This window comes from Sutcliffiella deserti (assembly GCF_020037475.1).
Lineage (GTDB): Bacteria > Bacillota > Bacilli > Bacillales > Bacillaceae_I > Sutcliffiella_A > Sutcliffiella_A deserti.
In genome coordinates, this window is sequence record NZ_JAIQDB010000003.1 from 173015 (window position 1) to 228764 (window position 55750).

At 38.6% G+C, this 55750-nt stretch carries 65 protein-coding genes; 14 read left to right on the forward strand and 51 right to left on the reverse strand.

Going from position 1 to position 55750, the window contains the following annotated elements; genetic code table 11:
- Positions 1-140 precede the first annotated feature (140 nt).
- The gene (locus K9B36_RS09295) at positions 141-1337 is read right to left on the reverse strand and encodes an MFS transporter (protein ID WP_223701769.1); all 1197 of its coding nucleotides are present in this window, start codon (positions 1335-1337) and stop codon (positions 141-143) included.
- 254 nt (positions 1338-1591) lie between these two features.
- Here K9B36_RS09295 and K9B36_RS09300 point away from each other — a divergent pair, with 254 nt between their 5' ends.
- A complete protein-coding gene (locus K9B36_RS09300) occupies positions 1592-1744 on the forward strand; it encodes a hypothetical protein (protein WP_223701770.1) in 153 nt (50 codons plus the stop codon).
- Positions 1745-1875: 131 nt separating this feature from the next.
- Here the strand turns inward: K9B36_RS09300 and abc-f are convergent, their stop codons facing one another.
- From abc-f to K9B36_RS09335, 8 genes are all read right to left on the reverse strand, one after another.
- Positions 1876-3600, reverse strand: coding sequence for a ribosomal protection-like ABC-F family protein (gene abc-f, locus K9B36_RS09305; RefSeq protein ID WP_223701771.1), 1725 nt, complete (start codon positions 3598-3600; stop codon positions 1876-1878).
- 789 nt (positions 3601-4389) lie between these two features.
- Positions 4390-4806: an ABC transporter permease gene (locus K9B36_RS09310; protein ID WP_223701772.1), complete on the reverse strand. Its 417-nt coding sequence runs from the start codon at positions 4804-4806 to the stop codon at positions 4390-4392.
- 175 nt (positions 4807-4981) lie between these two features.
- Positions 4982-5107 carry a hypothetical protein gene (locus K9B36_RS16880; protein ID WP_263399310.1) on the reverse strand — a complete coding sequence of 42 codons (126 nt, stop codon included), beginning with the start codon at positions 5105-5107 and terminating at the stop codon, positions 4982-4984.
- Between the two features lie 93 nt (positions 5108-5200).
- A complete protein-coding gene (locus K9B36_RS09315; protein WP_223701773.1) occupies positions 5201-5656 on the reverse strand; it encodes a hypothetical protein in 456 nt (151 codons plus the stop codon).
- 34 nt (positions 5657-5690) lie between these two features.
- Entirely contained in the window at positions 5691-6191 is a 501-nt protein-coding gene (locus K9B36_RS09320; protein ID WP_223701774.1) for a DUF6199 family natural product biosynthesis protein, read from the reverse strand.
- Positions 6192-6393: 202 nt separating this feature from the next.
- Positions 6394-6678, reverse strand: a complete 285-nt coding sequence (locus K9B36_RS09325) for a hypothetical protein (RefSeq protein ID WP_223701775.1) — start codon at positions 6676-6678, stop codon at positions 6394-6396.
- Positions 6679-6748: 70 nt separating this feature from the next.
- The gene (locus tag K9B36_RS09330) at positions 6749-7168 is read right to left on the reverse strand and encodes a membrane lipoprotein lipid attachment site-containing protein (protein ID WP_223701776.1); all 420 of its coding nucleotides are present in this window, start codon (positions 7166-7168) and stop codon (positions 6749-6751) included.
- 146 nt (positions 7169-7314) lie between these two features.
- Positions 7315-7626 carry a hypothetical protein gene (locus tag K9B36_RS09335; protein WP_223701777.1) on the reverse strand — a complete coding sequence of 104 codons (312 nt, stop codon included), beginning with the start codon at positions 7624-7626 and terminating at the stop codon, positions 7315-7317.
- 1241 nt (positions 7627-8867) lie between these two features.
- Here K9B36_RS09335 and K9B36_RS09340 point away from each other — a divergent pair.
- From K9B36_RS09340 to K9B36_RS09360, 5 genes are all read left to right on the forward strand, one after another.
- Positions 8868-9890, forward strand: coding sequence for a DUF3231 family protein (locus K9B36_RS09340; protein ID WP_399201651.1), 1023 nt, complete (start codon positions 8868-8870; stop codon positions 9888-9890).
- Between the two features lie 78 nt (positions 9891-9968).
- Positions 9969-10463 carry a DUF5683 domain-containing protein gene (locus tag K9B36_RS09345; RefSeq protein WP_223701779.1) on the forward strand — a complete coding sequence of 165 codons (495 nt, stop codon included), beginning with the start codon at positions 9969-9971 and terminating at the stop codon, positions 10461-10463.
- 558 nt (positions 10464-11021) lie between these two features.
- A complete protein-coding gene (locus K9B36_RS09350; protein ID WP_223701780.1) occupies positions 11022-12032 on the forward strand; it encodes a DUF3231 family protein in 1011 nt (336 codons plus the stop codon).
- Between the two features lie 211 nt (positions 12033-12243).
- Positions 12244-12837: a peroxiredoxin gene (locus tag K9B36_RS09355; protein WP_223701837.1), complete on the forward strand. Its 594-nt coding sequence runs from the start codon at positions 12244-12246 to the stop codon at positions 12835-12837.
- Between the two features lie 197 nt (positions 12838-13034).
- Complete coding sequence (locus K9B36_RS09360; protein ID WP_223701781.1) at positions 13035-13427, forward strand: DUF5661 family protein; 393 nt, start codon at positions 13035-13037, stop codon at positions 13425-13427.
- A gap of 29 nt (positions 13428-13456) precedes the next feature.
- Here the strand turns inward: K9B36_RS09360 and K9B36_RS09365 are convergent, their stop codons facing one another.
- From K9B36_RS09365 to K9B36_RS09450, 18 genes are all read right to left on the reverse strand, one after another.
- Positions 13457-14029 carry a zeta toxin family protein gene (locus K9B36_RS09365; protein WP_223701782.1) on the reverse strand — a complete coding sequence of 191 codons (573 nt, stop codon included), beginning with the start codon at positions 14027-14029 and terminating at the stop codon, positions 13457-13459.
- A gap of 138 nt (positions 14030-14167) precedes the next feature.
- Positions 14168-14614 carry a hypothetical protein gene (locus tag K9B36_RS09370; RefSeq protein ID WP_223701783.1) on the reverse strand — a complete coding sequence of 149 codons (447 nt, stop codon included), beginning with the start codon at positions 14612-14614 and terminating at the stop codon, positions 14168-14170.
- Positions 14615-14713: 99 nt separating this feature from the next.
- Complete coding sequence (locus K9B36_RS09375; protein ID WP_223701784.1) at positions 14714-15406, reverse strand: hypothetical protein; 693 nt, start codon at positions 15404-15406, stop codon at positions 14714-14716.
- On the reverse strand, positions 15403-16158 hold the full coding sequence (locus tag K9B36_RS09380) for a hypothetical protein (protein ID WP_223701785.1): 756 nt from the start codon (positions 16156-16158) through the stop codon (positions 15403-15405). Before K9B36_RS09380 ends, K9B36_RS09375 begins: the two co-directional genes overlap by 4 nt.
- The gene (locus K9B36_RS09385) at positions 16142-17038 is read right to left on the reverse strand and encodes an ABC transporter ATP-binding protein (RefSeq protein ID WP_223701786.1); all 897 of its coding nucleotides are present in this window, start codon (positions 17036-17038) and stop codon (positions 16142-16144) included. Before K9B36_RS09385 ends, K9B36_RS09380 begins: the two co-directional genes overlap by 17 nt.
- Positions 17035-17412: a GntR family transcriptional regulator gene (locus K9B36_RS09390; protein ID WP_223701787.1), complete on the reverse strand. Its 378-nt coding sequence runs from the start codon at positions 17410-17412 to the stop codon at positions 17035-17037. The genes K9B36_RS09385 and K9B36_RS09390 overlap by 4 nt, the downstream gene beginning before the upstream one ends.
- Positions 17413-17848: 436 nt before the next feature.
- Positions 17849-18349 carry a GyrI-like domain-containing protein gene (locus tag K9B36_RS09395; RefSeq protein ID WP_223701788.1) on the reverse strand — a complete coding sequence of 167 codons (501 nt, stop codon included), beginning with the start codon at positions 18347-18349 and terminating at the stop codon, positions 17849-17851.
- A 53-nt stretch (positions 18350-18402) separates the two neighbouring features.
- Positions 18403-18810: a DUF4181 domain-containing protein gene (locus tag K9B36_RS09400; RefSeq protein ID WP_223701789.1), complete on the reverse strand. Its 408-nt coding sequence runs from the start codon at positions 18808-18810 to the stop codon at positions 18403-18405.
- Positions 18811-18870: 60 nt separating this feature from the next.
- Positions 18871-19386, reverse strand: a complete 516-nt coding sequence (locus K9B36_RS09405; RefSeq protein ID WP_223701790.1) for a DinB family protein — start codon at positions 19384-19386, stop codon at positions 18871-18873.
- Between the two features lie 11 nt (positions 19387-19397).
- A complete protein-coding gene (locus K9B36_RS09410) occupies positions 19398-19604 on the reverse strand; it encodes a hypothetical protein (RefSeq protein ID WP_223701791.1) in 207 nt (68 codons plus the stop codon).
- A 112-nt stretch (positions 19605-19716) separates the two neighbouring features.
- Positions 19717-20043, reverse strand: coding sequence for a DUF962 domain-containing protein (locus tag K9B36_RS09415; protein WP_223701792.1), 327 nt, complete (start codon positions 20041-20043; stop codon positions 19717-19719).
- A gap of 13 nt (positions 20044-20056) precedes the next feature.
- A complete protein-coding gene (locus K9B36_RS09420; protein WP_223701793.1) occupies positions 20057-21040 on the reverse strand; it encodes a phosphotransferase in 984 nt (327 codons plus the stop codon).
- Between the two features lie 19 nt (positions 21041-21059).
- A complete protein-coding gene (locus K9B36_RS09425) occupies positions 21060-21806 on the reverse strand; it encodes a class I SAM-dependent methyltransferase (RefSeq protein ID WP_223701794.1) in 747 nt (248 codons plus the stop codon).
- Positions 21807-21955: 149 nt separating this feature from the next.
- Positions 21956-22894, reverse strand: coding sequence for a hypothetical protein (locus tag K9B36_RS09430; RefSeq protein WP_223701795.1), 939 nt, complete (start codon positions 22892-22894; stop codon positions 21956-21958).
- A gap of 283 nt (positions 22895-23177) precedes the next feature.
- Positions 23178-24608, reverse strand: a complete 1431-nt coding sequence (gene aspA / locus K9B36_RS09435) for an aspartate ammonia-lyase (protein ID WP_223701796.1) — start codon at positions 24606-24608, stop codon at positions 23178-23180.
- A gap of 255 nt (positions 24609-24863) precedes the next feature.
- Entirely contained in the window at positions 24864-25703 is an 840-nt protein-coding gene (locus tag K9B36_RS09440; RefSeq protein ID WP_223701797.1) for a MetQ/NlpA family ABC transporter substrate-binding protein, read from the reverse strand.
- A 54-nt stretch (positions 25704-25757) separates the two neighbouring features.
- The gene (locus K9B36_RS09445; RefSeq protein ID WP_223701798.1) at positions 25758-26420 is read right to left on the reverse strand and encodes a methionine ABC transporter permease; all 663 of its coding nucleotides are present in this window, start codon (positions 26418-26420) and stop codon (positions 25758-25760) included.
- A 3-nt stretch (positions 26421-26423) separates the two neighbouring features.
- Positions 26424-27158, reverse strand: a complete 735-nt coding sequence (locus K9B36_RS09450; RefSeq protein ID WP_223701799.1) for a methionine ABC transporter ATP-binding protein — start codon at positions 27156-27158, stop codon at positions 26424-26426.
- Between the two features lie 269 nt (positions 27159-27427).
- Between K9B36_RS09450 and K9B36_RS09455 the strand changes: the two genes are divergently transcribed.
- A complete protein-coding gene (locus K9B36_RS09455; protein WP_317889869.1) occupies positions 27428-29143 on the forward strand; it encodes a methyl-accepting chemotaxis protein in 1716 nt (571 codons plus the stop codon).
- 103 nt (positions 29144-29246) lie between these two features.
- On the opposite strand, the gene K9B36_RS09460 is transcribed toward K9B36_RS09455, so the two are convergent.
- Positions 29247-29810, reverse strand: a complete 564-nt coding sequence (locus tag K9B36_RS09460; protein WP_223701800.1) for a thioredoxin family protein — start codon at positions 29808-29810, stop codon at positions 29247-29249.
- 382 nt (positions 29811-30192) lie between these two features.
- Between K9B36_RS09460 and K9B36_RS09465 the strand changes: the two genes are divergently transcribed.
- Entirely contained in the window at positions 30193-31200 is a 1008-nt protein-coding gene (locus K9B36_RS09465) for a DUF3231 family protein (RefSeq protein ID WP_223701801.1), read from the forward strand.
- A gap of 120 nt (positions 31201-31320) precedes the next feature.
- Here the strand turns inward: K9B36_RS09465 and K9B36_RS09470 are convergent, their stop codons facing one another.
- Complete coding sequence (locus K9B36_RS09470) at positions 31321-33141, reverse strand: S9 family peptidase (RefSeq protein WP_223701802.1); 1821 nt, start codon at positions 33139-33141, stop codon at positions 31321-31323.
- 143 nt (positions 33142-33284) lie between these two features.
- Here K9B36_RS09470 and K9B36_RS09475 point away from each other — a divergent pair, with 143 nt between their 5' ends.
- Entirely contained in the window at positions 33285-34019 is a 735-nt protein-coding gene (locus tag K9B36_RS09475) for a hypothetical protein (RefSeq protein ID WP_223701803.1), read from the forward strand.
- Between the two features lie 103 nt (positions 34020-34122).
- On the opposite strand, the gene K9B36_RS09480 is transcribed toward K9B36_RS09475, so the two are convergent.
- From K9B36_RS09480 to K9B36_RS09525, 10 genes are all read right to left on the reverse strand, one after another.
- On the reverse strand, positions 34123-34746 hold the full coding sequence (locus tag K9B36_RS09480; RefSeq protein ID WP_223701804.1) for a hypothetical protein: 624 nt from the start codon (positions 34744-34746) through the stop codon (positions 34123-34125).
- Positions 34736-35269, reverse strand: coding sequence for an RNA polymerase sigma factor (locus tag K9B36_RS09485; protein WP_223701805.1), 534 nt, complete (start codon positions 35267-35269; stop codon positions 34736-34738). Before K9B36_RS09485 ends, K9B36_RS09480 begins: the two co-directional genes overlap by 11 nt.
- Before the next feature lie 261 nt (positions 35270-35530).
- Positions 35531-36211, reverse strand: coding sequence for an HAD family hydrolase (locus K9B36_RS09490; protein WP_223701806.1), 681 nt, complete (start codon positions 36209-36211; stop codon positions 35531-35533).
- Positions 36212-36398: 187 nt separating this feature from the next.
- On the reverse strand, positions 36399-36668 hold the full coding sequence (locus K9B36_RS09495) for a hypothetical protein (RefSeq protein ID WP_223701807.1): 270 nt from the start codon (positions 36666-36668) through the stop codon (positions 36399-36401).
- A gap of 60 nt (positions 36669-36728) precedes the next feature.
- The gene (locus K9B36_RS09500) at positions 36729-37268 is read right to left on the reverse strand and encodes a hypothetical protein (protein ID WP_223701808.1); all 540 of its coding nucleotides are present in this window, start codon (positions 37266-37268) and stop codon (positions 36729-36731) included.
- Between the two features lie 107 nt (positions 37269-37375).
- Positions 37376-37939: a GNAT family N-acetyltransferase gene (locus tag K9B36_RS09505; protein WP_223701809.1), complete on the reverse strand. Its 564-nt coding sequence runs from the start codon at positions 37937-37939 to the stop codon at positions 37376-37378.
- Between the two features lie 14 nt (positions 37940-37953).
- The gene (locus K9B36_RS09510) at positions 37954-38733 is read right to left on the reverse strand and encodes a class I SAM-dependent DNA methyltransferase (protein ID WP_223701810.1); all 780 of its coding nucleotides are present in this window, start codon (positions 38731-38733) and stop codon (positions 37954-37956) included.
- Between the two features lie 90 nt (positions 38734-38823).
- Positions 38824-39312: a GNAT family N-acetyltransferase gene (locus K9B36_RS09515; RefSeq protein WP_223701811.1), complete on the reverse strand. Its 489-nt coding sequence runs from the start codon at positions 39310-39312 to the stop codon at positions 38824-38826.
- A gap of 124 nt (positions 39313-39436) precedes the next feature.
- Positions 39437-40195: a hypothetical protein gene (locus K9B36_RS09520; RefSeq protein WP_223701812.1), complete on the reverse strand. Its 759-nt coding sequence runs from the start codon at positions 40193-40195 to the stop codon at positions 39437-39439.
- Positions 40182-40709 (reverse strand): RNA polymerase sigma factor, encoded by a 528-nt coding sequence (locus K9B36_RS09525; RefSeq protein WP_223701813.1) that lies wholly within the window; start codon positions 40707-40709, stop codon positions 40182-40184. Before K9B36_RS09525 ends, K9B36_RS09520 begins: the two co-directional genes overlap by 14 nt.
- 293 nt (positions 40710-41002) lie before the next feature.
- On the opposite strand from K9B36_RS09525, the gene K9B36_RS09530 reads away from it, so the two are divergent.
- On the forward strand, positions 41003-41473 hold the full coding sequence (locus tag K9B36_RS09530; protein WP_223701814.1) for a DUF4306 domain-containing protein: 471 nt from the start codon (positions 41003-41005) through the stop codon (positions 41471-41473).
- Between the two features lie 107 nt (positions 41474-41580).
- Here the strand turns inward: K9B36_RS09530 and K9B36_RS09535 are convergent, their stop codons facing one another.
- The 4 genes from K9B36_RS09535 to K9B36_RS09550 all read right to left on the reverse strand — a co-directional run bounded on the left by K9B36_RS09535 (position 41581) and on the right by K9B36_RS09550 (position 44798).
- Positions 41581-41979 carry a VOC family protein gene (locus K9B36_RS09535; protein ID WP_223701815.1) on the reverse strand — a complete coding sequence of 133 codons (399 nt, stop codon included), beginning with the start codon at positions 41977-41979 and terminating at the stop codon, positions 41581-41583.
- 18 nt (positions 41980-41997) lie between these two features.
- Complete coding sequence (locus tag K9B36_RS09540) at positions 41998-42240, reverse strand: VOC family protein (RefSeq protein WP_223701816.1); 243 nt, start codon at positions 42238-42240, stop codon at positions 41998-42000.
- Positions 42241-42400: 160 nt separating this feature from the next.
- On the reverse strand, positions 42401-42637 hold the full coding sequence (locus K9B36_RS09545; RefSeq protein WP_223701817.1) for a hypothetical protein: 237 nt from the start codon (positions 42635-42637) through the stop codon (positions 42401-42403).
- Between the two features lie 40 nt (positions 42638-42677).
- Positions 42678-44798, reverse strand: coding sequence for an anti-sigma factor family protein (locus tag K9B36_RS09550; protein WP_223701818.1), 2121 nt, complete (start codon positions 44796-44798; stop codon positions 42678-42680).
- A 299-nt stretch (positions 44799-45097) separates the two neighbouring features.
- Here K9B36_RS09550 and K9B36_RS09555 point away from each other — a divergent pair, with 299 nt between their 5' ends.
- Positions 45098-45760: a YqcI/YcgG family protein gene (locus tag K9B36_RS09555; RefSeq protein WP_263399311.1), complete on the forward strand. Its 663-nt coding sequence runs from the start codon at positions 45098-45100 to the stop codon at positions 45758-45760.
- Between the two features lie 430 nt (positions 45761-46190).
- A complete protein-coding gene (locus tag K9B36_RS09560; protein ID WP_223701820.1) occupies positions 46191-46619 on the forward strand; it encodes a hypothetical protein in 429 nt (142 codons plus the stop codon).
- A 365-nt stretch (positions 46620-46984) separates the two neighbouring features.
- Here the strand turns inward: K9B36_RS09560 and K9B36_RS09565 are convergent, their stop codons facing one another.
- Positions 46985-47878, reverse strand: coding sequence for an AraC family transcriptional regulator (locus K9B36_RS09565; protein ID WP_223701821.1), 894 nt, complete (start codon positions 47876-47878; stop codon positions 46985-46987).
- A gap of 749 nt (positions 47879-48627) precedes the next feature.
- Positions 48628-49470 carry a general stress protein gene (locus K9B36_RS09570; RefSeq protein ID WP_223701822.1) on the reverse strand — a complete coding sequence of 281 codons (843 nt, stop codon included), beginning with the start codon at positions 49468-49470 and terminating at the stop codon, positions 48628-48630.
- 182 nt (positions 49471-49652) lie between these two features.
- Between K9B36_RS09570 and K9B36_RS09575 the strand changes: the two genes are divergently transcribed.
- Positions 49653-49871, forward strand: coding sequence for a hypothetical protein (locus tag K9B36_RS09575; RefSeq protein WP_223701823.1), 219 nt, complete (start codon positions 49653-49655; stop codon positions 49869-49871).
- 96 nt (positions 49872-49967) lie between these two features.
- Here the strand turns inward: K9B36_RS09575 and K9B36_RS09580 are convergent, their stop codons facing one another.
- The 3 genes from K9B36_RS09580 to K9B36_RS09590 all read right to left on the reverse strand — a co-directional run bounded on the left by K9B36_RS09580 (position 49968) and on the right by K9B36_RS09590 (position 51621).
- Positions 49968-50414 (reverse strand): DUF4385 domain-containing protein, encoded by a 447-nt coding sequence (locus K9B36_RS09580; RefSeq protein ID WP_223701824.1) that lies wholly within the window; start codon positions 50412-50414, stop codon positions 49968-49970.
- A 146-nt stretch (positions 50415-50560) separates the two neighbouring features.
- Positions 50561-51001 carry an NUDIX domain-containing protein gene (locus K9B36_RS09585; RefSeq protein WP_223701825.1) on the reverse strand — a complete coding sequence of 147 codons (441 nt, stop codon included), beginning with the start codon at positions 50999-51001 and terminating at the stop codon, positions 50561-50563.
- Positions 50998-51621, reverse strand: a complete 624-nt coding sequence (locus K9B36_RS09590; RefSeq protein ID WP_223701826.1) for a histidine phosphatase family protein — start codon at positions 51619-51621, stop codon at positions 50998-51000. Before K9B36_RS09590 ends, K9B36_RS09585 begins: the two co-directional genes overlap by 4 nt.
- Positions 51622-51776: 155 nt before the next feature.
- Between K9B36_RS09590 and K9B36_RS09595 the strand changes: the two genes are divergently transcribed.
- The gene (locus K9B36_RS09595; RefSeq protein WP_223701827.1) at positions 51777-52637 is read left to right on the forward strand and encodes a nitroreductase family protein; all 861 of its coding nucleotides are present in this window, start codon (positions 51777-51779) and stop codon (positions 52635-52637) included.
- 145 nt (positions 52638-52782) lie between these two features.
- On the opposite strand, the gene K9B36_RS09600 is transcribed toward K9B36_RS09595, so the two are convergent.
- The 3 genes from K9B36_RS09600 to K9B36_RS09610 all read right to left on the reverse strand — a co-directional run bounded on the left by K9B36_RS09600 (position 52783) and on the right by K9B36_RS09610 (position 54757).
- Positions 52783-53259, reverse strand: a complete 477-nt coding sequence (locus K9B36_RS09600) for a carbonic anhydrase (protein ID WP_223701828.1) — start codon at positions 53257-53259, stop codon at positions 52783-52785.
- 12 nt (positions 53260-53271) lie between these two features.
- Complete coding sequence (locus K9B36_RS09605; protein WP_223701829.1) at positions 53272-54276, reverse strand: sodium-dependent bicarbonate transport family permease; 1005 nt, start codon at positions 54274-54276, stop codon at positions 53272-53274.
- Between the two features lie 118 nt (positions 54277-54394).
- On the reverse strand, positions 54395-54757 hold the full coding sequence (locus K9B36_RS09610; protein WP_223701830.1) for a DUF2294 domain-containing protein: 363 nt from the start codon (positions 54755-54757) through the stop codon (positions 54395-54397).
- Positions 54758-55750 lie beyond the last annotated feature (993 nt).

The window sequence follows — 55750 nt, forward strand, 5'->3', positions numbered from 1 at the left end:
ATTATTAAATTGATTGGCATTTACTACAATTATTTTTTCCATAAAACATCCCTCGCTTCCGTTCGTTTTTTCTTACACTGCTTATAATATGGTATTTTTATCTAAAAGTAAATAGGCTTTCTGAATTTTCTACAAAAGCACTAATTTGATTCAATTTGCGCTAATCTCTTTCTTTGTTTTATCTGCCATGTGAAGGAAACGGAAATTGTAACGCTAAGGACTACAAGCCCCAGTACAAATGGATAGATGATATTCACATCATATAAAAGCCCCGCAAGTGTCGGACCCAATACATTTCCGATACTCATGTATGCGTTATTCATTCCCATTGCAAATCCCTGTTCATTACCCGCCAATTTTGAAATCAATGTATTGATTACAGGTCTCAAGATGGAAGTAGCCAAAAAGATGATCAAGGTAATCCCAAAGAAAACACCATAGCTTGACGCAAATAACGAAACCAAGAACCCGACTGCCGCGACACATAGAAAAATATTCAGCACATTTCCTTCCCCGATGGCACGGACAATACGATCTACCACGAAAAGCTGTACAATTACACTGATTATCCCGGTAGACGTAATCATTACCGCAATCTCCTGAGGAGTTGCACCGAACTGGTTGTCAATAAATAATCCAAGTACAGACTCATAAGCCATCAAACCGAAACTCATCACAAGCGTGATAATAAGTGGAATGAAATACGGTTTGTTAACCGATAAAGCCAATTTCTTGATCATCGGCTCCGGATTTTCCTCCTGCGCTAACATCGGTTCCTTCTCCCTGCTCTCTTTTAACACAAGGATGGAAAAAACTGTTGCAACAAGAGAGATTAGCGCGGAAACCAACAGTGGAGTTTTCAATCCAAAGTCGGCCAAAAAACCACCTATTCCCGGTCCTATAACAATACCTAAGGACATAGCAGCCGAAATGTAACTGTTCCCTTTCGCCCTCTGATCCATTGTGGTTATATCTGCAACATAAGCAAAAAGTGCCGGAATGAGGAGTGCTGCACCAATTCCCCCGATAACACGTGATACATAAAGCATCCAAATGGAGTCAAATCCATAAAATACAAACATGGACAAGGTCAATCCAGCTAACCCGAGGATTATCATTATTCTGCGCCCGTATTGATCGGCCCATTTGCCTGCAAGTGGCGACATAAGAAACTGCGCTCCAGCGAATATGGCAATCATCAATCCTGCAGCCATTCCCCCCTCACCGATGGAGTCGAGGTATGCCGGCAATATAGGGATGATGATCCCGAAACTTCCCACTGCAATAAACATATTTATCATTAAAATTATCATTTTCTTACGTTGTTCAGGTGCCATTATGTCACTTCTTTCCACTATTTATTTCGTGCCTCTTAATAAATCAACTTATGTATTTTATGACTTTTGGAGGCCGGTGTCAATGGAAGAAGCTTTGTTCTGGTCTGTCAGTAACTTTCAGGGCAATAGGACTGGCTCATTTCTATCACCTTACCAGTTCGTGGATTCATCAAAAAGTATCGGTGCTCGTTTGTTTCGGTCATACCTTTAAAGTGATAGGCTCAATAGCGATTGAAAATCCGGTGGTCCTCAGTATGAATAGGTACAAGATCTCTGAATTTCTCTCCATTGATGTCATTCCCGTATTCTTCGAGAATCAATTATTCCGCTTCCTTGTAGGTATAGGTTGGTTTACCGACTATAAATATGAGGATGGAAAAGAATACCCATCGCTTAGGCCGTTTTAGTCCTCAACCTCTCTCTCGAAAAATTGCAAATAACATGAAAAGCAGCTGGACGGACTTCATGCTTCCTTCATAATTCGAAAGAAGCGTAAGATCCGTCCCTGCGCTTCTACGAGACAGCCTCTTCTTTTGCTTTACGCCAATTCCCTTTTTAATTGCATCAACTTAAACAACTCTTCATCCATAGCGGAGTATTCCTCACTATCCTTACTCACCATACTGATTTTTCCCAACAATTCCGTAATCCTGGCCTCCAATACCACCCTCTGCTCCCTTGTTTCTTTTACAGAAGAAGACACCTGTTTCATTTTCTTCTCTTCATACTCCTTTAACCCGGTTTCCACCCTCTTGATTTTTTTATCTTCAATTACAAGCAACTTGCCACACAGCTTTTCAATGAAATACCGGTCATGGGAGATGACAATCAGCGTGCCATTGAACGTAGATAATGTTTCCTCCATCTGTTCTCTGCTTGGCAGATCGAGGTGATTCGTCGGTTCATCCAGGATCAATACATCATATTCCTGCATAATCATATGCACTAGCTTGACTCTTGTCTTCTCACCAAGGCTCAACGTACTCAATGGTTTGGTGAGCTTTTCCTCTTTCATTCCCATATTTGCAAAAATCGTGCGCGCCTTGGAAACACGTTCCCACCCAATGAGGTCCAAATACTCCATTGTGGTTTTACCCATCGGCAAATCATTAACATCCTGGCTCAAATACGCCACTTTCAGAGAACCACTTTTCCATAGTGAGCCTTTTGTAATGGTTTCCTGGTCCAATAGCATTTTTACAAACGTCGTTTTCCCTGCTCCATTTTCCCCAATCAGTCCTATTCTTTCGGCATGCTTCACATAAAAGTGGCTTTTTCCAAAAACAACCCGCTCACCGTATTGTTTGGTTAAACCTTTCGCCTCAAGGATCCTTTTTCCGCGTTTTCCCTCAGCTTCAAATTCAAATTTTATCTGGACTTCTTCCTTCGGTTTTTCCACTTTATGTTTGGACAGTTCAAGCTCAAGTCTTTTTGTTTTTGATTTAATCTGGTTATCCTTTTTCTTCGCTTTAACCCGTTCGAACTCTTTTAACCCCATCTGTTTTTGTTCACTAGGGTTATCCCTTTTTCCAGCTTCTCGATGTGCTTTCTCTGACCACTGTTTCAGATTAGCAACTTGATCTTCAATTCTTTTTATTTTTCTCTGCTGTTTTCCATAATCACGCTCCTGCTGATCTAGACGACGCTGCTTCTCTTGGCGATATGCTGTGTAATTGCCTTCATACTCTACAAGCATACTGTCTTCAATTTCATAAATTTTAGACACCGTTTTATCCAAAAAGAACCTGTCATGAGAAATGATGATAGCAGCACCGTTAAACTTCTCTAATTCTGAAATCAGCCAGTTTACTCCCTTCATATCCATATGATTTGTCGGCTCATCCAGACAGAGGAACTGTGGAGACTGCGCCCAGATTTTCGCCAATGCCAACTTAAGTCTTTCTCCTCCACTCAAAGTCTCATAAGATGACCCTTCACTAGAGATTGATTTATCCAACCCAAGTTCGCTGGTCATACGGAGAATACTGTTTCCTTCCTCGCTCATTTCTTCATCCATCTTGATTGTGTAATCTGTGCTCTGCGGGAGGTAACCGATTTTTAATGAACCTGGAAACTTTGTGATACTCCCTGAATCGGGCTGAATCGAGCCCATCAACAGTTTCATCAATGTTGTTTTCCCTGCCCCATTCCAGCCGACCAACCCTATTTTTTCACCATTTCGTATATCAAAAGTAATCTCCTTTAAAATATCTCTTTCTCCAAAACTTTTACTTACTTGTTTTACTTGTAGAATCATTGTCATTCCATAGCACCTCATTATGAATTTTTTTTAGTTATAAATGAGCAGCCATATTATCAATCATCACAAAAAACCTCCCCGGGAATCCTGGAGAGGTTTTAAAGACAAGTCGAATGCATATGCAAACAACGCCTATTCTACATGTAAGTATCACAAAAATAACACTAATCCATAACGGATAGTGAGGCATCTATACTCTGATACTTGTGGCAGGTAAAAATGGGCAGACTAATCCAATTCTCCAGGTTCCTCATTTTATAAGTCATATGAGTTCACTCCTAAGAAAAAAGATTAATTCCACATCGCACCTTGTACCTTCCTTTTCTCGTATTGTCATGCAATATTAGTATATTTTTCCTTATGGAAATTGTCAACGGTATTTGGAATTGTGTTTCATGAGGTTTGCATGTGTCGATTTGTGTCGAATGGCCTTTATATTGCTCCAATTGGACGATATAATGAAAAAGTGGACGATAAAATAAAAAGTTGGACAATATATTAAAAAAGTGGACAATAAAATAATATGTTGGCTGAAATTAACTCTTAAGTGCTAGATAAATAGACCAAATTAAGGCCTCACCCCCGAACTCATCGAGCCTTTTACCTCCGTATTAGCCGAATCAACCTCAAATAACCTGGAAAACTTGGAGAGTCACCGACTATTCACCATAATCATGTTTATCCATAACAAATCGCAGACTCATATTAAGCTATTTTGATAATTTTACACAAAAAAAGCCTACCTTTTTCGAGATAAGCTCCCATTTATTGAATGAGTGAATGACAGCTTTATTAGCTGCTCACGAATGTTGAATTTTTCTCATAGACAGATCTAATAATGCGATATAACCCTGTAATCATAAGAGCTTTAACAATGGGGTAACCAACATAAACTATTAGATTCGCGTGTTCAATTAAACTAAACTCCCCCCATTCAAGCCAGAGACGCCAACCCATTCCTAGACTACTCAAACATAAGCAAATTACAAAAACTAACCCTACACTGTCTTTAAAAAGACCTACAAATATGTTCGCTGCCATAAAGTACATCAAAAGCGTTATAAACGTAAAAAACAGGTCAAACCCCTTCAATCCAGGAATCACGAACGTAAATGAGATTCCTGAAAAAAGTAGGATAATGATAATACTGATTGATAAAAACACCTTAGTTGATTTCTCTACATGACTATAAAACTGTTTTTCAAACATGGAAATTCACCTCCAATTTCAATATGTAAGGGATTACTTATTGGTCTTTCTTTCTAAATCGTCTACACGTTTTTTAGTTCCTCTATTTCCTTAACTACCCTCATTATTAAAAAAAGACTGCTTTCTTAAGCAGCAATCGCATCCTTTACTTTATATACAATTGTTCACATTTATTTTACAGTTTATTATCCTCTAGTTCTTTAATTCTTTTTTCCAATTCTCCTATTTTTGAAAATGCAAAAAGCGCTATACTTAAAGCACCTGCGGCAACACAAAATGCTACAATTACCATAGTTTCCATCCCCATTTCACCTCATATTAATCTTAACCTACGACTTATTCCAAGATCGCACCAATTTTGTTAAAAAAGGTCCTACTTATTTTTCGGTTACCATTACAATTTGTTCATTCTAATAATTTCTCCTAAGTTTAAGCCAACCCAAGCACCGATAAATGGGAAAGCACTGATAGGAAAGTCCAAAGTTAAATTGTCAAAATCCACTACAATAATTAAAACTGTAAAAAGAACACTATTTATAACACTGATGACGACAATTTCAGTTATTTTTTTTCGCTTCCAACGTTTCTCACCCATTCGATTTTTATCAAATTCCTGTACCCTTCTATTTGTCTTTGTACCGATAGGTTTTCCTGTCTTTAGTGTGTACAAAGTGATAGCAACTATTATCCATAGAAGTACAAAATGCACTCCGAAGAAGAGGAATAGGTTTCCGTTTTCAGCAAAATAAGCGAATAGCACGAATAACAACAGCATTAATAGATTGGATTGGATTAATTGCTTCTTTTTTAAATGCTTAACTTCATCTATATCCCAGTGTGTTTCAACCATTTTTTCCTCCCTTTCAACTTGACACTTTTTTAACTTATAGTAAAACAAATAATCCAACTATCGAAGCTAAGATACCTCCAACGCGATTTGCAATTAATGCAAGTTCACTAGGTTCAGCATCACGTAGTTTCCAACCAATCTCTAGATACCAAGCTACTTTTGGGAATACTGCCCCTAATAAACCGAATAAAATGATTACTATCCCTAATGGATTGCCTGATGAACTATTAGATGTAATTGCATCTCCATCTATTTGCTCATATCTTTCAATAGCCTCTTCTCCCAAACTCATCTCTTCACTTGTTAATTCCAGAGAGCCACCACCATGCCCAGTATTTCCTGATTTTTCATAAAAATATGTATGACCATTTTCAAATTCCACTTCATATCTGTAACCATTAGAGCGATCTTCAAAGAATACCGTTACTACCTCCCCATTCGATAATTCAATTTCTCTTGGAGACTCTGCTGATGTATTAATTGTGATAAAAAGGCTAAAAAATATCATTATAATTACTTTAATAGTAAGTCTCATCAAGCCACCTCCTTCAGTAGACTTAAAACTATTGTAGTATTTACCAAGATCTCCACCTTCTGTTTGTATATTTAATTTTACGGATACAAACCAAAAAAGTTTCGTTATTGAATAATCTGGCTTAGCTACTTCAACAAGAAAAAGCGAATACCTTTGTTAAGCATTCGCACCTGTTATTCATAAAGTCTTACACAATAAGTCATTATTTCTTACGTTTTCGTTCTAAAAATATAGGTGCTATATTTAGTAAGATAGAAACAATTGTCAAAAACCAAAATGCCCTTGCCATACCAGGTATTACATCCGATAAAGCCGCCCAATCTTCGGCTTTTACCCACCGAGTTAGATAACTGTAATCTGCACAAATTGTTAATGCTGTAAATGATAATGCCATCGCCATAGCAAGCTTATAATCCTTTCCTGCTGCAAACATATAAAGATTTATAAAAGTTAGTACTATTGCAATGACCCCAAATATTACCCACATAACTATACCTCCTTATATTTTTATTTTTGTCGTTTAGTGCTTACCTGCCCCTTTAATTGAAGATTACTAATTAGTTTCCTGACACAGTTTGAAACGATAGTTCATTGCCATTTTTGAAGCTTCGTATTGTTTCATACTGCTTATCTTTATGTATTTTATATACTACCTGTTGCTTTAAACTTGCATGGGAATAATCTTTTGTTTTTTCTTCAATATAATTTATGTTTAATATTTTTCCGTCTGAATCCACACTAAAATCGGTAAAATAAGCAGCATTTTCACCCTCTATCACGTTTTTTCCATTTAACATCACATATATTACCTTGTCCTCATCGAAATAAAGATGTGCACCATTTGTGTCCTCAACACTTTCAAAAAAAGTACGAACATTGTTGTTTGTATTAGCGATTTCAACTTCATTGAAAGTCAATTCCGAACTACATCCAGCTAATAATAGAATAAATATGAAAACTGACAATATTTTTTTCATATTAAAAACACTCCTCTAAAGTTTTGAAGTAAACTGCCCTATTACTCAATACCAATTATTTCAAAAATCAGACATTTACACAAGATACACTTCCATAAAAAAGAAGCTTATCTTGTTGCAGATAAACACCTGTTTGAAGAACAATTTTATTTCCCTTTATTTCTATATGGATACAATACTTTTTCGACCCAATCAAAAAACACTTCGTATGCTTCATCATCTGTTTTAACATTACTAAGAAATACACCTAAACGTTCATCATAATAATAATCCTTACTCTCAAATAAAACTCTAATTTCCTTTTCATCGAGGAAATCATTAAAAAACAAATCCATTGACCCATCTTGTCTTACCCAAGCAATAGATTCTATTGCAGGAGCAACTTCCTCTTCCCAATTCGCCACATGAAGGTGGTCTCCAGTATAGTTAACCCCATCAAAGTATTCTTTCTCATTCATTGATTTAACCTCCGATATTCTTTCCACATTAATCCAAAAAGAAGCAGTAGAACCGTCCGAGCCCCGTGAAAAAGTAGTCCTTTTTGAAAAAACACCTTATTAAGGGGTACATAAATGTCTCCCTTTAAAAAACACGGGGCTTAGAATCGATTCTAGAGACCCGTCTTTTTTTCGTTAATTCTAATCTCAAACCGTCCCTTTGCTCCTAAAAAACGCACCGTTTGTTGAATATGAGATCATTTATTGTTTATTTTCCATCAGATAATTTAGTTATATCGTAAATCCATAATAAAGCTAGGAAAATAGCAAATAAAATTGTTAAAGTGGTATTGCTTAAATCATAAAAGTAGTTAAGAGTTAAAACTCCAAACAAATATACTGCTGCAAACAAAACCCTTATATTTTTCCTTAAGATCATAAACACCTCTTTAAAGTCACCGTATAATGAAACTTTTTATAGAATGAAACAACTTTCTATTCTGGTCCATTTGGTAAGGATGTTTCCATTCCATTTTTCCAAAAGGTCTTCTGATGTTAATTTTTAGTAATCTCACCTAATTTTATCTCCACAGCTTCTTCGTTTGGAAATACCATATATTTTAATAATACTATAAATATTCCATAATTTCTGTTAAATTTTAGCATGCGATATTCTTTGTAAATTCGCTCGCTAAGCAAACCGTTTTATGTTTCTACCTCAACTGAACTACTCTTTAATGTGTACATGTTTCACACAATCGGTTTTTCTGCTGGAGCTATTTTGTTTTTACCAATAAGAGTTAGTTCTTCTAATAAGGGGCCCATTCATTTGAAATTGTTAAACGAAGATAACATGATACAGTGACTCTTAAACATTTACCTCCACGGTATAGTACCATCTCTTCCCTCATGAATTGCTTAAACTTCACCACTTTCCATGCCTATTTCCTCTTAGTTTTATTTTGTTATTTCAAGTAAAATTTACATATTAATCCAAAAAAACGAGCGGTAGAACCTTCCCTTTGCTCCCTCATAGACTAGGCCAAACTAGACGTTCTTTCTTTATGGATAGAAGCAAATGAGAAAGAAGAGTATTGACCCCAGCTCAACAGCTTGGGATCATAGCTACACAATTTACAATATCTGATATTTTATCCTTTACATAGAACTCCTACTTTTCGAAGTTACTTAAATCCAACCAACATACATGAGGAGGAGAATATGGGGAAATATAAATTATAATATATTCATTCGGAGGGTTTATGATGGAGAATGGAAAACAGATAAGGTTAACATCAATGGAAATCTCCCAACTTTGGGCACAATATTTGAATGATAGCGGAAGCATTTGTATTCTTACATATTTTTTAGAAAAGGCTGAGGATACAGAGATTAAGCCTGTTATTGAATACGCGTTAAAACTCTCAATAAAACATATAGAAAAACTGACTTCTATTTTTATTGAGGAAAAACATGCAATCCCTCATGGTTTTAAAATAGAGGAAGATGTCGATATAACTGCTCCTAGGTTATATTCTGACATTTATGTATTAAATTTTATTAATCAAATGTCAATGGTTGGACTTACAACTTACGGAGCAAGTTTATCGGGGTCTACCAGAGCTGACATAACAGATTTCTATATGGAGTGCCTGTCTGAAACCATGCAATTATTTAAACAGTCGAAAGACCTGCTTTTGTCCAAAGGTCTTTATATAAGGTCTCCATATTTGCCAAACTTGGAAAAAGCAGAATTTGTGAAAAAACAGCGTTTTGTATGGGATATTATTGGTGAAAAAAGACCTTTAATAGCATCTGAAATCTCCAATATATTTGCAAATATTCAAAGAAATGCTTTAGGAGCAGCGACTCTAGCAGGATTTTGCCAGGTTGCTCAGGACAAACAAGTAAAAAAATTCTTGGTCAGAGGGATTGAAATGGCCAAAAAGCACATTATATTATTCGGGAAAAAATTTGAAGAAAGCAATCTTCCAGTTCCTACAACTTGGGCAACAGAAATCACGGATAGCACTGTTTATACTTTTTCGGATAAACTAATGATGTTCTTTACAACAGCATTAATCGGGTTGAGTATTGGGTATTATGGAACAGGTGTTGCACAAAGTCCCAGAGTGGATATAGGCGTTATGTATAACAGATTGATGGCAGAAATCGAGCTGTATTCTGAGGATGGCTCTAATATCATGATAAATAATAAATGGTTAGAACAGCCTCCAATAGCATCAGACAGAGATGAGTTAGCCAAAGCTAATCTAAATGACTGATCTCAAAAGGGAGGTCATTTACAGTCCTTTTCTGATAACACAATTACTAGTTGAGGGACATGTGGGGTGAATTTTACGATGAAAAATACATATAAATCCCCTTGTTCAGCTTTATTATGGTCACTTGTTTTACCTGGATTTGGTCAATTTTATAATGGTCAACTTTTTATTGGCTTTTTCTTGATGGTTTTGGAAGTTTTGATTAACTATAGTTCTAATTTAAATTTGGCAATATACCATACTTTCAGAGGAGAATTGCAACAGGCACATCAGGTTGTTCATTACAATTGGGGTTTGTTTTATCCTTCTTTATGGGGATATGGTATGTGGCAAGCATACAATGAAGCCATAAGTATAAACAACACACTGAGAGAAAAAGGAATAAGTGAACCTCTCAAAAAGGCTGATTTCACGGGAATGCTTTTCGGTTTAGTTGCAGGAATGGTTTTGGGTCTATTTTTCCAATTTATTTTTATTAGTCCAGTTTATACAGGTCTTGCAATTGGGTTGCTTGGAGCAATTATTGGATATTTAGTGGAAAAGTGCATATATAAACTAATTGACAGACATTAATAAGAACATTACTTGATTAATGGCAGACTGCAGTAGGAAAGCTTTTATTTGCAAATTATAAGTTTGCACCTCAGAAGTAAACCCGTTACCAACATATAGAACGTTTCAATATTTTTTGTTCAACTCCTGCCCCGGTAGATAAGTAGTTTTTTTTCACAATCACCTTTTTATTTTTCAACATATTCATTTGACTCAAAGGCAATTTTTGCTAAACTACCTGGCCCTTAAGTCCAAGATATTGCACCAATTAGCTTTATTCTCCTGACATATAACCAATTACTTTGTTTGTATTAGCATAATTAAGTATTATTGGTTTAGTTGCTACAACAGTCCCCCTTATCTTTAACAGAAACAGCTAACTCAAAAAAATTATCCTCAACATCACTTTCTATTTTTGGATTATTTGAACAACCAATAATTCCCCTCCCTATTTTAAGCAGTCGTCCTAAATAAACACTTATTAAATTTTCTAGATGTTCAACTATTTTTTTTGATTAATGAATTAGAAATCCATATTATGCTCAACCTAAAATGAGAAACTTTAGGAGGAGATAATCTATGGAAAGACCATCTGCAATTACTTCATCTGAATTAGGTGTTTTATGGCTTACATATCAAGAGAAAACCATGATCTTACGTATATTAGAATATTTTATAGAAAAAGCAGATGACGAAACAGCGAAGGGGATTATGACTGATTTATATGGAGAGATTAACAACTATGTTGGTATCATCACAGAAATTTTTCAAAATGAAGGGGCTGTAATACCGGTTGGCTATACTGCCCAAGATGTTAATAAGGATGTACCGAAGTTATATGATAATGGGTTTGATATCATGTTTGTTCGACTATTAAAAGAAATTAGTATTGGACTTCACTCACTCAATATAACGATGTGTTATAGAGAAGATATTGTAATGCATTTGAAAAAGCTAACTGCCATTACTCAAAAGTATTACATCATTTGCACACAATATTTGCTTGAAAAAGGTTTACTTGTTAAACCTCCTCATGTGTCAATGCCAACATCAGTAGAATTTGTTAAAGATAACAGCTACTTAGGTGGATTACCCATTAATCCATTTAGCGAAAAGCGCACATTAAATACAGTTGAGGTTGCTCAGATTCACCACGCCGTTGAAGCTAATATTCTTGGGATTCAGATGATTACGGGTTTTGCTCAATGTGCAAATGAAGAAAAAGTAAAAAAATACTTTAATGATGGAGCTGAACTTGCAAAAGGTTTTGTAAAAGAATTAACTGAAGTCTTAATTCAAAGTTCTATCCCAACTCCGCAATCAGCAGGAGGCAATGCAACTCGGTCAACAATAGCACCATTTTCTGATAAATTAATGTTGTATTGCACAAGTCTTTTTTGTAGTTTTTCGTTGGGTAGTGGTTCATTAGGAACCGCCTTTAGTTTGAGAAATGATATACCAGCTAAAATGACTATTTTTATGAAAGATATTTTTGAATATGCTCATAAAGGAGCAAAAATAATGATACAAAATGGTTGGATGGAAGAACCACCTCAAATGGAGGAACGAAAGAAAATTATTAAAAAATAAGGCTTTGTTAAAGATGAGTGTTGATAATAGTGCTTTTCTAGCTGATGATTGGAGCAAAAAGCGTAGCGTAGACCTCGAGCATAGCTATAGCTGAGGAGCGCCAGCACTCGCTGTGCCAGCGCAACTGCTCATTAATTCTAGGTACACCGACAATTTGTCTGATACATATGGATATATGAGTTCAACTTTTTGATAAGGAGGGCATTGTCATATGTATGAAGACTGTGTTCAACCATTTTGTGCACAAACAACTGATACAGCACCCTTGTTTGTGGCAGAAGCTTACGACAACGTAGAAAAGAAGATTAAAGAAATTAGTCTAGAAAGTTACCGTGGAAAATGGGTGATTTTATTTTTTTATGCTAGTGATTTTACTTTTGTTTGACCGACAGAGCTGGCAGCGGTCGCTGCTATCCATAATCAACTGAGGACCTTAAATACAGATGTACTTGCCATAAGTACAGACAGTGTGTATTCTCATAAAGTTTTTACGGAGGTGTCTCCTTCTGCTGCTCAGGTGACGTTTCCACTATTAAGTGACCGAACACATAAAATTAGTAAAGCATACAGAGTGCTAAATGAAAAAACTGGGGCTACATTTAGAGCAACCATCATAATAGATCCAGAAGGAACGATTGTTACTAAATTCGTAAATCCACCGGAAGTTGGTCGAAATGTTCACGAAATTTTAAGAGTAATTCAAGGGATACAATATAGTAGAAAGACTGGGGAAGGAGTCCCTGCTAATTGGGTACAGGGGCAACCTGGTATTATTAGGGATCCAAAGTACATTGGTAGAATTTAAGGACTTCCCTTCATAAAGTTCATCGGTAGTGATTCATGCATCTTTCACTATTCAATTCAATTATAGGGTGCGTTGAACCAAGAAGGATTAACGCTTCTTCCCGTTAGATTTATTGCTTGGTATTTATAAGAAATACACGCTCTTAAACCAGTAATCTACATATATTAATGTTAATTACTGGTTTAGGAGTGAATAATGTGTACTATTATAATAACTTGCAATATATGAATTATCCCCCGGGCTATCCTAACAATTTTACTCATTTATCAAATAGAAATTTACCTAACCCTCATCCAACTAGGTTTACAACTAATTTTAGGGACAGAACTAGCTTTTTAAAAGAGGAAGCAGCAGCAATAGCTTTACTTTTAGGCATTGACTTTACTCAAAGTAAGTTTGATTTAGATGAGTTTTGGATGGGAGTGAATACTGAACTTGAACACGGGAAACTATCCAGCCAAACTAATGTTACTGGGGATGACCCGCTAATTACAGGAAAAATCGCATTGGCTCATCTTAATGAGATTCCTGATTATTATAAAAGATTAAAAGTTCTTGAGGAGGAAGCAAAATTATATTGGAACAGATAATAACTCCATAAAAAATTAACAGTTTATCTTTATTTCGACTCAATAATACGCTTTTGCTTTTCAATAAAATGATAAACTTCCGAAATCTCTACTTCATACTCTTTATCAATTTCAAAATACTTAACTCCTGCTTCTATACATCTTTTTCTAAATTCATTATGTTCATTAATAGTTTCTGCGATATTGTAAGTAGATGGCTCGAGTTCTCCACGATCCTCGATCGCATTTCTGAGCTTGATGATCTTTGATTCGAAGTTTTCTTTTATATAGAGAGTCGAGAAGACAAGGTTTACAGTAATGATTTTTTCAGCATAGGATTTCTCGAACTGTTTTACGTGGTGCGGAAGAATATAGCATCCTTCTATTATCAGATTTTGATTATTTTCTATGCTGGTTTTAATCATTTCCCTAGTGATTGGCCATAATTTTTCTCCTATTAGTTCGGTGCCATCTAAGGGAGTGAATCCACAATTTTGATCACTTCTGTAGATCCCCATCTTTAGATGATCAAGGGAAAGGTAAGGTATTTTATATTTTTCAAGTAACTGTTGCGCCATCAGTGTTTTACCACAATGACTGCTACCGCTAATAAGTATTATCATGATATCTCCTCAGTTCTTCGCCTAGAAGGGCTCTTTAATAAATGAAGCAATGGTTACTGCTGGTTCTCTATCTAACCATTATATTATATAGAAAAAAGAAGCTATCTTACTTTAGATAAGCTCCCTTTTGGTTGAAGACTACTCTACATGTAGGTTTACGGCATATGAAACAGAGCCCTGATCCCAGGTAGCATGGATTTCGTATATAATATATCCTTTTTCATCTGTGTTAAAAGAAGAACCTACAACATCTACTTCTCTTTCTTTTTCATTAGTGTTCCATATGCTCACCTTTATTTCTTTAGGTGCTTTAGTAAAATCCAAATTGACTTTAGAGCCAAGTGTGGTATTCAAATGCTTTGTTTGGTTTACAACTATTCTTGGTGGTATATCTGAATCAACACTTTCTGTAGTGGAGTTTCCATTAAAACTTTCATAAGTCCAATCGTATGCTCCTATTACTGCAGTAACTTCATCATTGTTAGAGCTGACTTTTAATTCAGGTGGTCTTTTGTTCTCCTGACTCTCCTGACTACAAGCATTTAGGATAACAATAGTTAAGAGAACTAATATTAACTTTTTCAAATACTCCCCCCGTTCTACTGGTTTCTCCCAATCTGTAAACTACTAAAAATATAATCGGGCTATACATTGTAAGTATTTAGTGGGACGAGGTACCAGCCCCTATGTCCCAATTTCTTCAATATAGAGATCATCATCGGTGGTTACCTCCAAATCCACTGGTACTTCCAGGTAGAGGATAACGGTGCCAAACGAGCTGCTGTTCATTGTGTGCATCCAACCTTCAGCGGTAAATTGAGAAAAGCTGAACTCGCTTTTGAACACATCAAATTGAATTTCTGTTTCCGGAGGTTTGATGATGGTTAATGTATCCTCTTTAATAAGAAAGGAGGAATACGGCACCTTATCAGATATGTCAATCTCTCCTGCGAATGATTTACCAACATAGGTGGTTGCTTCTACCCTGTCTGTTAGGTTTGGATCTCTTTTCACGATAATGAGTGTACCTTGGAAATGATCATTTGGTTGTTCAATCTTCAGATGTAGTTTGCTTTTCTCGTAAGGTGTACTTGATTTCTTTTTAATATACTTTCCGTCCACGGTTCGATCATGTATCAAATCCACGTAAAGATTATCGCTACTAACTGTTTCATTCTTTAGCATTACACTTTCCATGACTTGCTTTTCAGGAAGCAGATAGAAGACGCTTGCTGACAATAGCAAGACACCTATATAACCTATCATAAATTTTATGTTCATATTGCTTGAAGCAGTCCATAATCTCTTCTTACTTAACCTTGGTATAAATACAAGCATAACTAGCAGTATAAGAAAAACTAAAAACATGCTACTCATAAATGTCTAACCTCCAACCGGCGAGTGATAAGTATAGAGCAAGCTTTCAGAAGAGAGATGGAAAACAGGACTTTTATTAGAAACACCCAAAAGGTGGACTCCATAAAATAGAATGATCCTATTTGAGATATAATCCCGACTTCTCCTAGCATACCTCCAAAGAACAGCCATCCAAGAAACAAGACTGGCAGGATTATTCTTAAACCACTATGAAGCTGTATCAGCATTCCGACCAAATAACCTAAAGAAGCGAACAGTAAGATGTATAGAAAAGTAGCCAATACTCCTTTCAAGATTAAGCTTGGAGTGTTTAGTAAACTTGTAAAATAAAAGGTTTTGGCGTCTGCTAGAAAATATAGCACCACTTTTTGCAGATAACCTGACAAGAGCGCAGTTGCCATCCCCAGTGCACTTACGGTGACAAGAAAAGCGAAATTGGACAGATCGCTGCTTAAGCGGTTGGTCACAAAGGTAAAGTCGTCATTTCGGTAGGCCATTGTGGTGAGTGTGATGGAGATGATAAATGCCCAAAGCATCGTGAATACGAGCACTATATCAACAGAATAATAGTTAACAGTGAGCGAAATCCCATCTGTGCTTGAGCCGAACATGCTGCTAGCCATGAAGGAGAATAGAATTGCAAAAGCCTGCAGTGCGACTAGTGAAATATATACCCCTGATAAAGCCTTTAATTTATATACATACTGCTTTTTTACTATATCCAGCAAGGTTACTTTAGTTAAAGACATCATCTATTCCCCCCTTCATTTTGCTCGTTAGATGGATGCAAACATCACTTGCCGATACCTTCCCTATTTCCAGACCGAGGTCCCGTGCTTTGCGAAAACTTTCCTCGGAGAAATTATTTCTGATAGCAGCATATAAACTATCGGCTCCTATTCTTTTTGTAAAAAGAACTTCTTTATCCATGTTCCATTCTTCTACTAGACTAGCTTTTCCGGTAACACTAATGGCATATTCTTTTAACTCCTCCATAGGAAGGTGAAGCTGCGTCCGTCCGTTGTCTATAAGTAGTACTTCCTCTAGGAGATCCTGAATTTCTTCAAGGTGGTGACTTGATATAATGATGGTTCGCGGATGTGCCAGATAGTCCTTCAGCAAGGCACGGTAAAAATCCTTGCGGACAGCTGCATCCATCCCTGTTGTTGGTTCATCAAATATCGTTAGCGGACAGCGTGAGGCAAGCCCAACAATCATGTTGAAGGTACTTTTCTTCCCTTTTGAAAGCGTGTGGTGCTGCTGTTTGGGGGTAAATGAAAAATATTCAAAAAGCCTTTTCGAAAGCTCACCGTCCCAAAGATGATAAAACCTCCCCGCAGTTTCCAAGATTTCTCCCAGATTGAGTGAGGTGGGGAAACTCATAAAATCATCTACAAATATTGTATTGGCAGACACGTTAAGACTATTAAACGGACGCTCGCCAAACACTTTCAGTTCACCTGCTGTTTCGGTAAGAAAGCCGGACAAAATCTTCAGCAATGTTGTTTTCCCTGCACCATTTCTGCCAATAAGACCGATAATTTTATTCTCTTCTATATTGAAGTTCATACCGTTCAAAATAGGTGAATGACCATAAACCTTCTTTAAGTCACTGCACTCGATTACCTTCATCCATTCTCCCCCCTGCTGATCTTTCGTATCATTTCCACTAGTTCCTCTTCCCCTACATCCAACCGGTCCGCTTCAAGTACTAGTTCCTGAACGAGCCGTTTTAATGTGTGGTTTTTGCGTTTCGACAAAATGATTTCCTTTGCATGCTGAGTCACAAACATCCCGAGTCCCCTTTTCTTGTATAGCATTTTTTCTTCTACCAGCATGGTTAGTCCTTTTGCTGCAGTTGCCGGATTGATGTTAAACATTTCCGCCAATTGATATTGGGAAAATACCTTCTGATCCTGTTCCAAGTTTCCATTTAAAATCTCTGTTTCGATCCATTGGGCTATCTGTATATAAATAGGTTTTGACCCATCAGCATTTAGAATCAACTTCACACCTCCTGTGACATAGTACATTACTGTTGTAATGTAGTATATAATAATTACCATTTTAATGCAATAGGCGCTTTTGCTGTATTTTGAAACGGTTCATTTAGGCACGTTCTTTAGACAATTTTCATGTTAAGGTAAATGGGTATAAATGGTACAATGGGGTTAAGAAGCTATTGGTAAAGGACGGTTTGCTTGTGAATGGTAGCGATGGCGGGAAAATCTATGAAATTAAATTGAACGCGGAAAAGCATATAGAGGGACCTTTTTTTAAGGAAATGCCAATCTGTTATAACTTGAAAGCTCAGAGTAAATCTATACTCTGAGCTTCTTGCTATCTTATCATCTGGATTGCTTTACTATTACTTTTGCTTTCTTGCTTTCTGGAGTTTCAAATTAGAGATGTAGGCCGTGGCTTTAAACTGCAACTATTTAATTATTGTCCTAGATGATGCTTAATTACAGGAATCAGGATTTCAAAATGAGGATCATTTAAGTCACGGTCGATCGGATATCTTTCATGCTTGATCGGCAAATCGTCATAGTATTCGACATTTTGCTCTGTATACGGTATATAGTCGCTTTCCTTAAACCACTGATAGATTTTCGAATAGGTATGGCCAAAATCCTTACCTTTTTCGTGTTGGACCTTCAAATATTGCATTTCTGGAACAATTATTTCTTCCATTTCATCCGGTATCTCCTGTTTCAACTCCACTTCAAATACAGAATAATGAATGAACCCATCCGGACGAAGGTGATAGGACATGCCTAATTGAACTTCCGGCTCCACCGCATGTTCCAATTCACCTGCTCTGGTACTCATCGTATTTATGACTTCTTTTAATTCCTTGATTTCCGAGTATGGACCCTCCCACTTCATTCCAATAGCCCTGTATGCAGGCTTTGTGATGATTTCATAATTCAGTTTCTCCATCGTTATTCTTCCTTTCTCATCATATTGAACCATTTCTATTATTTAGAAATATTTCAGCCAAAAATCACACTCAACAAGTCAAACCCTACAAACACGCCCGTTATAGCTAATAGAAGAATCGCCTCACTCAATGTCAGGATGGCCTGCTTAGGAGAGGGGGAATGTTTCCATTCGAAATACGCTCGGATCAATTCTGAGAATACCATATAAAAAATGAGAGCCAGAAAATAAAAATTAATCGAGAGGTCATCATTCAAGTAAAGGTAGAAGCTATAGATTAATATAAACATAAATATTAACCTTACGGCCCAATCCAGTTTTTTATGCTTCTTGTTCACATGATTATAAGTAAAGCTGCTCTTTCTCTTTTCAATCTGAAAGAGCTTCCTTACAGTGAATTGAACAAGGGATACGAGAATAAAAATAATTAAAAAAAGCATCGCAAGCTTAAACCAGAACATAACATACCTCCTTCTTATGCAACATTTAAAGGAACAGCCAAGTATTTCGTTTGTTCTAATCTATAAAAGATATCTATCCTTTATGATTTTTACATGATGGCGTTCATGTCCGGCAATGATGTAGGCAATGGCCCTTGCACTGACGTTCTGCTCACTCGCAACCCCAAATCTTGTCCAAGTCTCCGCCTCCAAACCCGATATCAAAGCAATGGTAGATTGCCTGACAGCCTTAAACTCCTGTGTCAGATCCATTATGGAACGGGAAGTAAAGGCCGCCCCTTCCACATAACGGTCTTCATCAAATCCCGGAAGCGGTGTGAGGTCGCCTCTTGCTATGCGAAGCAATCTGTAGCTCATAATCCTTTCCGTGTCCGTTACATGGCCAATCACTTCTTTCAGGGTCCATTTTCCGGGTACATAAGCAAAATTTGCCTTTTCTTCCGTGAGCCCTGAAAGCAAAGACACTGTCTCCTCCAACTGCTTTTCTAAAATTCCCAGCAGACTTCCTTCCGGTACAGATTCTACATACTCTCTAAAATAGGATGGATATTCCTCTTGAGTTGGTAATTGTAGCATTCCAATTCCCCCTAACCTTCTTTTTCTCTACTTTTGTTAACTTCTATTATTAAAAAAATGATTAGTAAAAACAATGTAACAATCACTAAAGTGTCCAGCCATTTATAAGACAGAAATAGGCTATTAACTCCTTGCAATGCAACAACAAGTAAAATCCCCGTTGACAGCTTCTGTTGCCTCTTGCTCTGTTTACTTGCATTTTCAAAAAATATTCCCATTATAACATTCCTTCCTACGCTTGATACCATCCGCAAAGGACCCAACAATCAACGTTAGGCAGCATATCTTCTTACTAGCAAAAGAAAACTGATTAACACCAGTTTTAAAATTCTATGTATCCATTTCAGTGACATGAGGAAGCACTTTTCTTCTTGTAATCAGCTCCACACTTCGCATAAAAAACCATGTGAATCCGGCGTAAAATCCCACTAGCGGATATTTGAAAGAAGCTGGCTTGTTATTTTCAAAATAGAAATGCCCAATCCAGGAAAAAAGATAGTGCAAGAGTGCTAGAACTATTGTTACCTTGATATTAATAAAAAGAAAAATCCAGGCAATAAATGCAAATAGGAATGCAAAATAATGAAGTACTTGATTTCCTTTATTCTGGTGCGCTTTCTGGTAAAGAATTAGATCTCTTTTTAGCCGACTTTTCATCGTTTCCCTCCTTTTATAATCCACCTAGCATTTCTTTCAGCTCTCCATAGTGCTCCGACAGCCACACCATTTCTTCCGTGAAACGAATGGGCGGCCCCTTGTGTTCGTCCATATCCACCTCTATCCACCAGGTACTTTCCATATACCAGAGAAACATAAGTGCCTTGGATAGGAACTCTCTTTCCACAGGCCGCTCCACTCTATAGCCTTCCATAAATGCAGAAGCAAGAGAAATGTCAAAGGTGTTTTCACAGAGGGCGCCTGATATCACTGCTCGCGCCACATCAAGCTGGGGGTGGTCATATTTCAATCGGTCAAAATCCAAAATGGCTGATAATCCATTATCTGTGAATAAAATATTGTCCAAAAATAAATCTCTGTGGGCCCAGCCTGTTTCCCTCAGATTATAATCATCAAGACTGACATTTACCGTAAGGTCGATTTGCGTTTCTATAATCGTCGCTAAGGATAGCTTGTTGGTTTCACGGATTTTTTTCTCGACATTCTTCCAATGGTTTAGCCTATCCTTCACACTTGGCGGGTTGAATTCAGGAGAACTTTTCTTGCTGTTTGTTCCATCATTTAAAAGACTGTGCATCCTTCCCGCGGCTTTTCCTAATTCATACATCTGACAAGGTTTTACCGTTCCAGGTGAAAGTAGCCTCCCATTACAAAACTCCATTACCATAAAGCGGTCATTTTTTTCCGAGTTCAAAAGGTAATGGCCTCCCAAAGGATATAATCCTGGGCAAGGAAAGCCCTGTTCCTTCAATCTTTGCTGCTGGGTGAAAGCAAAGAAAAGCTCTTCATCACTGTATTTCTGGAATCTTTTTTTATTAAATTGCTTTATCAGGAAATTACCTGAAGCGGTCCTTACCTTCCACTTCAGGTTCAAATATCCACGGTGGATAGGGAGCGCTTCCTGCACTTCCATTCCGTAGACCTGATAACAAGTTTTCAAAATATCATCCAGCATGGTGTCCTTCGTTTTTAACATTCCGTTCCCTCAGTCCGCTCTATATTTTCCTGCATTTAATGATTAAAGTTGTTGGAACTGCCTTAGCCTTTTCATAGGAATACCATCTATTTTCGTGTCTTTCAATATCTTCTTCAGACAGACGAACGTCCTCTATTACTTTTTCTATTTGAAATCCGGACTTTATTAAGGTGTTAAGATATGTACTTAGTTTGAACTGCTGCATAAATGCAGGCTGTGTCCATGCTTCATGATCGTATGTGCCTTCTTCATGATAAGACTTAGTGAATATCAGATTGTCTTCGCTTATCTTGATGCGGCTGTAGAGAGGATGTTCCCAGCTGAAAAGGAATATGCCTCCCCTTTTAAGGTAACTATTCACATTAGCTAACGTGTTTTCTAGACTTGTTGTCCAGCCCAGGGCATAAATTGAATAGACGATATCAAAGTAGTTCTTCGGAAGTCCTGGATTTTCTTCCATTGGTGACTGAAACAAGTTCACTTTGGCAGGACTGCCTTTTAGTAGATTCCTTGCTGATTCGATCTGTTTTTCTGAGAGATCGAGCCCCCATAGCTCGGCTGCTTTTTGCTTTTGCATATATTGCAGCGAATGGCCGCTGCCACACCCTATGTCCAAGACTTTCTTATCGGCTACATCACCAAACAGCTTTATTTCATCCTCCCGCGGTGCCATCGGTCCATATTCAGGCAGCGGATTTCTGCCATAAAACCGCGGGGCAACCTCTTCCCAGCTCTGTTTATTGATTTTAAGAGATTCTGTGTTCATTACTACCCTCCACTAAACTGTTATAAGAACAAGTATTCTCTATTTTAAGTGTTTCTCCTGCTAGAATGTAGAGACTTTTATTATAGTTTCCCCTTTAAAGAATGCGAGAAAAGGAAGGCACTTAAAAGGTGCCTTCCTTTTTATAAAACTCAAATACTCTCTATTAAATTTTTCCGTTCCGTAACAACTTCTGCAAGCTCTTTTCTTTTCTCACCGGCCTGACCCTTTAGTTTCGAGAGAATGTCATGGATCTGATACTGCTGCTGTCTGGTCTTATCCAGAGAATCTTGAATTCTTCCCTGGACCATCCAATCGACAATCAGACCATCAAAGAACAAGTCGGTAAACCTCAAAAGACCCGACATATCAACCTTAAGGTCTGCCTCTTCATTTACATCTAAAAGCTCTTTCTGAAAGCTTCTCATATAAGATTGGGCTTCGTGGGCATATTTTGTCGCTTCATCCATATGATCGTGCTTGACCATGGTAGAGAGCATTCCGCCGCCGAACATATCAAAAGTTCCCCAGCCTTCTGCCTTCTCTAGTGATGTAACAGCAGATAATAGTGCTTGATTAACACGATCTCCCGCAGTTACTGCTTCTTCCACTTCCATAATATGCGATTTTAAATCCCCTTCCTTCTCCATAAGTTCATCTAGCTGCTGACTGGAAGTGGACCCGCTTTCTTTAATATATTTTTCCTTTGCAGAGAAAAGCTTCTGATAGTCACTTTCCACATTTCCAAGCTCCTGAATCTTTTTATGAAGCTCATTCATGCTATCTAGAATTTCCAATTTTGAAACCCTTGCTTCCTCAAGCTTCAATTGAACGGCAGCCACTTCCCTTTTTTCTTTATCCAGCCTTTCATCTACCGCCCCTCGCAACGTCAAGAAGAATTTGGTAACACTGAACCCTTCTAATCTATCAACATCCTTCTGCTCGGATGAGAGTATATTCTCCAGGTTATAGATCTTTCTTTCCAGTTCCGCCAATTCGCTATCATAGTCTTTCCACTGGTTTTCCCACTTCTGCTTTTTCCGCTTTTCGGCTTTTAATAAAATCAAGCCTTCGTTTATCTCTTTTATCAATTCGATTCCCCCTCATTTCTATTTAGTATGTATACGACAAGGAGTGGGAAAATGTTTCATTTATTATAAGACTTGTGGTGGCATCTCAAGTTGGTATCTTCATGTATCTGCTTCTGGTTTTCTGTTACATCATTTTGCTCCAACCTTGGCTTTCATGTACCTGTTTTTGATTTTCTGGTACATCATTTTGCGGTTACCTTGGATTTCATGTACCTGTTTCGCTCTTTCAGGTGCATTTTCACACAAAAAAAGCGGAGCTAAATCCGCTCCACCCTTCTTCTATCTATTCTCTATCAAACAATGCTGCGCCTGCAATACCAGGGTTCGTCATTTCATAAGGATCTAAAATCAAGTCAAGTTCTTCTTCTGTCAGTACATCATATCTCAGGCATAGCTCCCTGATTGGTTCTCCGTTTAGAATTGCTTCCCTAGCAATCCTTGATGCTACTTCATAACCGATATGCGGGTTGACCGCTGTAATGAGTCCAACACTTTTTTCCACATAATTCTTCATTCTTTCCTCATTTGCGCCGATACCTTTCACACAGTTTTCTGTGAAGGTGTCAAACGTATTATTCATAATGCTGATTGATTGAAGGAGATTGAAGATCAGCACCGGCTCCATGACATTCAACTCAAGTTGCCCGGCTTCAGATGCAAGAGAGATTGTGTGGTCATTTCCTATCACCTGGAAGGACACCTGGTTAATGAGTTCTGGCATAACTGGATTAACTTTTCCAGGCATGATGGAGGAACCCGGCTGTCTTGCTGGAAGTGAAATCTCACCCAGGCCAGCCCTTGGTCCTGAAGCCATCAAACGCAGGTCATTTGCTATTTTTGACATATTAATCATGCAAATTTTCAGGTTGCTGGAAACTTCCGTGTACGCATCGGTGTTTTGTGTCGCATCCACAAGATGTTCTGCGCCCTTGAACGGCAGGCCGCTGATTTCTGCAAGATGTGGAACAACAAGCTCGATATACTTCGGAAATGCATTCAGCCCTGTTCCTACAGCCGTTGCACCCATGTTCAATTCATAGAGATGTTCCCTAGACTGTTTAATACGTTTGATGTCTCTTGCAATAACGCGGCTATATGCTTCAAATTCCTGGCCGAGCCTGATTGGAACAGCATCCTGAAGATGGGTGCGCCCCATTTTTATAATATGACTGAATTCCTTCGCTTTTTCAACGAATGCCTCATGCATCCGTTCCATCGTCGGAATTAATTTTTCAAGCAAATTAAGAACAGCAATATGCATGGCAGCAGGAAAAGCGTCATTTGTCGACTGGGACATATTAACATGGCTGTTCGGACTGCAGTGAACATACGCCCCCTTTTCTTTTCCCATTAGCTCAAGCGCGCGGTTTGCCAGAATTTCATTAATGTTCATATTGAAGGATGTTCCCGCGCCTCCCTGGATCGGGTCGACGAGAACGTAGTCATGCCATTGTCCATCAATCATTTCATCTGCCGCTTTCATAATGGCTTCCCCAATGCCTGAATAAAGTCTACTGACCTCCACATTTGCCTTGGCAGCAGCCTTTTTCACCATGGCCATTGCCTTAATCAATTCCGGATGGATCTTGTAGCCTGTGATTGGAAAATTTTCTACCGCACGTAGCGTCTGAATTCCATAATAAGCATGTTCAGGTACTTCCTTTGAGCCAAGAAAGTCTCTTTCAATACGAGTGTTGTTCACTGTGACTGACATTTAGTTGTATCTCCTTTAGAAAATATCTCTGTTATAGGATGTCTCTTTCATTATCAAGTATCCATTTTATAATAGCATGTCCTCTATAGCTTCACTAACCTAAAATGAAAAATAATTGGACTTTCTTTTGTACATCACTTTTTATGAAACTTACTTTTCATGTACCTGTTCCGGTCCTTATTGTCTTCCAATTATTTGGAGCACAACAATAAAAGGTTCCTCCTCTTAAAATAGAGAAGGAACCTTTTTATCATATTAATCAAACGCGGGAATTGCTGTTTCATCATAGTTTTCTTCTAAAAACTCTCGTACTTCTTCGCTTGTCATCACTTCGGCAAGCTTTTGTATCGGCTCGGAATCCACATTATCTTCGCGTGCCACAAGTGTGATTGCAAAGTCGTTTTCATCACCTTCTGTTAGGAGGCCGTCACTTTTTGGAGTTAATCCAAGTGGCGCCGCATATGCCGGTGTCATCACTACTGCATCAGCGTCATCGTACATTCTCGCCAACATCAATAGGTCAACTTCTTCAAATTTATAGTTTTTGGGATTTTCAATAATATCCGCTTGCGTGTAGTAGACATCTTCTTTTTCTTTCAGCGTAATGACATCGTGCTGAGCAAGCAAAGAAAGGGAACGATCAATATTAGAAACATCATTGGCAATAGCAATTACAGAACCTTCAGGCAGCTCTTCCATTGATGCGAATTCTTTTGAATACACACCATAGTTTGCAAAATAGATTGGTGTAACTGGAACTAGGTTGGCATCATTGTTTCTGTTGAATTCCTCCATATAAGGAACATGCTGAAAGAAGTTCGCATCCACTTCCTCTGCCGCAAGAGCTGTATTTGGCTGAACATTATCTCCTAAAACAACTATTTCAAGTGTGATGTTATCTTCAGCTAGCTTTGGTTTTACAAGTTCGAGAATTTCCGTCATTGGTGGAATTAATGAAGCAACCTTCAAGGTTACTTCTTCCTGCTCTTGAGTATTTGGTTCTGAAGCATTTTCCTGATTATTTTCTTCGTTTGTCTGACCGCAACCTGCTAAAACGATTATTAGTGCAGTCATAAGTAAAAGTAATTTCTTCATATGTGTTTTCCTCCTGTTGTTTTTCTTTTTAGGCTGCTAATTTTGCATTGTTTGTTACCGCTTATCAATAATCCTCGCCACAGTAGTCCCGGTAAATTGAATCAGTTGCACAAAAATAATCATAATAATAATCATGTACATCATCAAGTCCGTTTTGAACTGCTGGTACCCGTACCGGATGGCAAAATCACCAATACCACCGCCACCAACGACCCCCATGATTGTTGAATAAGAGATGAAGCTAATAATTGATGTTGTCAAACCGAGGACAAGCCCCGATCGAGCCTCAACATAAATAAATTTAAAGATAACTTCCTTCACAGAAGCCCCCATGGAAATGGCCGCTTCAATTACACCTCTTGGTACGTCCAGCAAAGACTGCTCGACCAACCTTGAGTAATGTGCAATCGCGATAATCGCTAACGGAACGGTCGCCGCCGCTGTTCCAATAGCTGTCCCAACGACGAGTCGTGTAAATGGAATTAAAAAAACCACTAATAATAAAAATGGAAACGAACGAATAATGTTCACCAACAAATTTAATGTTGAGAACGCCAACTGGTTCTCCAGCATATTGCCCTTTCTACAAAGAAAAAGCAGCGTTCCAACAGGCAATCCCAAGAGAACGGCAGCTATGATTGAAAAGCCGACCATCACAAAGGTTTCCCCAATAGACCGCCAAATTTCAGCTTCGTATTGAACTAAAACTTCAAGCATCTATTACACATCCTTTGTGAGCTGTTCTATAAAGTAATTCGGACTGTCATCTCTTGCCTGAATTCCTTTTGGCTTCGTGACCACCGTATCATATATCTCACCGTCTGCCATCACCGTCACGCGATTGCAGATGCTCTTAATCACGTCCATCTCATGGCTAACAATGACAATCGTTACTCCCAGGCTTTTATTGATCTCTTCTAAAACGCCCAATATATCGGATGTAGTGTTTGGATCTAGAGATGAAGTTGGTTCATCGCATAGCAATACCTGAGGCTTATTCGCCAATGCTCTGGCAATTGCTACCCGCTGTTTCTGCCCTCCGCTCAACTGTGCAGGGTACTTTTTCACAAAACTCTCTAACCCTACAAAACGAAGGCACTCCAACACACGTTCCCGGCGTTTCCCCTTTGGAAAATTCGCCAAATCCAACGACACGACAACATTCTCATACACCGTTTTATTGGCCACTAGATTAAAATGCTGAAAAATCATTCCTATCGATTTCCTTGCTTCCCGAAGCTTCCGGCTATTCATCGTCGTCAAGTTTTGCCCATTCATCTCGACTTCCCCTTTATCAGGGGTTTCTAGCAAGTTCATCAGCCGCAGCAAGGTGGATTTCCCCGCTCCACTGGCTCCAATAATTCCGTGAATCTCGCCATTATGTATAGTCAGGGACACCGATTTAATGGCCTGAAACTGGGAAAAGCTTTTCGTAACAGCATGTAACGTAAGCACACAAAAAACCCCATTCTTATGTGAAAGGTAACTATCTGACGCATACCATTATAGCCTAATCCACTAAAGATGTCAGGTTAACCGTTCTTCTCTCTATTAAATCTGATTTTTGTAGTAAAAAACTCCAGAATCTTCCCACCACTTCCCCAAGGCTTAAGGTGGTTTACCGCCCCCCGCTCCCAAAAACTTACACAACCTTTACAATGGATTAATATTCCACAGGTATAATTTACCCTGTCAGCATTTTAGGATATTACGGGGGGTTCACCTTGAAAAACACAGATAAAATACAAACAAAGTTGAAAATGAGGTATCAACAGGCTTTTCAAAAAATGAACTTGGGCACACGTTTATTTATTCTCGTTGTTTCGTTGTTAATTGGATCCACACTATCGGTGGGGATCACTTCCTATTTGAAGGCAAAAGAAATGACAATGGAGACGATAAAAAATCGAATAGTCAGAGAAGCTGAACTTATGGGGCATCTTGCGGAAAATCTTAAATTTCTCTATATCAGTCAAGATGACTATTTCATGCAGCAGCTTCAGATTAATATTAGGAATCAACAGGACAAGCTGGAGAAAGACGGAATTCTTTCTGAATTTTTCTACTTAACTGACGAGCAAGTCATCCCTTTTGAAGTAAGTAAGGGTAAGCTACCCGAATTATCAGAATCACTCATTTCCCAGATGAATGGTAGCGACAGCGGTCTTTTACATAAAAAATTAGATGGAAAGGACTATACAATTACTTTTAGACCAATGACGGAAATTGATGGTACCTATGCAATCATCATCCCAACAGAAACCTATATGGGCCCAGTGACTGAAATGGCTCATTTTACCCTAGTCGTGATTGTTATTAGTCTTATTATCTTAACGCTGTTAATGATTGTATTCGTCAGAACATTAACTAGACCCTTATCCTTGCTTAGGGAAACAATGAAGCAGGTTAGGGAAGGAAAACTGGAACGAGCCGCTGATATAAATACATCAGTACCGGAGATTCTTTCATTACATAAGAGTTACAATGCTATGATTGATCAAATGAGAAGTATGCTGCAGGAACTTAAAAGTACAACGGTAGAGCTTTCGAGAACCGGTGGAAACCTTCAATCCTCATCGGAAGATGCCCTTGCTTCAAGTCAGCAGCTTGTCGCGGCTATTCATATGGTAAAGCATGGTGCAGAACAAACTGCAAGCAGTTCAGAGGACAGTGTGAACAGTTTCAGGGATATGAAGAATAAAATTGAAGAGGCAATGGATAACATGAACGTTGTACTAAACAGTTCTAAAACAATGAACAAATCGGCTAAGGGTGGTGAATATACGATGAAGGAATTAATCAGTTCCATTCACACCTTTGAAAAAGATTTTGACAAATTTAATAGCACAATCAAACATGTAAAGAACTATGCATCCTCTATCTCTAATCTCGTCGGACTTATTCAAGGCGTGTCCGGGCAGACAAAACTTTTAGCATTGAATGCCACCATTGAAGCAGCAAGAGCTGGAGATGCTGGAAAAGGTTTTACTGTAGTGGCTAAGGAAATCAGAAAGCTTGCTGACCAGTCCTCACATGCAGCAGAGGAAATCACACAGTCCATCATTCACATGGAAGAAGTAACAGTAAATGCAACCGAAGAGTTTGACGAAATGTTAATAAAAATGAAAACTAACTTAAACCTGGCGAATTCATCAAAGCTCACTTTTGATGAGCTGATGAAGGAAATTGGGGGCGTAAATGAAAATATGAAGGACATGCAAGGAAAACTAAAAGAATTAGAATATATTTTACCTGAACTTGAACATTCAGCTGACGGACTTTTATCCTTGTCCCAGGAAACCTCTGCTAGCTCTGATGAAATGTTTGCTGCTAGTGAAAATCAAAATGAGCTGCTAGAAGGAAATCATCATATTGGAAAACAGCTGAATGAATTATCACAATCTCTCTCGGCTATTACCTCTAGGTTTAACTTGCGATAAATTATTGGAAGCTATCTTCACTCCAATCCAAATGTTGAAAACGGTTCATCCGCCTCCATTTTGGAGCCAGATGAACCGTTTTGATTTTTAAGGAGAACCCTCTTTATACTACTTTCTCTTTCAACTTCCCTACAATGCTACCTGAAACTATGTTCCATAAAGCAGGATCATTTACGTAGGATTCCTTCAGTTGTTTAAAAACTGCAGATTGTTTTTCTTTGAAGTCAGGTGCATCCGCAGGTGGCAGGGAGGATTTAATCTGATCCACCAACTCCTGGACCGCAGCTGCTCTTGGTCCCCAGACAGCCAGTTCTTCTCCTTCCTGATTGATAAAAATAAATATTGGAATAGAACGGGCTGTACCATTTGTTAAGTACTGATCCATTAGCTCTAGATTCTGGTCGCGAAGGATAAAACGAACATCCATCTGGGAAGATTCAGCAATTTTCATAAGGATGGGAAGATTTAAAAGTGCATCACCGCACCAGTCCTCCGTTAGTACAATTACTTTAAGCTTCCGACCGATCAGCTTTTCGAGCACGGAGGCTTCTTCCTTATCTAAGGAAAAACCAGCAAAAATAGATTCCATTTCTTCTTTGTTAACTGTCATCCCTTTTTTGTACTCTTCATATGTTAGTCCTTTTGCAAACCACTCATTTAAATTCATTTCCAGCACCTCACATTCATTAGTAATTCTAAACTATCAGAAATAGGATTATGACTGCCAGTTAAATGCCTCGGGAAGATTTCCTCCCAAAAAACGGTTTCCTCGTCACCAGTAAGAAAGGAGCGAGAAGGACCATTTCCCATGGTTCACGACAAGGAATTCTAATTTCTCTTTTACTTATAAACGCCAGATAATCTGCAATCTTCTTGATTTCATCTGCTTGATGGATGGCGATGATGACAATCTTTTCTCCGCGCTACATCCATGCTATCAGCGCATTTCTCAACTTTACTTATAATACCTAATATATTTAAACCAAAAAAATAATAAATTTCCAATCTATGTTAATAATAAAAAATGACTGAAATTTGGAGGGGAAATTATGAGGGATGTAAAGCTATCCACGTCAGAAATCGCTCATCTTTGGGGGACCTATATTAACGATAGTATGGCAAACTGTGTGCTCCAATATTTTTTAAAAAATGTAGATGATAATGATACCAAAGGTTTATTACAGTTTGCTCTGAAGACCTCTCAAGATGGTCTCCTTTTTTTAATCGATCTATTTGAAAAAGAAAAGTTTCCGTTACCTGTGGGTTTTCATAAACAGGATGTTAATAAAGAGGCTTCAAGATTGTTTACTGATGAATTTTATCTTTATTACCTTAAAAACATGGCCTTTATTGGAGGAAGTGGATACAGCTTAGCTCTTGGGACCTCTGCTCGCAAAGATGTACGTAACTTCTTTCTCCAAGCCATTCAAAGTTCTTCCCAACTTTATGACAAAACTGCTGATGTTTTATTAGAAAAAGGGCTTTTTATGAGACCAGCACAAATCAATATACCAACCAAGGTAGATTTTGTTACGAAACAAAGTTTTCTTACAGGCTGGTTTGGATCAAGAAGACCTTTAACTTCAGTTGAGATTATGAACTTATCTTTTAACATTGAGCGTAACGAGCTAGGGCGTTCTTTATTAACTGGATTTCAGCAGGTTGCTCGGTCCAAGGAGGTAAAAGAATTTTTATCAAAAGGAGTTCAAATAGCTTCAAAACATGTTGAGATATTTGGTTCTATACTAAGCCAATCAGGTTTACCAGCTCCGATGGTTTGGAACACAGTTGCTACTGAATCCACGGATTTTACCTTTTCTGATAAGTTAATCATGTTCCATTCCGCTGCCTTGACTGCCGCAAGCACAAGTCATTATGGAACTAGCCTTGGAACAAGTCCTAGGCGCGATATAGGTTTACATTATTCAAGATTGTTGATGGAAGCCTTAAAATATGGTGAAGATGGAGCCAAAATCATGATTAACAACGGATGGCTAGAACAGCCACCTACTGCAACAGATCGCGAGGCATTAAAGAATAAGAGTTTGAAGAGTTAGATTGTGAAATAGAATGAACTATTCGCCTTTTGCTTGAGGATCCATCTAATGTACCCCAAAAAAGTAGGGCTGTTCCAAAGGTTATCCTGAGGAAACAGACCTACTATACTATCTTGCTCTTTATCTTAAATACTTGTCCACAAACTCCAGGATAGCCTGGTACCCAGTAATACGGTTCTCTTTTTTGGAAAAGCCATGACCCTCATCAGGGAAAACAATGTATTCCACTGGAACCTTGTTTTTTCGAAGCTCTTCCACGATATCATCTGATTCGACCTGCAGCACTCGTGGGTCGTTTGCCCCTTGGAGAACGATAACAGGCTTGTTGATTCGACTCGCATGAAACAGGGGAGAGATGCTTCGGATATATTCAACATCTTCGTAAGGGTTGCCTAGCTTTTGGTAGAGGGCATCTCTCATCGATTCCCACCATGATGGAATGCTCTTAAGTGTCCGCTCCCAATTAGTTACCCCGAAAATATCGACTCCTGCTTTAAATTCTTCTGAACGGAAGGCTAAAGCGGCAAGTACCATGTAACCTCCGTAGCTTCCTCCCATAATGCCGATCTTATCAGGATTAATCCAATCCAAGGTTTTCAGATAGTTTTTCCCTTCCACGCAATCTGCCAAATCTACCTCTCCATGCTTTAGATCTGCTGCTTTGAAAAAGGTTTTCCCATATCCGGAGCTTCCCCGGTTATTCACCGCTAAAATGGCATAGCCGTGGTTGACCAAAAATTGAATCAGTGGATTATAGTCGACGGTTGACTGCCCGCCGGGACCGCCATGCACCCATACAAGTGCTGGGGGCTTTTCTTCAGAGGCTTGATGCGGCCGATACAGAATTGCTGGGATCTCCAGCTTATCAAAGGATGGAAATCGAACAATTTCCGCTTTGACAAGGTCACTCTCCTGCACATCCGGATGAAGCGTATCGGTTAATTTGGTCACGTTCTTTGAGTCCGCTTCATAGATGAATATATTTTTCGGTGCTGTTGAACTATTAATGGAAAGACTAATCAGCCTCTCATCCCCGGAAACTGCCACTTCGGTTATTTGCCCTTCCGGCAGGCCTTCCATAGCAAGCGCCTCCCCGTTTTGAACCTCCACTACCTTCACTTCTGTTTTGGAATCATTGTTAATGGAATAAACAAGGTAGCGGTTGTTTTTAGAGAAAAAAGCACGCTCAATATCCCAGGGCTCACTCGCCACAAGTTCGATTTCCCCTGTCGTAAGTTCGATCTTTTTCAGCTCCAGAAACTCGGAACTTTCATCTGTCAGGAAATATAAATAAGTGGAAGATCTATCAAAAGTCTTTGGACTGTATTTTACATCTCCCTCGTGTTCACTAAGAAGCTTCATGTCATCTGCAACCCGGTTGTACACATACATATTGGAATTGTTGGCATTGGAAACCTTCTGAAAAGCAAGGTGGTTCTTATCTTTGGAAATCGCTCCAAAGGTAAAGCCATCTTTGTTTTCATAAAGGGTAGTAGATTGATAGGTTTCTATGTTCATTTCACAAACATCCAAGAATTTAGGATCCCGTTTATTTGAACCATAGAAAAAGCTTTTCCCATCGTCGGCCCATCCATAGAATTCGGCACGTTCCTTTTCCCCGGTCGTCAGCTCCTTCGCAGAACCATCCTCTTCTCTGACAAAAATATGCAAGATTTCATTTCCACCCTTATCCTGCATAAAAAGAAAACGATGATCATGGGGAAAATAAGAAATGGCATGAACCGCATCGTTCGTTGAATCCGTTAGCATTACCGGGTTTCCACCCGATGTCGGGACTGCATAGGCATTAAATACGCCACTTTTATCGCTGGAATATAATACATTCTTGCCATCATAAGAAATAGAATTATAGTTAATTGTCTCTGAATTTAATAACTCCTCAATTCTATATTGCTTTACCTTTTTGTTTATAGCAGACATTTAAATACCCTCCATTCAGCTTCATCCTTATATATTCTACAGAAGTAGTTAAATAACTTCTAAATATTGTGATATTTTATAAAAATCAATCGAAAGTTTAGTCCTAACCTAATCGGATATATAGTAACAAAGGAGGCCATAACATGTCGTTCTTCTTCTTAAGTTTTATTTTCGCTCTTGGATTTGTGGTGATTCACTTTAGTACGAAGTATATGATGTTTCTAGAAGGCGTGCCTCGTAGTCGTTTTCTCTCTTTGTCAGGGGGCATTGCAGTTGCTTATGTTTTTGTACACCTGCTTCCTGAATTAAATCATCATGATCCTGTGATAGAGGAGTCTGTCTCGCACTTTGAATTATCTTTTCTCGAACACCATGCCTACTTAGTTGCGCTACTTGGTCTGGCATTTTTCTACGGTATGGAGAAGATGGTGAAAGATTCAAAGAACAATAATGATAATTCCACTAGTGATATGCCCGCTTCTGATGTTTTTTGGATTCATATTTTATCCTTTTTCGTCTATAACGCTGTGATTGGGTATTTATTAATAAGAGAGCACTACGAAAATTTTTGGGACCTGTTTTTCTTTTTCCTCGCGCTGGCAGTGCATTTTATTATTAATGATCACGCCTTAAGGCAAAATCATAAGAGTACATATGATAGATATGGAAGATGGTTACTTAGCGGTTCGATTTTATTAGGTTGGGGAATCGGAGCTGCTACGGTAGTAAATGAACTCGTAATATCGCTATTAGTGGCCTTTATAGCTGGCGGGATTATTTTAAACGTACTGAAAGAAGAATTACCCGAGGAAAGAGAAAGTAGTTTTATTGCTTTTTTTATTGGATTGATTGGGTATGCTTTTCTATTGCTCTTGTAGTAGAGGAAACTGTATCTTATAATTTTCATATAATATCTACTTCAATACAATTAGAAGCGTCGGAACATTCCCGCCGCTTCTATTTTGCTTAATACAATACTCTTTATTCATATATCCTCATAGAATTAACAATTCCCTCTATTTCTTGTTCGGTTAAGGCGCCGCTTCTGTTTATAATTAAGAAACTTTTATTATCGTCTTGCCAGTAAATTTCCTCTCCATTATTCTTGTATGTTACTTCTATCCCCATTCTTGTTTCAAAGGAGTCTGTTCCTTCATCCAACTCTCTGTTAAGACCATCCGGAGATTCAAAGTATACTTGAAAAGAAAGTAATTTTTCTTCGGTTTCACCAAAGTACCTCACATCTACATACTTATAACCAAAACCTGGTGTTATCCCAGAATCAGAAACAATATGCTTTGGCTCAAACGGCAACGTCGTCAGATGATGAATAGGTTCTGCTATCTCTTCGAAGGCTACTAATGCATCTCTAATTTCAGCCGATATTTGTGTCCCTTCTTCACTCGGAAGGAAGCTGGGTAATACGAAAAGAACAAGCACTAAAACAGCTACAGATACCAGTATCGTTGGAACCGAGACGAAATATCGGTGCTTTCTCTGTCGGTCCTTTCGTAACTCCTTCTGAATATTCTCACTCGTCTTCTCATCCATCAACAGATCCGGTCTTTTTTTCAAAGGTTCAAGCCATTCTATATTATTTTTCATAGAACATTACTCCTTCCGTATCATGACCAATGGAATCCTTCATTTTTTTTAGTGCTCGGTGATATGTCACTCTCACTTTTGATTCGGTCCATCCTAGTATTTCTGCTGTTTCCCTTACAGAAAAATCCTTTAATGCTCTTAGAATAACTACTTGACGATAATCCTTTTTAAGACAACTTAAAGCATTTTGAAGCACTTCCCAGTCAGCGTTGGTATCCGCATAATCTGCTGGAGTCCTATCATTCCGAACCTGCTCTCGGGCCCACAAAGTTGGTAAAAGCCGCTGAAATTTCTTTTTACGATGATAATCGATAGTTGTGTTTCTTGCGATCGAAATAATCCATGTCCTAATGCTTGATTTCCCTTGAAAGCTACCTATACTATGTAATGCTTTTATAAACGTTTCTTGTGTGAGATCCTTTGCTTCTTCTATATTATTGGTGAAATACAGACAAAACTGGTAAACATCTTGATTATATGGCTGATAAACGTCTCTTATAAAGGTTTCTCTATTTTCCTCCAAGTCCTTCCCCCCTCTTGCTTTTCTTTCTTATCTAATAGTCGATTGAACTGCTTTTTTGTTACAGAAACTTTAAAAAATAAAACCCGAACCATTTATAGATACCGGTTCGGGTTTAATGCAACTTGCTGGCACTATTGATATTTTTTTGCACTCCCTCTCTTATATTAAGGAATGATTCTAGCTTTCTAACACCTTTAACTGCTTATAGATATGTAAAAATATAGCATGACAGGTTGCTTTAAGTGAACCCAAAAATTCTCTCTAAGATATAACTTTAGTTAACTCCCTAAGAGACCTTATCGAAATAACTTCCGTATGCCGTTGCTGATCTACCCGATTCAACCAAATCCCTGTCATTCCAGCCATCTGGCTTCCTAAGGCATCTGTATCCAACAGGTCCCCTACATAAAAGGACCTTTCTATAGAGGTATTAGCACGAGAGCAGGCTTCCAAAAAAATAGCTTTGTCTGGTTTCGCTGCCCCTGCTTCACTTGAAGTAATAACACAAGTGAAGTACTTTTCCAATCCCATCGATTTCAACTTTTCCACTTGTTGTTGATAATCCCCATTACTAATAACACCCAGTGGGTAGCCTAGTTGCTTTAATTCGTCTAAAGCCTCCTTCACGTCGGGGTATGGTTTCCAATTCTTCTTATATAGAGATAAGTAGATTTCGAACTTGTCATCAGCCTCTTGATTTGTCAGTTTAATTTCCACCTTTTTAAAAAGCTCCATCATTCGTGCCCTTTTTTGCTCTTGAAATGATAGTTCCTTTGATAGGAATTTTTCAAAATAATGGTTAGAAAGGTGCTTCCATATTTCAATCGATTGTTGTTCAGTAAAAGGGAAAATAGAATGGTGAATTCGAAAGAAATCGAGAATCCCTTCTCGTTCTGCGTTATCGTAATCCAGCAGGGTGCCGTCTATATCAAAGAAAATCATGTTATCCTCCACATTTGAATCAAGTTTAAGAGCGTTATTTGATATTACCTTCCATGGTTTTCATGTAGAACAAGCCTTAGCTATTCTTCTACAAAAATAGGCACCAATCCTGCTTGGATGAATGCCTGCTGCAATTCTAGACAAGCACCACTTCTACACAATAGAAACTGGATTTTTCTTATCTGCTTTAGTTAAATTTTTTACTAAGTCTATAAGCAGAAACACAAAAAAATGTAAGTCCTACAAAAAGCAAGATTCCACCTAATGTGAGATTAGAAAGAATATACCCCTCCGCTATAATTTGGAAACTATCGGAGTCCATACTTCCACCAAGTGATCGTAGATATTCATTTGCAGCATCACTACCATTTTCTACACTATCTATTAGCTGAAAAAATCCTACCATGGTAAGGACTATAGTAAATATAAGAAATCCGTAACGATATAAATACTTCATAATTCGCCTCCAAACTTTTTAACATTTTTGCTCCGCTAAAAGAACAGCTGAAATGCTGGACTACTCTTGTCTGGTATAGGTAAATCCATAAATCTTTCTCAATTGAAGCAGTTGGGAGTTCAAGTTTTCCATTCCTTTTCTGTCTAGAGCCAACATTTCACTGTCTTTAAAATATAGTTCATATGAGTGTTCGTCTGTTTCGTCATCGATGACAAGGAGTACTTTCTCCACTTCCTGCCATCCATAGCTTTTCTCTTCATTAACCGGATAGTCATGCCAAGCTATTCCATCCTCACCAATAATCATGTAATTCAATGAACCTATCACTATAAATACAAATGCCAGTACAAAGCCTCCCAGGGCAATCCATATTTTTTTGCTATAAAAGAAATATGCGGCGAGTGATCCGAGAAAAAAAATCACACATGCGATAGAAAAATAAGTATAGACCCTTAATGGAGTCTTAACTAGCCAGACCGTTCTGTCATCATATAAGATGCCTTGAATAATAGTAGGCATGAGTCCAATAATAATTGGTGATAACACGACGGTTGCTATAGCCATAACAACAAAATAATGCTTCTTTTCATAGTTTTTCATTTATCATTCCTCCCTTTTTACTTTTACGTCAGTAACAAGAAAAGGTTTCATTTTATTGAATTTTTTTACAATAGAGCATCTAGTTTCTCTATTATTAAATGCACATTCTAATAATCGCGATTTTTATAGTAAATTAGAAAATCGCTCCATCCTTCATTCTCCAACGAAAAGGCTTTTCTCTCGCATTCAAAAATAAATCCAGCTTTCTCTGCCAATTTTAACGATGGATGGTTATCAGGTTTGATGTGGAGCTCAATTCTATGAAAACCTAGAATAGAGTAAAGTGCTTCGGTTGCAGCTTGGACGCCTTCTGTTCCATAGCCGTTTTTCCAGTATTGATTATGGATGGAATAGCCCATCATCGCCCATTGGTAATCCATCCGTAAGATCGTAATTAGCTCGACTTTTCCTACATTTGCTCCATCCCTTTTTCGAAATATTCCTAAATTGTACATTTCATCCTTTTCTGCCGATTTTTCAAAGCCTTGTATCCAGTTGATGAACCATTCTTCTGTAGAAGAAGCAAGATTGGATGGTCTGCCGTCATCATATTTGTATTGAGACGGCAACCGATTTTCAAATCCGTTATACCAGTTATGATAGTCATCTGGTTGAAAAGGGCGGATAATCAGCCGGTCTGTCTCTATGTATAAAGGTTGTAAGGTATCCAACTTTCCCTCTCCATTCACAATTTTTTACAAACATAAATCATTTGGTAGCTGTCCTGAGTTAAAGGGGTTTCTTTCCAATCCTTATAAGTATGCAAAATTTGCAAACCATTAGATAGTAAGGTTCGTTCCATTTCTTTCGGATACACATAGCGAAGGCTGATATTGGTTCGCTTTTCTTCTACTGTTTCCCTCTCCGTATTTTTAAGCTTTCGGATGGTGGTATAATGCTGCACTTGGCTCAACGAATCATACCTGCTGATGGTGTATACGTCTACATTTTGGAAAGTGTGAGGATCCTGATAGGTTTTCCAAAATTCCTCTTCCTCCGGCTGCAGCAACTCCTCCCTGCCTGGAAACCTGGTCCCAAAAATGAAAACTCCGCCTGTATCCAGGTGCCTGTAGATTGATGACAAAAGACTGTCTTGCGCTTCCTTGGTAAGGAAGTGCTGAAAAGAGTTTCCAACCATGAAAATCATCCGGCTCTTCACACCAATATCCAGCCTTGTGCAATCCTGCTTCAGCCAGTCTATCTGCAAGTCAAGCTCTGAGGATTTCTCCTTCGCTTTTTCCAGCATGCCACGATGCAAATCAATGCCAATAAGCTTGTGCCCTTTTGCAGCCAACGGAATGGTCGCCCTTCCTGTTCCACAAGCTAGATCGATAATGGGACCCTTTGTCTTATCTGCCCATTTCATCAAAAAAGGGATATCGTCCTTAAATGCTTCATTTTCTAAGTCATATAATAATGGATCATCATATTCTTCTAAATTATCTTTCTCTGATATGTTTTTCATAAAATGCTCCTTAATTTTCATTCAAATCTCTTCTCATTTTAATATATATTCCCGTGCTACCATTTCAAATGAGACACTTGACTACGTTTTCTATATTCTGAAGGTTTGAATAAGGCAAAGATCATCATCCATTCTCACTGATCTTTCTTCAAATTCAATATCCATTTCCTTGTATACCTTTTTCCAGAACACAATGGCGGGAGTGTTTTCTGCCAGCTCTAAAACAAAATAGCTACCTTCCTTCTGCTGGAATATTTCCTTCAAAGCCGCCCTCCCAATCCCTCTTCCTTTGTATTTATTGATTACAAAGATATCATTTATTCCAAAATCATGATCCTTTTTTAAATACGGACGTTCCACCAGTAGCAAAAAACCGACAATACTTTTATCATAGTGGATAAAATACGGGGACAGCCCTTCTGTTTTCCAAAATAGGCTCAAATCCTCAAAATGAAAGATTCCATCTGACCCCAATTCAATATTCGGAGTGAACTTGGAAAGATCGTGAAGGTACAGGGAGTAAAGGTTTTGCAGCGTTGACTTTTCTTTTTCGACTACTTTATGAAGTGTAATGTTCATTATTGATTCCACCTTTCCACATGTAATGCTATATTTACAATATTCTAGATTTGTAGGGAAAAGCCTTTATGTAAATATATAAAAAGGACCTGCATGTAATTTGCTGGTCCTTCTATAGCCCTCTTTATTTCGCCTGTTTCAAAAAGGAAGTGACGAATGTTTTTGCTTCTGCATGAGTATTGGGACCGGTAACTTTGTGGCTGAATACATATGTTAAATGGTTTAATGAAAAACTGTAATGGATGACGTCATAATGTTCCATTTCCTGTAAATCATAGTATACCTTAGTATCCCCCATTTTCATTTCCTCACCGAAAATAGAATTCTCATTCAGTATATCGACTCTTATTGCAGCATGATCACTTGGTACAGGTAAACCATAAATAATGTCTCCCATTTCCATGAGTCTTTCTATCTCCTCTTCATTTTTATCTGAGTCGTTTACGATGTCAGATTTGTATACAATAGTAGCTCCCAATGGTTTACTATCACTGAATTCCCCATCTATTCTATTTCCCTTATATGGAATCCAAACCATTTTTACAGGATAGTCCTTATGATAGGGTACCACTACCTGTTTGTTCAGAATATTGCTCAATTGTTTTTCCAGATCAGAGTAAATTGGTGGATAGCTTGCCTGCTGTTCCACTTCGTCTTTTAGAATCTCATTTGCTACAAAGTACCCTCCTACTAGAAGAAACATAGCTATTAATACAGTAGAGATTATCGGGTTGATAATATCAGTATATCTACGATTCCTTTTGTGCTTATTGATACTACTTGTAAGCCTGACGTACACTTCTCTTTGTTCTGATTCATCCAATTGGATAGACTCATAGCGCTTGAACTCCTGATTATACTCACTTTTATCAGAATGTTTCATGCGTGTAACCCTCCTTTATCATTTGTTGTTTTAATGCTTCCATTCCTCTGAATAGTGTTATTTTCACCTTGTTTTCTGTCCAGTTGAGAACTTCGGCTGTTTCTCTTATTGACAGCTCTTTAATTTTCCTAAGAATAATGACTTCCCGATAGGATCGCTTAAGTGCTTGTAGAGAACGGTAGAGATGCTCTTCCCTTTCACCCAATTGGATGATACTTTCAGGTAACGGTTCATGTGCGGCCATAGATGAGAAAGAGTCCACCATATATCTAATCGGCTTTTTCTTCCGCATATAATCTATAGTGACATTTCTTGCTATGCGGTATAACCAGTTCCTGTCACTGGTTTCTCCCTTAAAATCATTTAAGCTGAAGTATGCTTTTAAGAAAGTATCATGACAAAGGTCTTTAGCCTGATCATGATCACCTATCAGCATTAAAACAAATCGGTAAATATCCTCACTATAAAGCTGGTACCACTCCTCGAGTTTTAGTTTGTTCCATTCTTCATTCAATACGTTCACCTCTCTTAGGAAAAAGCTTCTAGTTTGATTTTTTACTGCAATAAAGACGGATGAGTGGTCTAAAAGTTACACTTTTTTAAGATTTATTGTTTTTATTATTTCTAGCCTGTTCGCTTACAGCCCCTGTGAGAGGGAAGTCCTTTTATCGATTGGCATTACGTACCATGATAATAGTAAAAGGGCCCTATTTATAAAGTTTGAGACTACTAGAGAAAAAAGGAATTAATTTACTATTCATGTTATTATATTATAAATATAGAAAATTACGGTTTGGAGGTTATATAGTGACTCGTTATGCAACCCTATTTGGAATTGGTATGCTTTTGCTTCTGTTTTCTATTTTTGCAACTTGGTATGAGGGGGCCGAGATAGTGGATAGGCCTTTTGAATGGGAATATTCGACTCCTTTTTCTGGTCCAGTACTTGAGGGGAGTGATATTTCACGACTTGATTATTTTGTTTATGCTATTAAGTTCAAACCAACCTTCCCTATTGTTATGGCAGTGAGCAGTATCTATTTATTAGCCGTGGCTGGTCATTTTTTCTTAAAGAATAGGAAGCGGTTCTTTATCAATTATGTAGCTTTTATGGCAGCACTATTGTTAATTTTAGGTGTGCTGATGTTCTCTTCTACTACCTCAGGGGCTAAAGCTTTGTCTTATGTATTCTTATCCAGTGGGGCTCTAGGTGTGATCATTTCTCTTTTGTATTATTTTGTTCCTTTTGACAGGGGAGTTGTTTTTAATAAAAGGTAGGTTAGATTGAGGAATTGTTATAACAAAGCAGCCGTCCCGCATAATAGGAAGGCTGCTATTATAATGGTTGTTGTATTTAATTATAAAAACGCCTCCTTTCCGCTCATTTAAACTCCCATTTCCCCTAGCACTTCAGCTATACGTGCTTTTTCTTCTGTTTTATTCTGGTATTCAAAGAAACCCAGTCTATTTCCCCATGGATCTGTGAATGTGCCCCATTTCACCGGAACCTCAGACCTTGAGAAAATTTCAAACCAATTAGTGCCAAGCACACGCGCCATTCTTTCACGTTCGGCTTCCATATCTGTTACACCGAGGCGTAGAGGCCCGCTTCCTTCTGTAGGTGTGCCTTCTGCAATTTGCAGCCAGCAGCCAGGAATAAGCTCCCATTCAGCAAATCCTTCGTGAGGGGTGAAGTCCGGTTCTCTGTTCAACAAAGTCCGATACCACTGCAGTCCTTCTTGAAAATTACTAACACGAAACTGAGTAGTCATTTCGAATATCATCTTGTCTGACCTCCTAACCTATTTTGAAAACTCCACTATTTCAATCTTGTTGCCCGCTGGATCCTCTATTACAAAATAAAAACCAGGTGGACAAGGTTGAGGCTCTTCAAAAAGCATCTTCACTCCTTTTTCTTTTAGACTAGCAAAATCGTTCTTTATATTTTCTGATTGGATGCCAAGAAGCACTCCTTGGTTACGGCCTGTACTGCCGTCATCTGCTTTTTCCAAAACCAGCGGTACACCTTCATGTACCAGGCTCACAATATTCTCACCGTACTTCTTGGAAACCTAAAAATCTAGTACGTTTGTGTAAAAATTAACCGCCTCATTCATATCGTTCACTTTTATTGTCAGTACGCATACTTTGTTTAACATCCTAATACCCCCTTAGTTTTTCAGAACAGATAGAAACGTCACTATTTCAAGATGTCTGCCGTCTTTTAGAAATAACCAAACCCACCACACCCGCAACAAGCAAAGCAACTACAATCTTTATAACATAATTGTTTAAGAGACCTTCCACTAAATACCCATTAAACTTCTGAAGCAAGGTTGCTTCAGGAACCCAATCGATTACATACCCTATTCCAAGAATTGCAGGCAGACTAAGCAACACATAGACACTCAAAAAAACAACCAAGTATGTTTTTATTTTCATTAACAAAATTCCTCCTATATAACACGAATCACCGCTCCTGCTACTCCCTAAACAATGGTATTCTCTCCAAGTTTTCCACCCTAAAATGATAGCTTGCTTCATACGCAGTTAGAGTGAAAGATTCAGGAAGCCCAAGCGGTTGGTTTAAAGGTATTTCGAAATGGTAGAGCGTGTTGGGATCTTGAAAAACAGGGGTTTCATAAAAATCCTCCCAATTGGCTTGGAAAGAGACATGGTCTGGTGGATTACCGTCGAAACTACCTAAAAACCATTGAAATCTTGTAATAAAAGTATCGCTTTCATGCGAGCCTATAATTTTGACTTCGTACCGTTCTGGATTGTCCTGATCTGCCTCTAGTCTTTTGATAGTATAATAGTCGATACTTGTACCTTCATATTCTTTATTGATTGGTGTCCGTTCCGCCTCTTTCAAATCTATGGATAGTTCAAATCCGGCAAATTCGCTGTAAGTCACTTCATTAATGCGAGCATACAGCTTCTCCCCTTTTTCCAAAGCTCTTGTTGTATTTCCCGTTGCTAGGTCTACAAAATAATTATGATATAAATTAACTGTCTCTATGGTTGGGATAGCAGATTCAACCTTGTTATCCAGCGGGACATTATCCTGTGGTGGATTATAGGTGGAATGGAAAAGTAACTCTTCCCCTGCTTCATTCTCTACTTTAATATCAGTGGTAATTTGGGGGTGATTCCAGAAATATCCATAACCTTCCTTTCTTCTCAACTCTTCATATCTTTTTATGATGCGATCTTTTTCTTGATAGGTAAATTCGTAAGAAAAATCTAATAGACTGCCTGTTTCGCTATGAAGGAAATTCTCTAAGTCTATTTTCACTTTATCATTCAAATTGACTGTTTGACCTAGCTCGGTTTCTTCCATAGATACTAATCCATTTTGATACTGTACGGGAAGAGTAATCTCCCATTGTCCAAGTACTCCCCCGACTCTTGTGCTGTTGAAAACTAATTCAAATTCTTCAGGAAGAACCAAATCTTCAATACGGTTCAAATCGAGATAAAAAGAACCCTTTGTAAGCTCATCATTTTTAGAAATGGCGCTTATCACTCGAATAGGATATAGCTCTTCTTTTGTTTTAAGACTTACTAAACCCGGCTTAGATATATCGATTAACTGACTTCCGGTAGGAGACTGATTCTCAACCAATTCCCGTTCACTATTTATCTCAAAGTCTACCCTCGTCAAGATTGGAGACATCTCCATTCCAGTGATTTCGAAAGAGATTTCCCTATCCGTCGCGATATAAGTACCCTTGTCCCAGACATTATAGAACTCTCCATGGCTGAGGTAGTTTCCGGCAAGTGTTTTCCAATTAGATAAATGCGGCATAGTATTGATAAGAAGCGCTCCAATTACTAAAACAAAAGCTACGGAGATAAGTTGATAGGACAAGGGTTTCTTTACTTTTTGTCTTTTATAGGGATCTAACTTTTCAAGCACTTCAGTTTTCAAGGATTCGCTTAAACCATGGGAATTAAAATATGCATTCCAGCCATTTAGAATTCGCTTTAGCTGCTGAAGTCTCTCCCTGCAAGTTGGGCAGAATTCCAAGTGGTCTTCCGTCTCTTCTATTTGATCTGAACTTGTTACATAAAGGTACAGACTATTATTATCGAGGCAAGGCGATTCATGGTTTTCCGGCAACTGCTTCTGAACCAGCTCTTCTGGTATAGAAAAAAGAGATTGTTTAATTTCTTCCACACTGGATCCAATCAATAAGCTGATAGATTGGGGTGAAAGATTGAAAATCCGAGCTAGCAGTAGAGCTTGTTGAGTATGGATTGGCAACTGTATAAAATAACGATCAATTTCACGGTTGGTGCCGGAAACCTCTTTCGTATTGTGGGGTCTTTTTATAGATTCGAGCTGATTGAATATAAAAGCTACAGCCGTAAGAATAAACCAGTTATCAAAATCTTCTCTAGATTGTTTCTTAAAGGAAGGCAATACCTTATACACATATTCAAGAGTGTTGACTGTCCACTCTTTCGCCAACTTCTCATCGCGAACTAGTAATAATATGAATTGATGTAGCTTTTCTTCATGGAAAATAATAATAGGTTCATAGTCATTTATACTTCCATTTAGAATTTCATTGATATGATCCTTCCACTCGTTCACCTTTATCCTCCTTTTGCTAGAGACCTCTATATTTACACTTTCTAGGAGTTCCTAATTTGGTTATAACATTCATTTTACCTTAATATTGGAAATTTTAACACAACTGTTGCTGGTACTCTTTCCTATTCCGTGTTGGAGGGAAAATTATTAAAGGACACTCACCCATCCCTTATGGTGTCAATATACTGATTATGCTTTAGGAGGTGAGGAAGATAAATAAACTTTACAAAAACGATCCTTCAGACAGGGAGCTTTTAGCACCATGGCAAAAACAGGCAATGGAGAGGTTTGAGGCTAAGATGAAAGACAAAGAGCGGCCATTTCCTTGCATACCTGCCACCCAGGGTTTTGCTTTGAATCAGTTCCGCTATGGTTTTGCTGGGGATCCTAGAAGTGAAAAATCAATTGAAGAACTGGGAGACCTTTTGGCTCTCTACACAGAAACTGCCAAGGAAAACGGACCGTACACCTCACTGCTTGTATTCTTTGAGACACCTCTTGATGTAAAAGAGACCTTTTCAACTGAACAATGGGAACAACTTTTTTGGAAACATCTAAACGGCTTATCTCAAATAGATGAAATAGAATGGCCAGCCCATATACCTTCAGATCCCCTTCACCCATTATGGGAATTTTGCTATCATGGTGAACAATATTTCATGTATTGTGGTACTCCTTCTCATAGAAATAGAAAAAGCAGACATTCGGAGGAATATGTACTTGCGATTACTCCAAGATGGGTATTAGAAGAATTCGGAAAGCAAGGGGAATACGCCAGGAAAATCAAATCGCAGGTGCGAAAAAGGCTAGAAAACTATGACACTATTGATATTCACCCGGACCTAAACAGCTACGGCAACCCGGAAAACTATGAATGGAAGCAATATTTTCTCCATGATGACGATACATCCATAGCAAAGTGTCCTTTCCATCGGACAATAAAGTCATCTAATAGGAAATAGTGTTAGAAAAAGCGCAAGTGATATTGCGCTTATTCTTGTGCTGCTTTGATTGGACGAATAGATTAGTATTCTGGGAGAAGGAAGATGAATTCGAGAAAAAATCTAAAAATCCGCAAACAGATTTTCACTCAAAACAGAACTAAAGCGCAACTAGTATGAACCACTAGTTATGCCTTTTTTCATATAAAAGTTCCGATTGACCCTATCCATTTGCGAATTATTGTGCGATATCACATTAACGCCTCCTATAATGGAAGATAGATTTCATTATAGGGGTTTTTAGTGTTTGGTCTAATAACTTGATGAAATTCTAAGGAAGATTTTTTAAAAGGTGGAAGTTACTAAACTAAAATGCAAAAAAACCAAAAACTATATATGCATAATGTAATTTTTAGTGTAAAATTACACTAAAAAGAAAGGCGGTTTCTATATGAAAATGATCAAGCCCCTTATTATTATTCTTATTATTTCTATAACTGTTAACTTTGTAGGTTTTACTGATTTTTTTAAAGGTTTTCCTCCAACTTATTATAAGACAATACTATCCATTGTATTTTTAGCTTTTTGGGGCATTCTAGGTGTCTATATGGGGTTAAAGAATGAAAAGCAATTCTTCCCATTCATTAGCGGATATATTGGGTTAGGATTAGCAGCCTGTGTAATAGGTCATTTACTTGAGCTCTTGTTGCCAACTATATTTTTCTTCAGTATCTATATAGGACCGTTGTATGGTCTAACATATTATATTACGGCGGATCCTTCGTTACTATCCATCATATTAAGTATATTACTTGTTTATGGCGTGAGTTTATTAGGTTTTTTCTTACCCAACCTTTTCATTAACTTAAAAAAGGCATAGTAGAAAATTAGGAAGGTAAAGAAAATCAAGTAGAAGGCGGTGACTAACCCCCGACCTCTCACACACCATACGTACCGTTCGGTTCTGACTGTTCAACTGTCCATCGCTAGGCAGGTTACCAAGTGAGCTGGGCGTATCAGATTACCTGTTTACATGGCAGCTACTCTATCACATTTAGGAGAAAAACATGGATAAGCCAATGATGGAATTTTCATATTGAAAGACCGCGACTTCATTCTTCCCTGGTATCAAAAATTTTTCAGACTGGATTATACACCAAAACCCAGCTAAGGCACAGCTAGTATGAACCACTAGTTGTGCCTTTTTTTATGCAACACTTCCGATTATCCCTGTAAGAACTTTCCCTATGCTCCTCCAACTCCACGCATAACCGGAATATAGATATCCATTACTTTATTTTCAGGCTCATGGCATCTTTCATCATATAACTCCAAATCCAAGCCCCCTGCATGTTCATACCCGGATTTAGGAAACCATTCCGTGAACACGTAGTTCCATGTCGACTGAATGGAGGCTGAAAAAGTTGCATCATCTGATTTTGGTGTTGTAAATACTGCATATTCCGTCTCTGGGAAACTTCTGTACACTAGCCCTTCAGGTGCTGGAGTTCCTTCTGCTACTTCCATTCCGATTAAATAAGTAAATTCACCGGTCTCAGGAGAAAAATCCGTGCAGATACCAAGTTCTTCTTTACAGTTTAGGGGATTTGGGATGTTCTCATATAAACTTTTCTGAAGGTATAGCTGCCAAAATGCAGGAATGTCTTTATTGTTTTGACCTTCTATGTTTCTTGTTTTCAGTTCATAGCCAATAAAGTGAAATGTAGGTTTTGTGAGTAATTTTGGTTCCATCATACTTCCTCCTTGGATTTTCATCTGAGTAAGGCAGGCTCTTCCACGCAAGGGACCGGATAGTACATTTGCGGATCGATATTGATTAGGTGACACTCCATAAAACTTTTTAAATGCGCGGTTAAAGGACTCTTGGTATTGAAAGCCCACATCGATTGCAATATCTATCACCTTTACATCGGAATAGAATAGTCGCTCTGCTGCACGTGTTAGACGTCTTTTTCTCACATAATCCATTACAGATTCTCCGACTAGCGCTTGAAATACACGATGAAAATGAAAAGGAGAAAAACAGGCAACTTCTGCTAACGTTTCGAGTGTTATCGGTTCCTGCAGTTTCTCTTCTATGTAATCTAGCGTACGTTCCACACAAACTCCATAGTCCATCCCCTCACCTCCCTATAACTAATATATCAGTTCCCAGGTATCGTTTCTTAACATTTTTTGCTATTTAAAAGGAAGTGGGAAGGAAATTAGGAAGTTCGGAAAAGGCTCTTTTCTTAAAGATAGTTGCTATAGCCCGTAATAAATACAGATGTCTCCCACAAATAATTGGGGCGGATGTCTATTTTTTCCCCATTCAGGTCAAAAATGCTCGTGATTATGAGGATAATAGCTAATAATTTTGGTTAGTGGACTTATTTGGGGTCAAAATCAGATAGCAGAGCAAATTTTTTAGCCAATCTGACATGATTTTGTTGTTTCATCTAACACTTTTTTGTCTATCATCTAACAACTTTCGTGATTTATCTAACACATTTCAAAATTCATCTAACAACTTTCGTGATTCATCTAACACATTTTAAAATTCATCTAACACATTTCGAGATTTATCTAACACATTTTAAAATTCATCTAACAATTTAGAGATAAAATCCATCTAACAACTTTCAAAATTTAACACATTTTAAGATTCATCTAACAACCTTCCAAATGTATCTAACAACTCCTCCTGAAATTCATCTACCTTTCAAAGTTAACTTAAAAACTCCCCAGGCTAATGCAAACCATCCAATAGCAACAATCTATGTAAAAATAGCCACTTAATTATAGAAGAAACAGAGTAAAAAAAGAGGCCTGATTCCCAGTGCTTATAGCTCTGAGAATCAGACGCCTTGATTTATATTGTTTAAGTGTTATAAATTCGGGTGACGACGGCCAGTAGTTCTGCTTGTTCGGGTATTGCCTACTTGGCTATCGTCCGAGTAGGTTCCGTCTCTACGACTGTTGTCTGAATAGGTATCTGTTTGGCTACTGCCTTCATGACTATCGTCCAAAAAGGTATTGTCTCTATTGCTGCTGTCTGAACGCGTATCCGTTAGCTTACCACTTTCATGGCTATTGTCCAAAGAGCTACTGTCTTTATGGCTGCTTTCTGAATGGGTAGTATCTGTTTGGGTACTGCTTGCATTGGTGCTGGCTGTAGTACCTGCAAGTGCCCCATCAGAATACATATGAGTATTCATTGAGTTGTTGGAAGAGAAGTGCCCGTAGACATCATTTTTACTTTTTTCGTCTGCTTCCACCAGTATGACAATATGGCCTTTTTTCAAATGAGTTTCATACTCCTGTGCATGTTCTTTTGGAATCCCTGCACCCGTCAGAGCACCAACGATCCCACCGCCTCCAGCTCCAATGGCTGCACCGGTTAAAACACTCGCCAGCGGTCCAGCTGCTGCAAGAACACCAATTCCTGGAATCGCCAATAGCCCGATTTCCGCTATGATTCCAACAATTCCTCCGAGGACACCACCTGTACCGGCCCCAATGCCGAAGCCTTTCCCAGCATTCGATCCCCGCCCACTGTCCTTCTTCGTCACTTCACCATGTGTTACCTTCTCAATGCCCTTCACATCATCCTTGTCTTTAGCAAAAATCGAAATATCATCCTTCGTATATCCTGAATCATGAAGGGCGTGAATCGTACGAACAGCTTCTTCCTGGTTTTTGAAAACTCCACCGATAATCGTTTTATTCATTTTATTCCCTCCTTGAAAATTGGTTTCTTTTAACTAATTCCCTCTATGGACAATGGTAAACTTAATATGGAAAGGCCTAACCCCCTCTCTCACTTCATACGATTGAGTGCTAGGTCTAAATTTCTTCACTTTTTCATATTTATAGAGAGAAAATCTATATTATAGGAAAAGGTGAGACGGTTATGTTTGTTGTTCAATACTTTGAAAACAGAAAGCTGCTTTTAAATCAGCTGCGAAACACCCTGCCAGCTGAGGGAGAGGAATTAACCATCAAGGGCCGTAAAGGGAAAGTTGTAAGAGTCCTAAATGTGGATGAAAGGAATGTGCATGTGGAGTTTGTTACAGAGAAGGTCATTAAGACCAAACTCACCGTGGATCATTCAAAAAAGAAGAAAAGATAAGCATTAGTCGTCAAAAATCTCTAAAAGTTATACGGAAAATAAATAAAGTGCCTGCACCCTTCCGCTTTATGCAGGAAGGGACAGGCATCATAACATTTACCCATATTTCTTCTGGTGTTCTTTTTTCCTCTTAAGATACTCTTTATCCTCTCGCGCAAGCTTCCATTTTTCCATAAAGATAGAAGCAGACTCTGCTTTCTCCGGGTCGTTCTGCCTTTCTTTTACCTTGCCATCCTCATCATATTTCTTTCCACCTTTGTAATTTGTGTAGCGTCGGGCTCGTGTATATCCCATCTGCAGAAATTTTCTTGCCATGTCCATTCCGACAAAATCTTCCTTCTCTTGATAATCGAGAAACATTTGATAGATTTTATCCGATGACTCTTTGGCAATGTCCGGAGTCTTAAACCTCCAATGCTGCAGGATTTCACTCTTATAAGGCTCCACCAGCAACACACCCTGCTCTCCCCTGCCAACCCTGTATAGTTCAGGATTCTTACGAAAATCAATGTGTTCAAAATCCAAATCATAGTCAAAAGCCATGGCTGTCACCCTTTTTATTAGAGGTTTACCCTTGGTAGCTTTTTTGTATGCAGAGAAAAAGACGGAGCATTTTTTATACTCCTAAAAAATTGGATTATAGTTTGCCTTAATTATAGCTCTGGTTTTATATTTTACACTGTATTAGTTCACTTAAAAGACCTCTCATAGAAATCTCTTGTGTTCTGATGGGCAAGCATTTCTGCTACTTGTTTTTTTACTACAAATCTTATTTCACTAATCTCGTCATCCTGTGGAGCCAATTCTTTTCTGTCGCCTGTATACTCTACCATAAACATCGTTGTTTCCTGCTTTTCAAACCCAGTTTTCTCTGTAAAACCTCGAGGAAAGGAGAAACTGATTTTCTCTGAGAACTGCTTGATAATCGAGAACTGGACGGAGCCTGTCTCTTCAAGTAGTTCTCTTAGGATTGCGACCTCCAAACTTTTATCCTCCTCTTCCACTCCGCCTTTAGGAAAGTCCCATTCACTGATTGCCGGGCCATCCTCTAACGATCGGATCTTCACCTTATGTACCAATAATATATTCTGCCCCTGTGTGACGACTGCTCCTACCGCTTTTCTAATCATGATTCTGCCTCGATATCCCGGTGTGAGATATCCCCTTCAAGCTTTATATAATACTCACCCTCGTCTATTTCAATGATGGTAAGGCAGGTGTCATGAATAAAAGGGGGAGCCCAGAATTCTTCGAGCGATCTTTTTTTCACGTGTAACAATAGCGCTTTGATGAAGATGGTATGGGTCACAATAAGTACATTTCCACTTTTGCTTTCTGCTTTTACCCGCTTAAGAAAGGCAATTGCCCTTTCCCCAACCTGATCAAAGCTTTCCCCTGACCTTGGCGAGTACAGGTGAGGCATGTTCCAAAAGGCGTAGTATGCCCCTGGAAACTGCTGCTGTAGTACGGCATGAGTCTGCCCCTCCCAATCACCCATATTGATTTCCTTGAGATTTTCATCCTGTAATATCGGATAGTCCCTCTCTCCAGTAATCAGTTTAGCTGTTGTCATCGTCCGTTCACTTGGACTGGAATAGACTCTTTGAAACTCGGTATTTCTCAATCTAACACCAAGCAGCTGAGCATTAATCTTCCCTTGTTCGGTCAACTCAGAATCCTTCCAGCCCTGCAGTTTCTTCTCCCTATTCCATACTGTTTCCCCGTGTCTGGTTATATAAAGTGAAAGCAACGTTCATCTCTCCCCTAATGTAATCTTCATGACATATTTTACCTGTATCTACTGGCATATTAAAACACTTATCTCAGGAAACACCTTCTACATTGATTACAGTCACCCTGCCATATATTATAAAAGTAATAGTTTTTTTCACGAGAGGAGAACCAATGACTACTAGATCTATGATAGACACGATGCGAGCTCGCAAGTCCGTTCGAACTTTTGAAACTGAAAAATTAACAGTATCTGATATTGAAAAAATCACTTCTTTTATAAAAGATGAACAAAATTTAATCGGCCCCTTTGGCAACAGAGGTCAGATTGAATTCGTTCAAGTGAAGAAAAACGTGACAGATAAAGGATTTAAAATTGGGACGTACGGATTCATTAAGAATCCACAGGCGTACTTGGTGGGAAGGTCAGCGAATGAGAAGTATGCGCTTGTGGAGTATGCGTACATTTTTCATCGTGCCACATTGTTTGCCGCACAATTGGGGATTGGAACGTGCTGGATGGGCGGAACCTTCACCCGAAATTCGTTCGAGAAGGAGATTAGGCTGGGGGAGAATGAGTTCATTCCTTGTGTGACGCCGCTCGGTTACTTGAAGGAAAAGCAGCGTGTGTTTGATAAGGCACTGCGCTATGCTGTCAAAGCGGACAATAAAAAGTCATGGGAAAAGCTTTTCTATGATGGAACGTTTGAAACACCAATGGCAAAGGAAAACGCCGGTCCATTGGAGGTGCCGATGGAAATGGTAAGATTGGGACCTTCTGCTTCCAATAAGCAGCCATGGCGCCTTGTTCTATCAGAGAACCGTCAAACCTGCCATTTCTTCATTGAGCATACACCAAAGTACAGCTCCTCCTTCGGCTACCTTATGCAGCTTTTGGATATGGGAATTGCGATGTGCCAGTTTGAGTTGGCCTGTCAGGAGCTACAGATTGAAGGGGAATGGGAAATAGAGGAACCGGAGCTCAAGCGATTGAGTGAGAATACGGAGTATGTTGTGAGCTGGAGAGTGGATTGAGTTTTTTCAGGATGGGATGTAGGTGGGGGAGGCTGAATAGAATTATCGGTTTGGGCTGAAGACCATTGCTTTATTAAGGAATTTTAGCATAAAAAAAGCCACAATTTCTCCATTTTAAAGAAGAAATTGTAGCGTGTTGGTTCAACTAAACCGTCTTAAACTCCCCTGAATCCACATCAACTATATAACCGTAAACTGGCAAAGAATCAGGGAGAATCGGGTTGCTTTTTAACAGTTTGATACTGCTTTGGACTGCTTCTTTTGCATCAGCTGGTCCTGCAAGCCATGCAAGGAAATCTGGTTTGACCGCTTCAATATAGTTGATGGTATGAATGGTTTTGACGGTGATGCCTGAATCCTGAAGCTTGGAATATAGCTCTTTTTTCTTCGATTCATGGCTGCCAGTTTCGACTTCTCCAATGATAAAGACATCTTCTATATTTTCGTTATACACAGCCAGAATCACATTTCGCACCAGGCATCCGTAAGGCTGGGAAATGAAGGGCCCAACGCTATTGATAATAATCAGGTCCTCTTCCCTTTTATTTGTGATAATAGGAAATAAAGGCTGGAGCTTTTGATTCAACCCCGTTATAACCAAACTTTTTTTGTTTTCAAACATCGTAAAACCCTCCTAATGGATCCATAATGATAGTTGATAATATATTGGTATACCTATAATAAGATTAAGCGGAAAGGTAACTCCTAGGGAAAGTCCCAGGTAAATGGATGGATTTGCATCTGGTACCGATGTTTTCAAAGCGGCTGGTGCGGCTATATAGGAGGCGCTTCCTGCCAGCACTCCCATTAATGCTGTCCCACCGACTGATAACCCTGCTGCATATCCGATAAGAACCCCTAAGCTTCCAAAAAAGAGCGGTGATAGCAGCCCGAACATCAAGAGCTTAATACCATGCTTTCTGACTTCCGGCAGTCGCTGCCCTGCAATAATTCCCATATTTAATAAAAATAAGATAAGGACACTTCCATATAGGTCGATAAACAATGGTTTGATCACAGGTATTGCACTCTCCCCAAGAGCCAGGCCTATTAGCAGACTCCCAAGGAGAAGGACGATACTTTTTCCGAATAGGCTTTCCCTAATTATTTCCTTGTTCATAAATCCGGAAGACGACGGTAGTATTCCCAGAGTTCCAGAAGTTGAAGGTATTCGATTTTCGCTTTCCAATACTTTCAATAACCACAAGGAAACTAGGATCGCCGGGCTCTCCATCAGGACAACCAATGCATTCATAAACCCCTCATACGCGACACCATTTCCTTCAAGAAATGATATGGCCGCTCCATATGTGACGATACTAACAGAACCATAGGTGGCTGCGAGTCCAATCGAGTTTTTCAAATCCATTTTGATAAAACGTAACATAAAAAGTGTAAGAAAAGGAATGATTGTGCCTAAAAACAGTGCCCCCATAATTGGAACAAAAACGGTCTCCATGGAATAATGTGAAAGCTCAATCCCCCCTTTTATACCAATAGCAATTAATAGATAAATGCTTAATGCTTCACCGAGTGCACTCGGAAACTTCAGATCTGATTTAAAAATCGCAGCGATAATGCCAAGTACAAAAAACAACACAACCGGCGATAATAGATTTTGCAAAATGATTTCTGACAAGATTATGCCTCCTTTCTCCAACAAAAAAACCGACAATTTCAGTAAAAGGAGAAACGTATCCCCTTTCCGAAACTGCCGGTTTACCTTTAACTAACATCTGTTTATTAAAGATCTCCCATTATATATTTTTTTCGTAGTCGCTCTCCAGCTTGAATACCATCACTCTTTCTCCCGTACGAGTGCTTATATCCGTATGAAAGCTTACGACCTTTTCCCCGGTTATGGAAAAAAGGATTTCCTTCAGCTGTTCTGCTCCGGATTCCACTAGGACAGAGCGATTCTTTTTTATAGAAAGCATTCCTTCGTTTGTTTCACACACACTATACTCTGCAGGTGTCAAAACCCCGCGTAAATTCACAATCACCATATCCCGCAATATATCCGCCTTTACAGAAACCGATCCGCGCCCAAGGTAGTCCCTTTCCCACTGGGTGATGGCTTTACTAATCTCCGCTTCCACGGCTCCTTTGGATTTTTTCATCTTTTCATAACCTCCTTCTCTATAAAAAAAATCGGCCTATTCCTTATACTGGTCCCCCAGCACAAGAAATACACCGATTTATCCCAGCTCCGCCTTTTTTATCTTTCCAAGTCTTCTTCATGCAGCCAAATCACTTTAACAGCATGCTTAAGGTTGGGATTGTAAAAAAGGGAAGCAATATCTCTCGGTTATTAAATTTAAGCTAAGGATAGCTTACATTTTGCGAGGTGTCAATGGTTTTTTGATTGGGTTTTCGCTATCTATTGTGGCAGATGGGTTTTTAGACGACTTTCCAAAAGTGATGGGTGTGGTATGGCTTTTCATGTACTTACTTTGCTCGGGAATGTACATCTTCCGCTGTCTTCTCCTCTTTTCATGTACTTACTTTGCTCGGGCATGTACATCATCCGGCCACGTCTCCCCTTTTCATGTACTGACTTTGCTCGGGAATGTACATCATCCGCTGAGTTCTCCTCTTTTCATGTACTTACTTTGCTCGGGCATGTACATCATCCGGCCACGTCTCCCCTTTTCATGTACTGACTTTGCTCGGGAATGTACATCATCCGGCCCCGTCTCCCCTTTTCATGTACTTACTTTGCTCGGGAATGTACATCATCCAGCCACGTCTCTCCTTTTCATGTACTTACTTTGCTCGGGAAAGTACATCATCCAGCCACGTCTCTCCTTATCATGTACTTACTTTGCTCGGGAATGTACATCATCTGGCCACGTCTCCCCTTTTCATGTACTTACTTCGCTCTGGAATGTACATCATCCGCTGACTTCTCCTCTTTTCATGGACTTACTTTGCTCGGGAATGTACATCATCTGGCCACGTCTCCCCTTTTCATGTACTTACTTCGCTCTGGAATGTACATCATCCGCTGACTTCTCCTCTTTTCATGGACTTTCTTTGCTCGGGAATGTACATCATCTGGCCACGTCTCCCCTTTTCATGTACTTTCTTCGCTCTGGAATGTACATCATCCG

What these genes read in the sequence shown, in the direction of transcription:
- K9B36_RS09335 (WP_223701777.1), bottom strand. Translation starts at nt 7,626, where the DNA reads ATGAATGAGAAAGAATACTTTGATGGGGTTAACTATACTGGAGACCAC.
- K9B36_RS09325 (WP_223701775.1), bottom strand. Translation starts at nt 6,678, where the DNA reads ATGTGGGTAATATTTGGGGTCATTGCAATAGTACTAACTTTTATAAAT.
- K9B36_RS09595 (WP_223701827.1), top strand. Translation starts at nt 51,777, where the DNA reads ATGACTACTAGATCTATGATAGACACGATGCGAGCTCGCAAGTCCGTT.
- K9B36_RS09495 (WP_223701807.1), bottom strand. Translation starts at nt 36,668, where the DNA reads ATGAAGTATTTATATCGTTACGGATTTCTTATATTTACTATAGTCCTT.
- K9B36_RS09420 (WP_223701793.1), bottom strand. Translation starts at nt 21,040, where the DNA reads ATGTTAAAAACGAAGGACACCATGCTGGATGATATTTTGAAAACTTGT.
- K9B36_RS09310 (WP_223701772.1), bottom strand. Translation starts at nt 4,806, where the DNA reads ATGTTTGAAAAACAGTTTTATAGTCATGTAGAGAAATCAACTAAGGTG.
- K9B36_RS09330 (WP_223701776.1), bottom strand. Translation starts at nt 7,168, where the DNA reads ATGAAAAAAATATTGTCAGTTTTCATATTTATTCTATTATTAGCTGGA.
- K9B36_RS09425 (WP_223701794.1), bottom strand. Translation starts at nt 21,806, where the DNA reads ATGAACACAGAATCTCTTAAAATCAATAAACAGAGCTGGGAAGAGGTT.
- K9B36_RS09445 (WP_223701798.1), bottom strand. Translation starts at nt 26,420, where the DNA reads ATGCTTGAAGTTTTAGTTCAATACGAAGCTGAAATTTGGCGGTCTATT.
- K9B36_RS09610 (WP_223701830.1), bottom strand. Translation starts at nt 54,757, where the DNA reads ATGAAAAAATCCAAAGGAGCCGTGGAAGCGGAGATTAGTAAAGCCATC.
- K9B36_RS09345 (WP_223701779.1), top strand. Translation starts at nt 9,969, where the DNA reads ATGAAAAATACATATAAATCCCCTTGTTCAGCTTTATTATGGTCACTT.
- K9B36_RS09405 (WP_223701790.1), bottom strand. Translation starts at nt 19,386, where the DNA reads ATGCTACAATTACCAACTCAAGAGGAATATCCATCCTATTTTAGAGAG.
- K9B36_RS09385 (WP_223701786.1), bottom strand. Translation starts at nt 17,038, where the DNA reads ATGAAGGTAATCGAGTGCAGTGACTTAAAGAAGGTTTATGGTCATTCA.
- K9B36_RS09580 (WP_223701824.1), bottom strand. Translation starts at nt 50,414, where the DNA reads ATGGCTTTTGACTATGATTTGGATTTTGAACACATTGATTTTCGTAAG.
- K9B36_RS09515 (WP_223701811.1), bottom strand. Translation starts at nt 39,312, where the DNA reads ATGAACATTACACTTCATAAAGTAGTCGAAAAAGAAAAGTCAACGCTG.
- K9B36_RS09365 (WP_223701782.1), bottom strand. Translation starts at nt 14,029, where the DNA reads ATGATAATACTTATTAGCGGTAGCAGTCATTGTGGTAAAACACTGATG.
- abc-f (WP_223701771.1), bottom strand. Translation starts at nt 3,600, where the DNA reads ATGACAATGATTCTACAAGTAAAACAAGTAAGTAAAAGTTTTGGAGAA.
- K9B36_RS09380 (WP_223701785.1), bottom strand. Translation starts at nt 16,158, where the DNA reads ATGATGTCTTTAACTAAAGTAACCTTGCTGGATATAGTAAAAAAGCAG.
- K9B36_RS09350 (WP_223701780.1), top strand. Translation starts at nt 11,022, where the DNA reads ATGGAAAGACCATCTGCAATTACTTCATCTGAATTAGGTGTTTTATGG.
- K9B36_RS09320 (WP_223701774.1), bottom strand. Translation starts at nt 6,191, where the DNA reads ATGAGACTTACTATTAAAGTAATTATAATGATATTTTTTAGCCTTTTT.
- K9B36_RS09460 (WP_223701800.1), bottom strand. Translation starts at nt 29,810, where the DNA reads ATGAATTTAAATGAGTGGTTTGCAAAAGGACTAACATATGAAGAGTAC.
- K9B36_RS09410 (WP_223701791.1), bottom strand. Translation starts at nt 19,604, where the DNA reads ATGGGAATATTTTTTGAAAATGCAAGTAAACAGAGCAAGAGGCAACAG.
- K9B36_RS09490 (WP_223701806.1), bottom strand. Translation starts at nt 36,211, where the DNA reads ATGATTTTCTTTGATATAGACGGCACCCTGCTGGATTACGATAACGCA.
- K9B36_RS09465 (WP_223701801.1), top strand. Translation starts at nt 30,193, where the DNA reads ATGAGGGATGTAAAGCTATCCACGTCAGAAATCGCTCATCTTTGGGGG.
- aspA (WP_223701796.1), bottom strand. Translation starts at nt 24,608, where the DNA reads ATGTCAGTCACAGTGAACAACACTCGTATTGAAAGAGACTTTCTTGGC.
- K9B36_RS09375 (WP_223701784.1), bottom strand. Translation starts at nt 15,406, where the DNA reads ATGAGTAGCATGTTTTTAGTTTTTCTTATACTGCTAGTTATGCTTGTA.
- K9B36_RS09300 (WP_223701770.1), top strand. Translation starts at nt 1,592, where the DNA reads ATGAATAGGTACAAGATCTCTGAATTTCTCTCCATTGATGTCATTCCC.
- K9B36_RS09480 (WP_223701804.1), bottom strand. Translation starts at nt 34,746, where the DNA reads ATGAAAAATAATATAGAATGGCTTGAACCTTTGAAAAAAAGACCGGAT.
- K9B36_RS09475 (WP_223701803.1), top strand. Translation starts at nt 33,285, where the DNA reads ATGTCGTTCTTCTTCTTAAGTTTTATTTTCGCTCTTGGATTTGTGGTG.
- K9B36_RS09560 (WP_223701820.1), top strand. Translation starts at nt 46,191, where the DNA reads ATGAAAATGATCAAGCCCCTTATTATTATTCTTATTATTTCTATAACT.
- K9B36_RS09545 (WP_223701817.1), bottom strand. Translation starts at nt 42,637, where the DNA reads ATGAAAATAAAAACATACTTGGTTGTTTTTTTGAGTGTCTATGTGTTG.
- K9B36_RS09600 (WP_223701828.1), bottom strand. Translation starts at nt 53,259, where the DNA reads ATGTTTGAAAACAAAAAAAGTTTGGTTATAACGGGGTTGAATCAAAAG.
- K9B36_RS09340 (WP_399201651.1), top strand. Translation starts at nt 8,868, where the DNA reads ATGATGGAGAATGGAAAACAGATAAGGTTAACATCAATGGAAATCTCC.
- K9B36_RS09520 (WP_223701812.1), bottom strand. Translation starts at nt 40,195, where the DNA reads ATGAAACATTCTGATAAAAGTGAGTATAATCAGGAGTTCAAGCGCTAT.
- K9B36_RS09440 (WP_223701797.1), bottom strand. Translation starts at nt 25,703, where the DNA reads ATGAAGAAATTACTTTTACTTATGACTGCACTAATAATCGTTTTAGCA.
- K9B36_RS09555 (WP_263399311.1), top strand. Translation starts at nt 45,098, where the DNA reads ATGAAAGACAAAGAGCGGCCATTTCCTTGCATACCTGCCACCCAGGGT.
- K9B36_RS09535 (WP_223701815.1), bottom strand. Translation starts at nt 41,979, where the DNA reads ATGATATTCGAAATGACTACTCAGTTTCGTGTTAGTAATTTTCAAGAA.
- K9B36_RS09315 (WP_223701773.1), bottom strand. Translation starts at nt 5,656, where the DNA reads ATGGTTGAAACACACTGGGATATAGATGAAGTTAAGCATTTAAAAAAG.
- K9B36_RS09585 (WP_223701825.1), bottom strand. Translation starts at nt 51,001, where the DNA reads ATGATTAGAAAAGCGGTAGGAGCAGTCGTCACACAGGGGCAGAATATA.
- K9B36_RS09570 (WP_223701822.1), bottom strand. Translation starts at nt 49,470, where the DNA reads ATGAATAAAACGATTATCGGTGGAGTTTTCAAAAACCAGGAAGAAGCT.
- K9B36_RS09575 (WP_223701823.1), top strand. Translation starts at nt 49,653, where the DNA reads ATGTTTGTTGTTCAATACTTTGAAAACAGAAAGCTGCTTTTAAATCAG.
- K9B36_RS09565 (WP_223701821.1), bottom strand. Translation starts at nt 47,878, where the DNA reads ATGGACTATGGAGTTTGTGTGGAACGTACGCTAGATTACATAGAAGAG.
- K9B36_RS09500 (WP_223701808.1), bottom strand. Translation starts at nt 37,268, where the DNA reads ATGAAAAACTATGAAAAGAAGCATTATTTTGTTGTTATGGCTATAGCA.
- K9B36_RS16880 (WP_263399310.1), bottom strand. Translation starts at nt 5,107, where the DNA reads ATGGAAACTATGGTAATTGTAGCATTTTGTGTTGCCGCAGGTGCTTTA.
- K9B36_RS09415 (WP_223701792.1), bottom strand. Translation starts at nt 20,043, where the DNA reads ATGAAAAGTCGGCTAAAAAGAGATCTAATTCTTTACCAGAAAGCGCAC.
- K9B36_RS09510 (WP_223701810.1), bottom strand. Translation starts at nt 38,733, where the DNA reads ATGAAAAACATATCAGAGAAAGATAATTTAGAAGAATATGATGATCCA.
- K9B36_RS09295 (WP_223701769.1), bottom strand. Translation starts at nt 1,337, where the DNA reads ATGGCACCTGAACAACGTAAGAAAATGATAATTTTAATGATAAATATG.
- K9B36_RS09400 (WP_223701789.1), bottom strand. Translation starts at nt 18,810, where the DNA reads ATGTTCTGGTTTAAGCTTGCGATGCTTTTTTTAATTATTTTTATTCTC.
- K9B36_RS09395 (WP_223701788.1), bottom strand. Translation starts at nt 18,349, where the DNA reads ATGGAGAAACTGAATTATGAAATCATCACAAAGCCTGCATACAGGGCT.
- K9B36_RS09470 (WP_223701802.1), bottom strand. Translation starts at nt 33,141, where the DNA reads ATGTCTGCTATAAACAAAAAGGTAAAGCAATATAGAATTGAGGAGTTA.